Origin of the sequence: Burkholderia diffusa (assembly GCF_001718315.1) — a bacterium.
GTDB lineage: Bacteria > Pseudomonadota > Gammaproteobacteria > Burkholderiales > Burkholderiaceae > Burkholderia > Burkholderia diffusa_B.
Window position 1 is genome coordinate 1,819,673 of sequence record NZ_CP013362.1, and the last position, 56,952, is coordinate 1,876,624.

Genomic DNA, 56,952 nt, shown 5'->3' on the forward strand with positions numbered 1-56,952 from the left:
CGCCGTCGATATAGAACTGATCGTAGATTTTCATCGCTTCCTGTCTCCCGGAAAACGGTCATTCTAGCGAGTGCGGCACGGCTCGGCGACGCCGGCGGACGAGCGCCGGACGCCCGCTTCCCGCAACCGCGGCATCCGCGCCACGCCTTCGCCTCAAGAGGCCGCACCACGCGGCCACCATCGTGCTATGTTTTTAGTATCGGCGCCGGCTGCTGCAGGCCGCGCCACCCGGAATCGAAGCCTTCGTGAGCGCTGCCATGACCGACGCACCCCATATCCTCGGTTCGCAAGATCGCCTGGAACTGCTGTGCTGGCTCACCTGCGGCAATCTCGGCGCGTTTTACCTGAACGAATCCTGGCCGGATGCATCGTTCCAGGTGCAGGCCGCACACCGCTGGCTCGACCGCCACCACCGGCAATCCGACTGGCTCGCGATCGCGAAGCTGGCCGCACTGGCGCAGGACATCGCAAAGCGGCACGCCGATTTCGTCGACGCGTCGTGGGCGCGCGACGCGGTCGAGGAAATCGTCGATACCGACGATCTCGACTATCGGGCGAAGCTCGTCCAATGGGTGTACGAAGACTGCTGCAAGGCGCTCGCCGACAAGCGGCTGGCCGACTGACCGCTTGCGCATGCGCGAGCGCCGTCGCGCGCCGTCACACGATCGGCAGCCGCTGCGTCGACTTCAACTGCCGCAGCGACAGGTTCGAGCGGATACTGAGCACGCCCGGCAGCTTGCGCAGCACTCTTTCGACAAAGTGACTGTAGTCGTCGAGATCGGCCGCCACCACCTGCAGCAGGAAATCCGCTTCGCCGGTCGTGTTATCGCACGCGAGCACGTTGGGGCTGGCCTGAATCAGGCGCTCGAACTCGGCCGTCACTTCCTCGCTGTGCTGCGTGCAGACAATCTGCACGAACGCCATCACGCCAAACCCGAGCTTTCTGCGGTCGAGCCGCGCGTGATAGCCCGCGATCAACCCTGCTTCCTCCAGCCGTCTGAGGCGGCGCCAGCAGGACGTCTCGCTCAGCGAGAACGCTTCGGCGAGTCGCGCATTCGACACGCGCCCGTCCTGCTGGAGCATGTCGAGCATGCCGCGATCGATCCTGTCCAGTTGTTCCATGAAAATTCCTTGCGGCAATCGCGCGATGATCGCAAGGCTATCTCACAACCAGCCGTTTCTCAATCAAAAAACGAAAGATAAACCCACTTCTGCCGCGATATAGTGAAAGAGTCATTCGACTCAGGAGGAGATCGTGAAAGCAGTTGTCTATGAAGCCTTCGGCGCCGCGCCGCGGCTGATGAACGTCGACGATCCGACGCCGGCACCCGACGGCGTCGTGATCGAAGTGAAGGCGACTGGCGTGTGCCGCAGCGACTGGCACGGCTGGATGGGGCACGATCCGGACATCGTGCTGCCGCATGTGCCGGGCCACGAACTCGCGGGCGTCGTGGTCGCGACCGGCGCGGCGGTTACGCGCTGGAAGGCCGGCGACCGCGTCACGGTGCCCTTCGTCGCCGGCTGCGGCCGCTGCCCGGAATGCCACTCGGGCAACCAGCAGGTATGCGAGCAGCAGTTCCAGCCCGGCTTCACGCACTGGGGCTCGTTCGCCCAATACGTCGGCATCCATCACGCGGACCTCAATCTCGTGCGCCTGCCCGATGTGCTCGATTTTCCGACCGCGGCAAGCCTCGGATGCCGTTTCGTGACGTCGTTTCGCGCGGTGGTCGACCAGGGCCGCACGTCGGCCGGCCAGTGGGTCGCCGTGCACGGCTGCGGAGGCGTGGGTTTGTCGGCGATCATGATCGCGAATGCGATCGGCGCGAACGTCGTCGCGATCGACATTTCGGACCGCGCGCTCGCGCTTGCGCGATCGGTCGGCGCAGCGGCGACCGTCAATGCGTCGGAAGTCGCCGACGTTGTCGATGCGGTAAAGGAAATCACACGCGGCGGCGCACACGTGTCGCTCGATGCGCTTGGCCATCCGACCACCTGCTTCAACTCGATCAGCAATCTGCGCCGCCGCGGCAAGCATGTTCAGGTCGGGCTGATGCTTGGCGAACATGCAACGCCGGCCGTGCCGATGAGCAAGGTCATCGCGCACGAGCTGGAGATTCTCGGCAGCCACGGGATGCAGGCGCATCGTTACGACGCGATGCTCGACATGGTTCATGCCGGCACGCTCGCGCCGAGCCGGTTGATCGGCAAGGAAATCAGTCTCGGCGAGTCGATCGACGCGCTGATGAACATGAACCGGTTCGAAGGCGCCGGGGTGACCGTCGTGACGGACTTTTCGGGCTGACGCCGCCGGGCATTACCGCAGGCGATGGCGACGGCCGGCTTCCGTCGCCACCGCCGCGCCTGCCTGTTCCGCCGTTCGCGCACGGAGTCGACGCGCGCGAACGGCATGCGACGCCGGCTTACAACAGCGACTTCCCTTGCGCCAGCACCTTGTCGCAGATCTGCTTGGTCACCTGCTGCTTCAGCCCGCCGCCGCTCAGGTCGAGCTTGCTGCCATTGCCTGCATCGAGGATCCCGCTTGCACCGCTCGTATAGCCGCTGTCGGACGATGCGTCGCCGCCGAGCTTGCCCATCAGCGCGTCCTTCACCGACGATGCGCCGCCGGATGCACCACCCAGGTAGTTGTTCTGGATGCAGAACTGCAGCAAGCCCGCGACGTTCCCCGTGCTGCCCGGCATCAGCGACGAAGCGCCGCCGCCCGTCAGTGCACCGCCGAGGCCGCCCAGGTTGCCGAGCGCACCGCCCGCGCTGCTGCCCGAATCACCGCCGCCGACCTGCTTGAGCACATCGCCCAGTTGCGCATGCGCGATCGAAAACGGCGCGAGCAGCCCGATCAGCGCACCGGCAACGATCGCGCGGTATAGACGTGCCTTCATGTGGAGCCTCCTTGTCGTGAATGCGTGAGTCCCGCGAATGCCATCAAAGCATACTCAATCGACCGACCCGTGACAGCGTGCGTGCCACTGCGAAACGTCAGGCATCGTGATATCGGCCCGGATTTGACAATGCTTGACGGGGACGGCGGCCCGGATGCGAAAAAGCCCGCCAGGCTTCCACCTGGCGGGCTTTCGGCACTTCGGTACATCACTCGGGCACGGTCGCCCAGGCGATTATTCCTGCCCCTGACTCGTCAGGAACTCCTCGTAATTGCCGCCGAAGTCGAACAGCGTGCCGTCCGTGCGCACTTCGATGATCCGGTTCGCCAGCCCGCTCACGAATTCGCGGTCGTGCGACACGAAGATCAGCGTGCCTTCGAACTGCTCGAGCGCGATCTGCAGCGACTCGATCGACTCCATGTCCATGTGGTTGGTCGGCTCGTCCATCAGCAGCACGTTGTGACGGCCGAGCATCAGCTTGCCCCAGATCATGCGGCCCTTCTCGCCGCCCGACAGCACCTTCACCGACTTCTTGATGTCGTCCGACGAGAACAGCAGGCGGCCCAGCGTGCCACGCACCATCGTTTCGTCGTCGCCGTCCTTGCGGTACTGGTCGATCCAGTCCATCAACGTGATGTCGTTCGGGAACTCCTCGTACGTGTCCTGCGGCATGTAGCCGACATTCGCGTTCTCGGACCACTTCACCGTCCCGTGATCGAGTTGCAGCGCGCCGAGCAGCGAACGCAGCAGCGTCGTCTTGCCCGCGCCGTTCTCGCCGATGATCGCGATGCGCTCGCCCGGCTGCACCGACAGGTTGAAGTTCTGGAAGATCGTGCGCTCGTACTTCTTCGTGATCTCTTCGGCGACCACTGCAACGTTGTGCAGCTTCTTCTCGAACTCGAAGCGGATGAACGGGTTCTGGCGCGACGACGGCTTGAATTCCTCGATCTTGATCTTGTCGATCTGCTTCGCGCGGCTCGTTGCCTGGCGGGCCTTCGACTTGTTCGCCGAGAAGCGGCGCACGAAGTCCTGCAGCTCGGCCACGCGCTCCTTCGCACGCGCGTTCGCCGCGGCCTGGCGCTCGCGCGCCTGTGCCGATGCGAGCATGTAGTCGTCGTAGTTGCCCGGCCAGACCTTCAGCGTGCCGTAGTCCATGTCGGCCATGTGCGTGCACACCGAATTCAGGAAGTGACGATCGTGCGAGATGATGATCATCGTCGAGTTGTACTCGTTGAGCGTGTGCTCGAGCCAACGGATCGAGTTGATGTCGAGGTTGTTGGTCGGTTCGTCGAGCAGCAGCACGTCCGGCTTCGAGAACAGCGCCTGTGCGAGCAGCACGCGCAGCTTCCAGCCCGGTGCGACGTCGGCCATCGTGCCGTTGTGGAACTTCTCCTCGATGCCGATGCCGAGCAGCAGTGCGCCCGCGCGCGCCTCGGCGTCGTAGCCGCCGTATTCGGCGAACTTGCCTTCGAGCTCCGCCGCGTGCATGTAGTCGTCGTCGGTGGCTTCCGGGTTCGCATAGATCGCGTCGCGCTCGGTCATCGCGGCCCACATCTCGGTGTGGCCCATCATCACGACGTCGAGCACGCGCACGTCTTCATACGCGAACTGGTCCTGGCGCAGCTTGCCCAGGCGCACGTTCGGCTCGAGCGCGACGTTGCCGGCGCTCGGCTCGAGGTCGCCGCCCAGGATCTTCATGAAGGTCGACTTGCCGCAGCCGTTCGCGCCGATCAGACCATAGCGGTTGCCCTCGCCGAATTTGACCGAGATATTCTCGAACAAGGGCTTCGGCCCGAATTGCATCGTGATGTTGGCAGTAGAAAGCACGGCAGGTCCCGTAAGAGAGAAATCGACGGAAAACCGTGTATTTTAGCAGGTGTCGGAGAAACTGCCGACCGCCCTGTTCCGGCCCCGCCAACCGGGCCGCCGCGCGGCGCCGGCCCTGCCCCGCACACCGTCACTTGCCGGCCTTCACCGCCGCCTTCTGCGCGGCCTTGGCCTTCATCTGCCCGAACAGCTCCGAGCACGGCACGTCACGGTTGTTGCTCGGCGCGATCAGCGGAATCAGCGCCGCGAACGGGTTGATCAGGCCCAGCCCGACCACCGCGCCGGCGCGCAGCGCGAGCGCGCCGGCATCGACGCCGACCTTCGGGTTCTTGAACGTGCCCTTCGCGTACAACGGCGAACGCAACGAGAAGACCCGGAAACCCTTCGTATGCGGATGGATCTTCAGGTCGATCGATTCGTCGCGCAGATTGATCGGGCCGTCGACGTTGATCAGCGCGTCGTCCGTATCGAGCGCGAACACCTTCGGCTCGAGCATGCCGTCGTTCGCGACGAAATCCATCGCCGCGCAATTGATGTTCACGTCGCGGGTGCCGAACAGCTTCTCGTAGACGACGTTCGCGACATTCAGGCCTGCCGCCTCCATCAGCAGCAGGCTGATGCGGCCATTCGTGACCAGCGCCTTCACTTCGCCGGTCGACGTCGCCGCGAGCGCGGCCGGCGAGTTGCCGGTCGCCGACAGCGACGCGTCGCCGTTGATTTCACCGAGCGCGGTCTGCATCACCTTCTGCGTCGGGAACAGCTGCTTCAGCCTCAGGTGTCGCGCGGCCAGCGTAAAGCGGCCCTTGAGCGGCGTGCGGCTGCCGTCCAGATGCGCGTTCGTCGCGAGCGTGCCGCCCGCGACGCCGAACTGCAGCGGCTCGAGCGACAGCACACCGTCCTGTAGCAGGATGTGCGTGTACAGATTGGTGATCGGCAGCTGCGGGCTCTTGATCAGCTTGCGCCCGGTGAACTTCACGTCCGCGTCGATCGCGCTCCAGCGCTCGGTGCGGAACGTCGCGACCGGCAGCACGCGGTCCGGCGGCTGGCGCGTCGTGTCGCCGCGCTTGGCCTTGCTCGCGGCCGAGTCGGCGCCGATTACCGGCGCGAGATCGGAGAACTGCAGCAGATTCGACACGAGCTCGCCCGACAGCTTCGGCCGCGGCTCGCGCTGCGCCCAGGTGAGCGTGCCGCGCAGATCGCTGCCGCCGACGCGGCCGTTGAAGTCCTCGTAGCGGAACGTACTCGCGTGCTGCTTGATGTTGCCGATCAGGCGCCCTTCGGTCGCATACGGCGGCGTGTCCGGCAGCGTGATGCCGGTAATCTGGTAGAGGTGCGACATCGACGTGCCCTGCAGCCACAGACGCAGGTCCAGTGCCGCGAGATGCATCGGGTCGGTCAGCGTGCCGACGATCGCGAGCCGCGTGTCGCCGGCCTTCACGTCGGCCTGCAGCGGGAACGGCTGCGTCGTATTCTCGACCGCCAGCACGCCGCCCACCTTGCCGGTGCCGCTGATCGGCACGTTCTTGTACCGTCCGTCGACCTTGAGCCCGAACGCGTACGTCGGGCCGGCCGGCTTCGCGGGCGCAGCGGCGCCCGATGCACCGGGCGCTCCACTCCCGCCGGACGCCGGCGCAACTGTCGACGCGAAGGAGCCCGAAGCAGCCGGTGCGGCAGCGGATGCGCCCGACGACGCCACGGCAGACGCCCCGCTCGCGCCTTGCGCCGCCGACGCACCCGACGCGGCCTCGGCACTCGCCTTCGCGCTCAGTCGCGCGGCACCGCTCTTGCCGACGCGCTGCGCCGACGCCGCTCGCGACGTTTGCTCTTGCTCCTTCAGCACGTCGCCGAGTGGAATCGGCTGGCCGAGTGTATCGATCGCGACCGTGAGATCGGCCTTCGTGATCGCATCGCGATACGTGACGACGCCCTTCGCGAAACCGAAGCTGTTGAGCCGCACCTTCCACGGCGACGGCTGCGACGATTGCTTGAACTGGAAGGTCCACGTATTGCGGCCGTCGGCGAGCCGCTCGAGGTCGACCGCGGGATTGACGACGCTGATCGACGGAATCACGATTTCGTGCGCGAGGAGCGGAAGAATCGCAAGATCGAAATGCGCGGCGTCGAGCGTGGCGAACCTGGGCCCCTTCGCCCAGTCGGGGTTGCCGATCTCGAGCTGCGTGGCGGAGAAACTCGGCCAGGGCACCCATGCGCGCCAGCCGGTCTCGCCGTCGGGGCGGCGCCAGCCGACCTTGAGATCGCCGTTGATCGCGAACGGGCGGCCGAGTGCGGTACTCACATGTTCGTTGACCCACGGTTTCGCGCGGTTCCAGTCGAACGTGAAGATGAAGATGCCGGCCGCCGCGATGATCAGCGCGACGATACCGACGATCCATGCAGCCGATTTGCCGATGGCTCGTGCTAGCGTCATGGCGGTTCCGTTGTTGTTCTGCAGAGTTTGCACGCCGTGTCGGGCCACTTGCGTGAGTGAACGGAGCACGACACCGGCGGCTTTTCAATGGGTATTATGGCGCACGCTGCAGCAACGCTTCGGCGCCATTAACGCTTTTTTTCATCTGTGACATGACAGCCCCAAACGGCCTCATCGATGCGCAGCACATCACGCGCCGCGACGCCAGCAGCGGCAAAACACTGCTCGCCCCGACCGACTTCAGCCTCGCCGCGGGATCGCGAATTGCTATCACGGGACCGTCGGGTTCCGGCAAGAGCGTGCTGCTGCGCGCGCTCGCGTTGCTCGACCCGCTCGACGGCGGCCATATCCTGTGGCGCGGCAAGCGGATCAGGCGCGGCGCGATTCCGCGCTACCGGCGCAGCGTCGCGTACGTGCGCCAGCGGCCCGCGCAGATGGACGGGACCGTCGAAGCGCAATTGCGCTATCCGTATTCACTCGCGATCTATCGCGACGTGACGTTCGACCGCGCTCGCGCCGAAGCGCTCGCGGCACGCGCCGGTCGCGGCGCCGATTTTCTCGACAAGCGGGCGAGCGAACTGTCGGGCGGCGAAGCGCAGATCGCCGCGTTGCTGCGCGTGCTGCAGCTCGACCCCGACGTGCTGTTGCTCGACGAGCCGACGTCCGCGCTCGACCCCAACTCGACGCGCGCGATCGAAGCGCTCGTCGGCACCTGGTTCGACGCGGCACCCGATGCACGCGCGTACATGTGGATCTCGCACGATCCGGCGCAAGCCGCGCGGATCGGCACGATGCGGCTCGTGATGCAGGCCGGCGTGCTGCAGGCCCCGACCGCGATGGAGGCGCAGCAATGAGCCCCGCACTGCAGGACCTGAGTCTCGTCGACGTCGGCATCGCCGCCGCGCTCGTCGCGGTCAATGGCGGGATCTCGGCCGCGCTGTCGCTCGGCCTCGGACGCAGGCTCGCGCTCGCCGCCGTGCGCACCGTCGTGCAGTTGCTCGCGATCGGCTACGTGCTCGGCTGGGTGTTCGGCCATCCGCACTGGACCGTCGTGCTGCCGCTCACCGCGTTGATGACGCTGATTGCGGGCTTCGCGGGCGCCGGCCGCGGCAAGCATACGTATCGCGGACAGCGTGTCGACAGCATCGCGTCGATCTGGTTCAGCAGCTGGTTCGTCGCGGCGGTCGGCCTGTTCGTCGTGATCCGCATTCATCCTTGGTACACGCCGCAATATGCGATCCCGATCCTCGGGATGATCCTCGGCAATACGCTCACGGGCGTGTCGCTCGGCGTCGAACGGATGATGGAGGAACTGACCGCACGACGCGACCGCGTCGAAACGGCGCTGGCGCTCGGCGCCACACGCTGGGAAGCCGCGCAGGACGCCGCGCGCCAGGCCGTGCGCGCGGGCATGCTGCCGACGCTCAACCAGATGGCCGTCGTCGGCGTCGTGAGCCTGCCGGGGATGATGACGGGCCAGGTGCTGGCCGGCCAGTCGCCGCTGCAGGCCGTGCGCTACCAGATCGTGATCATGTTCCTGATCGCCGCGGCGTCCGCGCTCGGCACCGTTGGCGCGGTGCTGATGACGTATCGCCGGTTGTTCTCGGCCGACCACCGCTTTCTTGCATCCCGACTCGAGGAACGTGCGCATTGACCCGCGGCGCCGCGACGCACGCGGCATGCCCGTGGCGTGCGCTCAGCGGGCGGCGCGGCGTTTGCCGATGGCCTGGCGCAACGCGGCCGTGACGTCTGCGTCGGGGGCCAGCCCGTCGACCGAGGCGACGAGTCGCACCGCGCGCGGCGTCGTCACATAGGCCTGCGCACCGACGTAACCGCCGCTGCCGGCCGAGCGCGTCGTGACGATCAGCGCCTGCGGTGCGCGCGCGCCGAGGTCGGCCGTGAATGCATCGGCGACGGTGCCGTCACGCGCATGCAGCACACCGGTCACGTAGTCGTCCGTATCGAAGCCGGGTGCGGCATGCGTGGTCGAATACACGCGCACCGCATAACTGCCGGTCGAGCACGGTTCGAGCGCGCCGCTCGACACGACGGCGGTCTGCTGTCGCGACGGCAGCTCGACCTTTTTCACGAAGCTGCAATCATCGGCCGCCTGCGCATGGACGGCGACGAACGCAGCAGCCGACAGCAGCACGCGCATGCAATATTTCATCGAAATGTCTTCGGGGAAGATGGAGGATGCCGGAAGGATAGCGTGACATGCACGTGACGTCACGCATGCCGCCGCGCGAATGGCCGCGCTCCCGGGTCGCACCAGGCACGACGACTCGGCGTCGCGCGACGGAGAGGCCCGAAGCCGTACGCACGAGCCCCTCACACGGGACCATGCCCGGATCGCCCGGATGCGCACGGCGACTGGTTGCGCGCGCACCGGACGCCTCGCCGGCCCGCGCGCGCCGCTCAGTGCTTGATCGACACCGTCACTTTCGTGCCGTCGCTCATCGTGACGGACTTCGACCCGCCATTGGTCGAAATCGACACCCACTTGACCTGGCTCACCGACACGACGTCCGGGCACTGCAGCGACTTGCCGCCCGCGCTCACGTTGCGCGTGCCTTTCGGCGCGGCGGCCTGGAAGCTCATCTGCACGTTCGCGATCCCCTTCGCGTCGACCGACGGCGCGAGCCGCACCTGGGTCTGGCGCACCATCGCGCCGTTCGCGTCGCGCGGCAGGTTGTCGGCGTTCGGGCAACCGTCAGGCATCGCGACCGCACCGCCCGGCGGCACCGACTTCCAGTTGAAGTCGTCCGTTTCGCCCGAGCGGATCTTGCGGGTCTCCTGCGTATTGCCGAAGGTCTTCGAATCGACCTTGACGGTGTATTCGAGCTGCCCCGTCCCGCCACCCTTCAGGCTGCCCTTGACCGGCGGCGCCGCGAATACGCTCGCGCTCACGCACGCCGCCGCGAACACGGCAGACCACGATGCGGCGACTGACAAGCTGCGTTGGCTCATGCTGACCTCCTTGTAATGCGGCGGCACGCGCGTGCCGCGCGGTTTTCGATGCATGATGCGTTGTCAGTCTAACGCCAAGCGGCATGCAGTGCGCCGCAAACGCATCGGGTGTTACCCCGCTTGCGTTCGCGGCGCCGTATCCCGTACCGGCGATGTCGGCTCTCGGGAAGACGCAGGGTTGCCTCGCGTTCTCCGCGCCGATGGAAGTTCGTTCGTTGGCCTGGCAGGCAGCGACCGGTTTGGGAACACTCAGAAGCCGCTCAGCACCAGCTTGCCGATCGTGCGCCCGGCCTCGAGCAACTGGTGCGCGCGCCGCAGGTTCGCAGCGTTGATCGGGCCGAGCTGCTCGCCGAGCGTCGTGCGCAGCGCGCTGCCGTCGACCAGCCTCGCCACCTCGCTCAGGATCTTGTGCTGCTCGACCATGTCGGGCGTCTCGAACATCGCGCGCGTGAACATGAACTCCCAGTGAAACGCGGCGCTCTTCGCCTTCAGCAGCTCGACCGGAATCGGCTTGTCGTTCTCGACGATCGTGCAAATGCCGCCCTGCGGCCGGATTACTTCCGCCGCGGCAGGGAAATGACGATCCGTGTCGTTGAAGATCAGCACGTAGTCGACGTTCGCATGGCCCATCTCGCGCAGTTGCGCAGGCAAGTCGCCGAAATGGTCGACCACTTCGTCCGCGCCGAGCGAGCGCACCCATTCGGCCGACGCCGGCCGCGACGCGGTCGCGATCACGCGCAGCTTGCCGAGCGTCTTCGCCAGCTGGATCGCGATCGAACCCACCCCGCCCGCGCCGCCGATGATCAGCACCGACTTGCCCGCGTCCGCACCCTGCGGCGACACGCGCAGCCGGTCGAACAGCGCCTCCCACGCGGTCAGCGCGGTGAGCGGCAACGCAGCCGACGCCGCGAAGTCGAGCGAGCGCGGCTTGATCGCCGCGATCCGCTCGTCGACCGTGTGGAATTCGCTGTTCGCGCCGGCGCGCGTGATGCTGCCCGCGTAGAACACCTCGTCGCCGGGGCGGAACATCGTCACCTCGGCGCCGACCGCAACGACCGTGCCGGCCGCATCCCAGCCGAGCACGCGCGGGGTTTCCTCGACCTGCGGCTTCGGCGCGCGCACCTTGGTGTCGACCGGATTCACGGAAATCGCCTCGACCTTCACCAGCAGGTCGCGCGGGCCCGGCACGGGTTGCGGCAGTTCCACGTCGACGAGCGCCTGCGGGTCGTCGATCGGCAAGTAACGGGTCAATCCAACAGCTTTCATCACGAAACTCCTTCAGGGCAATCGGGGGAGCCACGGCGCGGCCCCCATGCACACCATCGTAGGCGGCCCGATACTTCGCGAAAACCGCTATATTTCCTGAAACATTTTCAGGAATTTCAAAACAATGGCATCCGATCCGATTCCGGCTCCCGACAAGCCGCTCGACCTGCTCGACGTCGGCCTGTTCGTGCGCGCGGCGCTGCTCGCGAACGTGAGCGCGGCCGGGCGCGAGTTCGGCGTGTCGGCCGCAGTGGCCAGCGCGCGCGTCGCACAGCTCGAGCGCCAGCTCGGCGCACGGTTGCTGCATCGCACCACACGCCGCATCAGCCTCACGCAGGACGGCGAAGTCTTCATGGCTCGCGCCGAAGCGCTGCTGTCGGCGGCCGACGCCGCGCGCGCATCGGTCGGCCGCGGCCGCAGCGAGCCCTACGGACGGCTGAAGGTGTCCATGTCGTCGTCGTTCGGCCGCCAGCACGTCGCGCCCGTGATTCCCGCGTTCCTGCGCCGCTACCCGTCCGTGTCGCTCGACCTGCGGCTATCCGACGAGATCGTCGACCTCGTCGACGACGGCTACGACGTCGCGATCCGCCTCGGCGCGCTGAAGGACTCGACGCTGGTCGCGCGCAAGCTCGCGACAAACCGGCGCGTGCTGTGCTGTTCGCCCGCGTACCTCGCCGAACACGGGACGCCGCGCCATCCGGCCGATCTCGCACAGCACGAATGCGTGATCCTCGGCGACCAGCGCGACTGGTCGTTCGTCACGCCGCAAGGCCCGCTCACCGTGCGGGTCGGCGGCCGGCTCGTCGCGAGCAACGGCGAGGCGATCCGCGAAGCGCTCGTCGACGGCTTCGGCATCGCGATCAAGTCGACCTGGGACGTCGGCCCGCTGCTCGCGAGCGGCGCGCTCGTCACGGTGCTCGACGACTATCCGTTCGCGAACGACGTCGCGATCTGGGCCGTCTATCCGAGCCGCGCGCACGTGCCGCTCAAGACGCTCGCGTTCATCGCGTTCCTGGCCGAGCACTTCGGCGATCCGCCCTACTGGGACGGCGCGGACGCACCATAGGCGCGATCCCGTGAGCGCAGCATGCGGCAGCGCCGGCCGGGCATCCGCGGCGATCCGGTCGCGTCCGGACACCAACCGGCTACAATGGCGCGTTCGCGATGCGACGGCCCGACGCCTGACCGGGCCCACGCTCGCAGGCGGCCGCGCACCGGCCACGCACGCGTTTCATTCGCTTCCAATCATTCCGTCATGACCCACAACCTCGTCATCCAGAGTCTCGCGCCGTTGTCGGACGCGCATCACAAACCGCTGCTCGCGCTGTCGCGCGGCACCCGCATCGTGCAGACCGACGATCACGCGTTGCGTATCGAAAACGCGAACCCCGCGCAGCGGCTCGACATCGACGCGTACTGCGGCACGCACGCGCTCGACTTCGGCTTCGTCGAAGCAGGCCGTACGCTCGGCGAGTTCGGGCTCGTCGTGATGGACATGGATTCGACGCTGATCACGATCGAATGCATCGACGAGATCGCCGATTTCTGCGGGCTGAAGACGCAGGTCGCGGAGATCACGGAGGCATCAATGCGCGGCGAGATCCGCGACTTCAACGAAAGCCTCACTCGCCGCGTCGCGCTGCTCGCGGGGCTCGACGCGCAAGCGCTCGAGCGCGTGTACGAAGAACGGCTGCAACTGTCGCCGGGCGCGGAGACGATGCTCGCCGGCGTGAAGGCCGCGGGACTGAAGACGCTGCTCGTATCGGGCGGCTTCACGTTCTTCACCGAGCGCCTGAAGGCGCGCCTCGGCCTCGATTACGCGCACGCCAACACGCTCGAGATCGTCGACGGCAAGCTGACGGGCAAGGTGCTCGGCGAAATCGTCAACGCGGACGTGAAGGCGCGCATGCTTCGCGATACCTGCGCATCGCTCGGCCTCGAACCGAGCCGCGCGATCGCGATGGGCGACGGCTCGAACGATCTGAAGATGATGGCCGAAGCGGGGCTGTCGGTCGCGTTCCACGCAAAGCCCGTCGTGCGCGATGCGGCTACCGTCGCATTCGACCACGTCGGCCTCGACGGGCTGCTGCGGTTGTTCTGATTTCCGGTCCGCGCACGCCGCCCATGAAAAAACGCCCGCGCGAGTCAGCATCGCGCGGGCGTTTCGTTTTTCCGCTTCGGCTCCGTTATCGGCCGAGCGTAGCCTGCAGCGCGCGCTCGATGTCCGCACGCAGGTCGGCTTCGTCTTCGAGTCCGACGTAGAAGCGCACCAGCGTGCCGCGATGCGGCCACTCCGCACGCATCGACGCCACGTCGTAAGGCATCGCCAGGCTGCATGCACCGCCCCAGCTCCAGCCGATCGCGAACAGCTCGAGCGCCTCGACGAAACGATCGATCTGCTCGCTGCTGTAGCGTTCGTCGAACACCACCGAGAACAACCCGCCCGCGCCGGTGAAGTCGCGCATGAACGATGCGTGCCCCGGACAGTCGGGCAGTTGCGGGTGCAGCACGGCCGCGATCTCCGGGCGCGCCTTCAGCCATTGCGCAAGCGCGAGTGCGCTCTTGCCATGCGCGTCGAAGCGCACCTGCATGCTCGGCAGGCTGCGCAGCACGAGCGAGCAATCGTCGACCGACACGCCGATTCCGCAGCGCATGCGCGCGAGCTTCAGCTGTGCGTGCAGCTCCGCGTTCGCGGTGATGGTCGCGCCCATCAGCACGTCACTGCCGCCCGATTGATACTTGGTCAGCGCCTGCACCGAGATGTCGACGCCATGGTCGAACGGCTTGAACGCAAGGCCGGCCGAATATGTGTTGTCGATCGCGGTGATGATGCCGCGTGCCTGCGCGACCGTCGTAATCGCGCGCACGTCGGGCACTTCCATCGTCACCGAGCCCGGCGCCTCGATCCAGATCAGCCGCGTGTTCGGCTGGATCAGGTCGGCGATGCCGGCGCCGGCGAGCGGATCGTAGAAGCGCGCGGTGATGCCGAAATCCTTCGTGAGCCAGTTGCCGAAATCGGCGTTCGGCCCGTAGATGTTGTGCGGGATCAGCACGTCGTCGCCCGCCTTCACGAGCCCGAAATAGACGTTCATGATCGCCGCGAGGCCCGACGGCTGCAGCAGTGCATGCGTGCCGCCCTCGATCTCGGCAAGCCGCTGCGCGAGCGCGAGCGACGTCGGCGTTGCATGCAGTCCGTAGCGCCACTGGTTGTCGTTGTGCCAGACCAGCGCGCGCATCGTCGCGAGATCCGGGAACACGACCGTCGATGCACGCTCGACCGGCGGGACGAACGAGCGGAAGCCTTCAGGAATGATGTCGTCGGGTTGAACGATGCGGGTCTGGAGTGCGCGCTTCGGAGTGGATGCAGTCATGGCAGGAGGCCGTGGGAAAGGCCGTTCGGTTGCGGAATATGTCGCTAGAGTAGCCAAAATCGGCGCGCTTGGCCCGGTACAATGCGCGCCGCGCGCACCGAGCCAGCGCGCGCTCAGTCGTCGGCGCGCAGGTTGACGATGCCGCCGACCGTCTCGATTTCCCGCACGCGGCCATCGCGCACCTGCAGCGCCGCCCGCTTGCCCGGCGCCAGACGCAGCACGACAGGTTGCGGATCCGATTCGTCCGAGTTCATCCGGTCGGCCTTCAGGTCGCCAGTCGCGTCGAAGCGGCCGATCCACACGCCCGTGATGTTCGTGCCGTCGTTCGATTCCTCGATTTCGAGCGTGTCGCCGTCGCGATCGCCGGCGAGCAGCACCACCTCGCCCGTGTCCGCGAACTGATATTCGCCGTGCACGCCCTCCTCGTCCGTCTTCGGCCCGAGATGCACGACGATCGGCCGGTCGCCGAGCGTACCCTCGTAGCGCGGCAGGCGGGCGAATTCGGGATTCGGCCGCAGCGGCCGCGCGGGCGTCGCTTCATCCTGCTGCGCGTCCGTCCCGGCGGCCTGCGCCTCGACCACGCCCGGCATCGCGAAGCCCACCGCCAGCGCACCGGCGATCACCAGCGCCCGTTGCCATTCCGAATATCGACCCACGTTGTGTTGCTCCTTGCTAGCCCTGCATCAGGCGTTCCACCGCCTCGCGGTACGGAATCGGCGCGACCGCGCCGTAACCCGTCGTCGACAGCGCCGCGGCCGCGTTTGCATAACGCGCGGCCGTGAACGGGTCGTCGCCCGCTACAATCCGCGCAACGAACGCGCCGCCGAAGCAGTCGCCCGCGCCCGTCGCGTCGACGGCCTCGACCGCGAAGCCCGGCACCACACGCCGTTCGTTCGGTGTCGCGACGTACGCGCCTTCCTTGCCGAGTTTCAGCGCGACGACCCGTGGCCCGTGTTCGAGCATCGCATCGACGATCGCGTCGCGATCGTTCGCGCCCGTGAGCGCCGTGACGTCGTCCCAGCTCGGCAGGCAAATGTCCGTCTGGCGCAGCGCTTCGCGCATCACCGCGCGGGCACGCGGCAGCGGCCACAGCTTCAGGCGCAGGTTCGTGTCGAAGCTGACCTGCGCGCCGTTGCTGCGTGCGTGATCGATCGCCGCAAACGCGGCGTCGCATGCGGTCGTGCTGATCGCGAGGCTGATTCCCGACAGGTGAACGGCCTTCGCCGCGGCCAGCGCATCGAGCGGCAGGTCGGCCACCGCATAGCGGCTCGCCGCGGAGCCCGCGCGCAGATAGTCGAACTGGTGGCCGTCAGCGCCGTGCGTGACGAAATACACGCCGGTCGGCGCCGCGCGGTCGATCCGTACGTACGTCGTATCGACCTGCTCCGCCGCCCACATGTCGGCCAACAGGCGGCCGAACGGATCGTCGCCGATCGCGGACACGAAGCCCGTCGACGCACCCTGGCGCGCCGCGGCGATGCAGAAGTTCGACGTGTCGCCGCCGAAGCCCTGCAAGAACTCCGGACGCCCCGGCTGCGACTGGTTGAATTCGATCATCGCCTCGCCGAGCGCGAGGATCTGCGCAAACGCTGCAGTCATCGCTCAGACCTCGCCCCACAGGTCGTGGCCGTCCGCGCCGGTGATCTTCACCGACACGAAATCGCCGACCTTGTAGCGCTTCGACGCCTTCGTCGCCGGCTCGACGTAGACGACCCCGTCGATCTCCGGCGCATCCGCCGCCGTGCGGCCGATGCCGCCTTCCTCGCCGACTTCGTCGATCAGCACCTTGAGGGTCTTGCCGACCTTCCGCTGGATCCGCCGTGCCGACACTTCCTCGGCGACTTCCATGAAGCGCGCACGGCGCTCTTCGCGGACGTCGTCCGGCAGCGCGCCGTCCAGGTCGTTCGCGGTCGCGCCTTCGACCGGCGAATACGCAAAGCAGCCGACGCGATCGAGTTCCGCCTCACGGATGAAGTCGAGCAGCGTTTCGAACTGCGCTTCCGTCTCGCCGGGGAAGCCGGCGATGAACGTGCTGCGGATCGTCAGGTCCGGGCAGATCTCACGCCATTTCTGCACGCGCTCGAGCACCTTCTCGGCGTTCGCCGGCCGTTTCATGCGCTTGAGCACTTCCGGATGCGCGTGCTGGAACGGCACGTCGAGATATGGCAGCACGTGGCCCTTGAACGGGCCTTCGGCCATCAGCGGAATGACTTCATCGACGCTCGGATACGGATACACGTAGTGCAGGCGCACCCATGCGCCGTACTGCGCGGCGAGTTCGCCGAGCGCGGCGACCAGATCGGTCATGCGTGTCTTGATCGGCTTGCCGTTCCAGAAGCCCGTGCGGTACTTCACGTCGACGCCGTACGCGCTCGTGTCTTGCGAGATCACGAGCAGTTCCTTCACGCCCGACTTGAACAGGTTCTCCGCCTCGAGCATCACTTCCGCGACCGGACGCGACACGAGATCACCGCGCATCGACGGAATGATGCAGAACGTGCATCGGTGGTTGCAGCCTTCGGATATCTTCAGGTATGCGTAGTGGCGCGGCGTGAGCTTGATGCCGGCGGCCGGCACGAGGTCGACGAACGGATCGTGCGGCTTCGGCAGGTGCGAGTGCACGGCCTGCATCACTTCGCCCACCGCGTGCGGACCGGTGACGGCGAGCACCTTCGGATGGACCTCCTCGATGAGGTTCGAACCGCTGGCGCTCGACTTCGCACCGAGGCAGCCGGTGACGATCACCTTGCCGTTCTCGGTCAGCGCTTCGCCGATCGCATCGAGGCTTTCCTGCACGGCTTCGTCGATGAAGCCACAGGTGTTCACGACGACGAGGTCGGCACCGTCGTAGGTGCCGGAGATTTCATAACCTTCGGCGCGCAGCTGGGTAATGATTTGTTCGGAGTCGACGAGCGCCTTCGGGCACCCGAGCGATACGAAGCCTACTTTGGGGGACTGGGACATCTGGAATGTGGGGGAGCGTGGCGGCAAAAGCGTGAGTTTACAGCTATTTATGGGTCAGCGAGGCAAAACCGGCGCTCAAGACGCCGTGGATGGCGCCCTCAATACACAGTATCGGACCACCACCTGTGGCTGATCCGGCCCTTTCCGACCAACGACAATGAAACGACGGACACGATCACCGCACGTCATGCATGGCAATCGTCCCTGGCCGCAGTCCGCCCCTATGCGAGAATCGCAACGTACGCTCTCTTCACTTGCCCAACGGGGTTCGCATGACCACCCACATCACGATCGAATTCACCGAGCACGCCGCCGAGACCATCGGCGAGCAGACCAGCACCAGCTTTTCCTATGACCAGGGGGCCCACGTGCCGCAGCCGGGCGACTTCGTCGAACTCGAAAATTCGCACCAGACGTTTCTGGTGATCGGCCGCGTGTTTTCGCTGAAGGCGAACTACTGCGCGGTGAAGCTCGTGCTCGACCTTCCTCCCGCTGACGACCACCAGGATTTCGATCCGGCACTTTGAGCCAAGCCGGCGAACCGCACGGGCCTTGCGACTACGTGTCGTGACGAGGCCCGACGCAACGGCGCGAGCCGCACCGGTACGAACGCGCACCGTGACGCGCGACACGCCCGGGCGTCGATTCGCTGAAGACTGTGTGGAATGAAATCAGAGCGATCGGACCACGATCATGCCCGGCCCGCGCGACGGGCACGGGCATTCGGTGCCGACGATCAGGAATGACCGCCGGCAACATCTTGCAACGGAACCATCGGCCATCGCCGTGTCCGAGCACACGATCGGTCGGATGGCGGCGCCGCGCGCCGGGCGGCATATGCCGCCCCGACCGGCTGCCGCGAATGCGTTACTTCTTTTCCGGCTCCGGCGCGCCCGGTTGCTTGAACGGGAACGTGCTGAACATCGACTTCGCCTGATTCTGCATCTGCTCCTGCATCTGCACGAACATGTTCTTCGACTGCTCGATGTAGCTCGTCATCATCCCTTGCATCATCGGCGCCTGCATGTTCATGAACTGCGACCAGACTTCCGGATTCATCGCGTTGCCTTCGTACAGGTTCTTCGATTGATCCGCGAGCTTGTTCTGGATGTCGATGAACGCCTGGATGTTCTTTTCCAGGTACGTGCCCATCATGCCCTGCATCGCGTGACCGTAGAAACGGATGATCTGCGACAGCATCGACGACGAGAACATCGGCACGCCGCCGCTCTCTTCCTCGAGGATGATCTGCAGCAGGATGCTGCGCGTCAGGTCTTCGTTGGATTTCGCGTCGACGACCTTGAAGTCCTCCTGTTCCAGCACGAGCTGCTTGACGTCGGTCAGCGTGATGTACGTGCTCGTCTCGGTATCGTAGAGCCGGCGGTTCGGATACTTCTTGATGAGCCGCTCGGCCGTTTTCTTTGTAGTAGTCATGTAACGCCTTTGGGTGCAGCGTAGCGCAAGTGACGAATCCCCGCCTCCCGGTTCCGGGAGGCGGGGGCCTTCGGAAACGCCAGGCCGCGCGGCCGAAGCAGCTCGCGCAGCCGGGCGTTCAGCCCATATGCAGGCCGCCGTTCAGCGAGAAGTCGGCGCCGGTCGCGAAACCCGAATCGTTCGACGCGAGCCACGCGACGATCGAACCGATTTCCTCGGGGGCGCCAAGACGACGCACAGGAATCGTCGCGACGATCTTCTCGAGCACGTCCGGACGAATCGCCTTCACCATGTCGGTGCCGATGTAGCCGGGCGACACGGTGTTGACCGTCACGCCCTTCGTTGCGACTTCCTGCGCAAGTGCCATCGTGAAACCATGGATGCCGGCCTTCGCGGTCGAGTAGTTCGTCTGGCCGAATTGACCTTTCTGGCCGTTCACCGACGAAATGTTGATGATCCGCCCCCAGCCGCGCTCGACCATCCCGTCGATCACCTGTTTCGTCACGTTGAACAGGCTCGTCAGGTTGGTGTCGATCACGGCCGTCCAGTCTTCATGCGTCATCTTGCGGAACACGACGTCGCGCGTGATGCCCGCGTTGTTGACCAGCACGTCGATCTCGCCGACTTCGGCCTTGACCTTGTCGAATGCTGCCTTGGTCGAGTCCCAGTCGCCCACGTTGCCTTCCGATGCGATGAAATCGTAGCCGAGCGCCTTCTGGTCCTCGAGCCATTTCACTCGGCGCGGCGAGTTCGGGCCGCAACCCGCGACCACCTTGAAGCCGTCTTTCAACAGACGCTGGCAGATGCTGGTGCCGATGCCGCCCATCCCGCCCGTTACGTACGCAATTCGCTGAGACATAAATCTCACTCCATTTTTTGGTTTCGAGAGCCGCCGCAGGCCCCTCTGACTTCACGTGGCGCCGGCCGAAGCCGCAATCGGCCGGCGCCCGGATTGGTTTGGCAGTGACGGATTACGGACGCTCGACCGCGAGCGCGACGCCCATCCCGCCGCCGATGCACAGCGACGCCAGCCCGCGCTTCGCGTCGCGCTTGACCATCTCGTGCAGCAACGTCACCAGGATCCGGCAGCCCGACGCGCCGATCGGGTGTCCGATCGCGATCGCCCCGCCGTTCACGTTCACCTTCGACGTGTCCCAGCCCATCTGCTTGTGCACCGCCAGCGCCTGCGCCGCGAATGCCTCGTTGATTTCCATCAGGTCCAGGTCGCCCGGCGTCCACCCCGCACGCTCCAGGCAGCGGCGCGATGCCGGCACCGGACCCATGCCCATCACGCTCGGATCCACGCCCGCGTTCGCGTACGCCTTGATCCGCGCAAGCGGCGTCAGCCCGAGCGCCGCCGCCTTCTGCGCCGACATCACCAGCACCGCCGCCGCCCCGTCGTTCAGCCCCGACGCGTTCGCCGCCGTCACCGAGCCATCCTTCGAGAACGCCGGCTTCAGCCCCGCCAGCGATTCCGCCGTCACGCCGTGGCGCACGAACTCGTCGGTCGCGAACTGCAGCGGCTCACCCTTGCGTTGCGGAATCGACACCGGCACGATCTCCGCGTCGAAGCGGCCGGCCTTTTGCGCGGCTTCCGCCTTGTTCTGCGACAGCGCCGCGAATGCGTCCTGTTCCTCGCGCGTGATCCCGTATTCCTTCGCGACGTTCTCCGCCGTGATGCCCATGTGGTACTGGTTGTACACGTCCCACAGGCCGTCGACGATCATCGTGTCGACCAGCTTCGCATCGCCCATCCGGAACCCGTCGCGCGAGCCCGGCAGCACGTGCGGCGCCGCGCTCATGTTCTCCTGGCCGCCCGCGATCACGATGTCCGCGTCGCCCGCCATGATCGCGTTCGCCGCCAGCATCACGGCCTTCAGGCCCGAGCCGCACACCTTGTTGATCGTCATGCCCGGCACCGCGTTCGGCAGGCCGGCCTTGATCAGCGACTGCCGCGCCGGGTTCTGCCCCGAGCCCGCCGCCAGCACCTGCCCCATGATCACTTCGCTCACCTGCTCGGGCTTCACGCCCGAACGCTCCAGCACCGCGCGAATCACCGTCGCGCCCAGCTCCGGTGCCGCGATCTTCGCGAGCGAGCCGCCGAATTTGCCGACCGCGGTTCGCGCGGCCGATACGATCACTACGTCCGTCATTTCCCTTTCCTCCCGGCCCGCACGACACGGCGCATCGCTACCGGCCCTGTTAAAAAAACTGCGGTGCACCGGACAGCGTGCGCCGCTGTCCGGCTTTCGTCAATCGCGCTGCAACACGTAGCGGCCCGGCGCCGGTTCGATCACCGGGAACTGCGCGGAGCCGGCCTTGGCGGGCGGCGCCACCTTGCGGCCGCCGTATTGGTCGAGCCACTCGACCCAGGTCGTCCACCAGCTGCCCGGCTGCTCGGTCGCGCCGGCAAACCAGTCGTCCGCGGATTCGGGCAGATCGTTGTCGTTGACCCAGTAGCTGCGCTTCTTCTTCGCCGGCGGATTGATCACACCCGCGATATGGCCCGACGCGCCGAGCACGAACTTCAGCGGGCCCGTCAGGATCGACGTCGACGCGTAGGCCGTCTGCCACGGCACGATGTGATCCTCGCGCGACCCGTAGATGAAGGTCGGCACGTCGATGCGTGACAGGTCGACGGATTCGCCGCACACGGTCAGCGCGCCCGGCACGCGCAGCTTGTTCTCGAGATAGGTATTGCGCAGGTACCACGCGTACATCGGGCCCGGCAGGCTCGTCGAGTCGCTGTTCCAGTACAGCAGGTCGAACGCGGCGGGCGTGCGGCCCTTCAGGTAGTTATCGACGACGTAGTTCCACACCAGGTCGTTCGGGCGCAGGAACGAGAACGTATTCGCGAACTCGACGCCGCGCATCAGCCCCGGCGCCGCGCCGTTCTTGCCGCCGATGGTCTGCTCGCGCATCTGCACGTGCGCCTCGTCGACGAACACGTCGAGGATGCCGGTGTCGGTGAAGTCGAGCATCGCGGTCAGCAACGTCATCGACGCGGCCGGATGTTCGCCGCGCGCGGCGAGCACCGCCAGCGCGGTCGCGAGCATCGTGCCGCCGACGCAGAAGCCGAGCGTGTTGATCTGCTCGCGGCCGCTGATCTGCTGCACGGCGTCGATCGCCGCGAGCAGCCCTTCGTTCATGTAGTCGTCCCACGTCTTCTGCGCGACCGACGCATCGGCGTTGCGCCACGATACGAGGAACACCTGATGGCCGCTCGACAGCGCATGCGCGACGAGCGAATTCTCGGGCTGCAGGTCGAGGATGTAGAACTTGTTGATGCACGGCGGCACGATCAGCAGCGGCCGCTCGAACACCTTGTCCGTCTTCGGCGTGTACTGGATCAGCTGGATCAGGTCGTTCTCGTAGACGACCGCGCCTGCGGTACACCCGAGGTTCTTGCCGACCACGAACTGCGATTCGTCGGTCTGAGAAATCTTGCCGCGCTGTATGTCGCCGAGCAGGTTCATCATCCCCTGCCGCAAGCTTTCGCCCTGCGTCTCGAGAATCGATTTCTGCGCATCGGGATTGAGCGCGAGGAAATTGCTCGGCGCGGCGGCGGCGGTCCATTGCTGGACGGAGAAACGGATGCGTTCGCGCGTCTTCGGATCGGTCTCGAGCGCGTCGGCCAGCTCCTGCAGGTAGCGCGCGTTGAGCAGGTACCACGCAGCCGCGAATGCATGCGCGGGCGATGCCTTCCAGGCATCCGCGCTGAAGCGCCGGTCCTTCAATTCAGGCGACTCGAGCTTCGCGGCGGCCGCCTGCTGCATCAGGGTCACGCAGTCGCGTGCATAGTCGGCCTGCAGCTTCTGGAGCCGTTCCGGCGGAATCGCGGCCACCGGCAGCTTCAATCCCGCGAACGGCGAAGCCAGGCCGCCGAGCGCGCCCAGATCGGGCATCGACGGCATCTGGAACGGAACCGATGTCGGGAATTGGAATGCGGCGAACGGATTCGCGGTGGTCGCCGCCGTCGCGGCGCGGGCCGGATCGGCGAAACCGCGCCAGGCGTTCAGCCATGCCTCGAACATCTGCTGCATCGGCTGGGTGACCTGGTCGAATCCGGTACTGCCCGCGGAAGTGCCCGCCTGAGCGGACGTCGACGAATTTTTCGATGCTGTCATTACCTGCCTTACCGGTGATTCGTGAGCGTCAATCGTGAAATCCTGCTCGCGCGCGGCGTGCCGGCTGCGAGCCGGGCCGTCATGCTCTGGAGAGGCGTCTCCAGATTCTGCCGCAGTGCGGTATTTTTATCATTATCGTTTTCCCCATGTGAAGCACTGCGTCAAACCACCGAACATTTCTGCTCGGAGATAATCCGTGTGCAACAAGCGGGACAAGGCTTTCGGCGAAACATAAAACATTTTGATCGACTTGACTTCGCGATTATTCATTCGGTTGTCCATGCAACGCCGCATTGCCGCGCCAATATCGCGATAACTGATTCTGCAGCGCAACAATCCAAACCGCGCGCAAATGCGCGCGGTCAGTCGTCAATCGGCCAGCCAGATCGCCGCCGCCATGCGGCCGGTCACGCGGTCGCGCCGGTACGAATAGAAGCGCGCGTGTTCGGCGACCGTGCAGGCGGTCCCGCCGCTCACGTGCGCCACGCCCGCGCGTGCGAGGCGCAGGCGCGCAAGCGCGTAGAGGTCGGCCAGGTACTTGCCGGGCGCGCCGTCGATCGAGACGAACGCCTGCCGCGTCTCATCATGCTCCGACTGCGCAGCCGTGTCGAGAAACGCCTCGCGCACGTCGGCGCCGACTTCGAACGCCCGCGGGCCGATCGCGGGCCCGAGGTACGCATGCAGGTCGTCCGTCGCGCCACCGGCGAGCGCCGCGACGCGGGCAGCAGTCTGTTCAACGATGCCGGCCGCGAGTCCGCGCCAGCCAGCATGCGCGGCCCCGACCGACCGGCCCCGCGCGTCGCACAACAGCACCGGCAGGCAATCCGCGACCATCACAACACAGACCGCGCCCGCGCGGTCCGTCACGCTCGCGTCGGCCCGCTCGGGCGTCTCGGCACCCGGCGCAGCGTCGATCACCTCGTCCGCACGCACGATCCCCGCGCCGTGAACCTGTTCGAGCCATGCCGCTTGCGACTGCCCGGCCAGCGCGAGCAAGCGCGCGCGATTCGTGGCGACATGGGCCGGATCGTCACCGGTATGCAGGCCGAGATTCATCCCGCCCGGCAACGCGACGCCGTCCTGCCAACGCCCGTACGGGCCCTCGCTCACACCGCCGTCGCGCGTCGTGATCAGCGCACGCACGCGCGACGCCACCTGCCAGTCGGGCTGCACGCAGTCCTGCCACGTCAACGGCGCCACATTCGTCATCGGCACTCACTCCTCCTCATCGTCGTAATCGTCGTCGTGATCCTGATACTCGCCGGCGAAATCGTCATCGTCGTACACGCCGTCGTCGTCGAATTCCTCCTCGCCCTGCCCGAAGCCCAGCGCCGCGACGAGCGCGTTCATGTCGTCCGGCAACGGACAACGCCACTGCATCGTCTTGCCCGTGACCGGGTGCACGAGGCCGAGCCGCCACGCATGCAGCGCCTGCCGCGCGAACCCGCCCGGCAGCGGTGCGACCGAGCGCTTGCCGCGCGCGCGCCCGTACACCGGATCGCCGAGCAGCGGATGCCCGACATGCGAGCAGTGCACGCGGATCTGATGCGTGCGGCCGGTTTCGAGATCGCACTGGATCGCGGACACCGGCTGACGTTGCCACATGCATGTGTCAACCGTGCGGAAATGCGTGCGCGCGGGCTTGCCCGACGCGCCGGTGACGACGGCCATGCGCGTGCGTTCGCGCGGGTCGCGGCCGATCGGCGCGTCGATCGTGCCGTCTTCGGGCATCATGCCCCACACGAGCGCGAAATAGCGGCGCTTCACCGTGCGCGCCTGCAGTTGGCGCACGAGGTCGGTCTGCGCGGCAAGTGTGCGCGCAACCACCATCAGGCCGGACGTTTCCTTGTCGAGCCGGTGCACGATGCCCGCGCGCGGCAGGCCGGCAGCCGCGTCGCCGTAGCGGTACAGCAGGCCGTTGAGGATCGTGCCGCTCCAGTTGCCAGCGGCCGGATGGACGACGAGGCCCGCCGGCTTGTTGATGACGACGAGCGCGTCGTCCTCGTAGATCACGTCGAGCGGCACCGGCTCCGGCGTGAACGCCAGCTGTTCCGGCAGCAGATCGGGCACGAGCTCGATCCTCGCGCCGAGCGGCACCGGCTGGCGGATCTTCGCCGGCGCGCCGTCGACCAGCACGCGTTGCGCCTCGATCCAGCTCTGCAGGCGGCTGCGGGAGAATTCGGGGAACAGTTGGGCAAGCGCCTTGTCGAGGCGTTCGCCCGCGAGCGGCAGCGGCACTTCGACGACGCGCGGCGCCTCGTCGGCCGCCGCGGACGGCACGACGGGCGGCTGCATCGCGTCTGCAGCCAGATCATCATCGGGGGAATCCCCCGACGCAGCGTCGGCGGGCCGATCGCTTGGGCTATAATCTTCGCGATTTGACTTGCCCCGCGGGGCATTCTGCGAACTTGAACGGGTCATTTAGACTGGGTCACCGAGACTTGAAGCTAGGACATGCGAGCATGATGAATTCGACCAAACGTACGGCCAAAACCGTCGCCGCCCGAGCTGCGGTGGTAGCGGCCGCGGCCCTCATCGCCGGCTGCCACGGCTTGCCGCAGAAGCAGGACGAGACGGCTACCTGGTCGAACAACAAATTATACTCAGAGGCCCAGGACGCACTGTCCGGCGGCGACTGGGGCAAGTGCGCGAAATATTTCGAATCGCTGCAAGGTCGCGATCCGTTCGGCCATTTCGCGCAACAGGCGCAGATCAACGTCGCGTACTGCAACTGGAAGGACAACGAAGCGGCAGCCGCCGACCAGGCCGTCGACCGCTTCATCCAGCTGCATCCGGATCACCCGGATATCCCGTACGCGTACTACCTGAAGGGGATGATCCACTTCAACGACGATCTCGGCCTGTTCGGCCGCTTCTCCGGCCAGGACATGAGCGAACGCGATCCGCAGGCACTGCGCGAATCGTACGACGCGTTCAAGGTCGTCGTCGACCGCTACCCGAAGAGCAAGTACGCGCCCGACGCCGCCGCCCGGATGCGCTACATCGTCAACGCGCTCGCGTCGCACGAAGTGCACGCGGCCGACTACTACTATCGGCGCGGCGCCTATGTCGCGGCGATCAACCGCGCACAGCTCGCGATCAAGGACTACAAGGGCGCGCCCGCGATCGAGGACGCGCTGCACATCATGATCCTGTCGTACGGCAAGCTGAACCAGCCGGAACTCGCGGAAGACACGAAGCGCGTGCTCGCGGGCACCTTCCCGGACAGCCCGTACATCACCGGCCACTCGCGCCCCGGCACGAAGAAGTCGTGGTGGCAGTTCTGAGCGACGCTCGAGCACCAACAAAAAACCCGGCCATCGAGCCGGGTTTTTTGTTGGTGCCGCCCGCAGCAGGCAGCAGCGCGGTCACGCGCGTTTTGCCGCGCGATGCTCGTCGAAGAAGTCCTGCACGACCGCGATCTCACGGGTGCGCTTGAACGGCGGCAGGCTCTGCCAGATCCGCCGACCGTAAGGCTTGTCGACGAGCCGCGTGTCGCAGATCATCAGCACGCCGCGATCCGTCTCCGCGCGAATCAGGCGGCCAGCCCCCTGCTTCAGCGTGATCACGGCCTGAGGCAGCTGGTGAACCGCGAACGGGCTCAAGCCCTTCCGGGTCAGCGCGTCGAGCCGCGCAGCGAGCACCGGATCGTCGGGCGGCGCGAACGGCAGCTTGTCGATCACGACGAGCGACAGCGCGTCGCCACGCACGTCGACGCCTTCCCAGAAGCTCTGGCTGCCGACGAGGATCGCATTGCCGTACGAACGGAAGCGGTCGAGCAGTTCGGTGCGGCTGGCATCGCCCTGCACGAGCAGCGGCGTGTTCCAGCCGCGCGACTCGATCACGTCGCGCAGCTTCGACGCGATCCGGTCGACCGCGCGCAGCGTCGTGCAGAGCATGAACACGCCGCCGCCCGATGCCTCGATTGCCGGCAACGCAGCGTCGAACACGGCATCGGTAAATGCCGGCGATGACGGCTGCGGCAGGTTGCGCGGCACATACAGCAGCCCCTGCGTCTGATAGTCGAACGGGCTCGCGAGGGTCATCGAGCGCCGCGAGCTGAGGCCCATCTGGGCCGCGTAGTGCGTGAAGTCACCGCGCACCGACAGCGTTGCCGACGTAAACACCCACGCGCGCGGCACGCCGGCGCGCTGCTTCGCGAAAATCGGCGCGACCGACAGCGGCGTTTCGTGCAACTGGACGGTATGCGCGAACACTTCGACCCAGCGCACCTTCTCGTTCGGATCGTCGGTGGCCGCCTTGTCGCCGGCTGCCGCGGCATCGGCCTTCGCGGCCGCTTCCGCCGCGGCGGGCGTGACCCAGCCCGCGAGCAGATCCTGCAGCTCGCGTGCGCGCCGCAGGCACGCACCAAGCGACTCCGCCCGCTCGGCCTGGCTCGCGAGCGCCGAGGCAAGCGCATCGAGCGCCACTTCGAGCGCGTCGAGCGCGCCGAACATCGGATGATCGTCACCCAGTTGCGCAAGCGACATGCGCACGATCTGGTCATTCGCGAACGCGAGACGCAGGTCGCGCGCCGCACGTTCGAGATCGCCGCCGAGCTTCACCCACTCGACTGCATCGCGCGCATGGCTCAGGCCTTCGGCAACCGTGTCGCGCGCGAGTTCGAGGATCTGCGTGGTCGACAGCGTCTCGCCGAAGAACAACGTGGCCGTCTCCGGCAGCTGGTGCGCTTCGTCGAAGATCACCGTATTCGCGTTCGGCAGCAGTTCGGCCATCCCGGTGTCGCGCAGCATGATGTCCGCGAAGAACAGGTGATGGTTGACGACGACGATGTCGGCCTGCTGCGCCTCGCGGCGCGCCTGCATCACGAAGCATTCCTTGTAATGCGGGCACTCCTGGCCGAGGCAGTTGTCGCGCGTCGACGTGACCATCGACCACACGGGCGCCGTCTCCGGCACGCTCGCGAGCTCGGCCTTGTCGCCGCTCTTCGTGACCTTCGCGAACCGGACGATTTCCTGCAGATACGCGGTGTCCTGGCGCGACGGCAGGCGGCCGTTGTCGGCCGTGCGCTGCAGGTAGTAATGGCACAGGTAGTTCGAGCGGCCCTTGAGCATCGCGACCGTCACCGGCACCGCGAGCGCGTTGCGCACCGTCGGGATGTCGCGCTGGAACAGCTGGTCCTGCAAATGCTTCGTGCCGGTCGACACGATCACCTTGCCGCCCCACAGCATCGCGGGCACCAGGTACGCGTAGGTCTTGCCGGTACCGGTGCCGGCCTCGACGATCAGCGTGTTGTCGCCGGCATCGCCATCGGCTTCGACCGCAACGCCCTCCGCGGCAGATTCGGCCGCCTTGTCGCTTTCGCCGACGCGGCGCGCCGGCCGCTTGCGGGTCTCGAAGATTTCCGGCTCGGGCATCCGGCGCGCGGACGCCTCCATCGCGGACGCGACCGCGCGCGCCATCTCGATCTGCGACTGACGCGGGTGATAGCCGTCAAGCGCGCGCGCGAGCAATCCGCCGTCGCCGAAGATCGTGTCGAGTTCGTCGACACGCTTGCGGCTCAGCTCGAAGGTGCCTTCGGGCGCACGAACACGCCCGGCGGACGACGCGTCACGCCGGGCATCGGGGTTGGCTTCAAGCGGTGAATTCAAGGCAAGCGTTCCTGTGTCCAGCGCCCGGGGGCGGCGCAGGCGCTTGCCAGGCCGCGCTCAGGCGCGCTTATCCGGTTCCAGCTGCGATTGCAGCAAAATGATTTTGTCCTTCGCCGCCAGCTTTTCCTTCTTCAGCCGGTGCAGCGTGATGTCGTCGATGTCGGAGTGTCCTTCCTTCAGCTCGATCTCCCGAGCAAGCTGCTGGTGCTGCTCCTGCAATGCAGCCAAACGGTTGTGCAATTCCTGCTGCTGTTCCGTGGGACGATTTTGCATATGCGCCTCCTCATCGAAGCAGCGCGCCGACTGGCGTGCCGGCACGCACGAGACTGACTCCGGATCAATCCAACACGTTACTTTCCCTGCTGTTGCTGCTGCTTGGCCTTGTCGGCCGCTTCCTGCTGACGCCGCTCGACATCGGCCTTGTGCTGGGCAGCTTCCTTCTGCTTCTGCTCGTAGCGCGCGGCGTTGTCCGCCCGCTCCTGCGCCTTCTGCGCGCCCTGCTGGCGCGCCTGGTCGAGCTTGTGCTGAAAATCAGCCTGCTTCTGGTCGTATGCCTGCTTGTTCGCGGCGCGCTGCGGCCCCTCGGCGCCGCGCTGCGCCTGCTTCAGTGCATTCTGCTCCTGCTTGTCGCGGAACGCAGCCGCGTTCGCCGCATCGTTCGCCGCGCGCTGCGGCGCTTCCGCCGCATTTTGCGCCTGCTTCAACGCCTGCTGCTGGTCGCGCTGCTGCGCGCGCACCGCGCGCTGTTCGTCGTCGAGCGCGAGCTGCTCCTGACGGATGCTCGCCCGCTCCTCGCGCATCCGGTCGCGCGCATTGCCGAGACAATGATTGACGAAGAACTTGCTGTAGCAATCGTGCTCCGCCACGGCATAACGATAATCGTTTTCCGCGGAGCGTTGATTGAGCACTTTTTGACGGGCGTCAAAATCCTGCGTGGCGGCGGGTGCGCCGGACGCGGCCACTGCGGCGTCCGGCGCGGTGGCGCCCGATGCCTGTGCGTACGCGACGGTAGACCCGGCGGACAAAGCCGCGGCAAGCGCTGCGCCGAGCGCGACGAGAGAAATGCGGGAAGTTGGCAACGTCGTAGGAAAGCTGCGGGACATGTGTCAAATTCTATCACCCCCGGCTGGACGCTCCGCCATTTATGGCAAAATGCCCCGCTTCACTCACCCGCGGCATCTGGTCCGGCGGGCCCGTCTCGCAGCCCGCCGCGCGCGGCCTGCCGGCCCGCGCCGCGATTTCAGCAGGCAGATCATCCACGACATGACGGAAACCGTAGCACTCAAGATCGTACAGCGCATCGCCACCGAACTGTCCGTCCAGCCGCGCCAGGTCGCGGCGGCAGTGCAACTCCTCGACGAAGGCTCGACCGTTCCGTTCATTGCCCGGTACCGCAAGGAAGTGACCGGCAACCTGGACGACACGCAGCTGCGCCAGCTCGAGGAACGCCTCCTGTACCTGCGCGAGCTTGAAGATCGCCGCGCGGCGATCCTGTCGAGCATTGATGAACAGGGCAAGCTGACCGACGAACTGCGCGCCGCGATCGACGCGGCCGACAGCAAGCAGGTGCTCGAAGACCTCTATCTGCCGTACAAGCCGAAGCGCCGCACCCGCGCGCAGATCGCCCGCGAAGCCGGCCTCGAGCCGCTGGCGCAAGCGCTGCTTGCAAATCCGCTGCTCGACCCGCAGACGGAAGCCGCCGCGTACGTCGATGCCGACAAGGGCGTCGCCGACGTGAAGGCCGCGCTCGATGGCGCGCGCGACATCCTGTCCGAACAATTCGGCGAAACGGCCGAATTGCTCGGCAAGCTGCGCGATTACCTGCACAGCCAGGGCGTCGTGTCCTCCGCGGTCGTCGCAGGCAAGGAAAACGAGGAAGGCGAGAAGTTCCGGGACTACTACGACTACGCGGAAACCATCCGGACGGTGCCGTCGCATCGCGCGCTGGCGCTGTTCCGCGGCCGCAATGCCGGCGTGCTGACCGTCAAGCTCGGGCTCGGCGAGGAACTCGACGCGCAGGTCCCGCATCCCGGCGAAGCGATGATCGCGCGCCATTTCGGGATCGCGAACCAGAGCCGCCCGGCGGACAAGTGGCTGTCCGACGTGTGCCGCTGGTGCTGGCGCGTGAAGGTGCAGCCGCACATCGAGAACGAACTGCTCACGCAACTGCGCGAAACGGCGGAGGCCGAAGCGATCCGCGTGTTCGCCCGCAACCTGAAGGATCTGCTGCTGGCCGCGCCGGCCGGCCCGAAGGCCGTCATCGGTCTCGACCCCGGCCTGCGCACGGGCGTGAAGGTCGCCGTGGTCGACCGCACCGGCAAGCTGCTCGCGACCGATACGATCTACCCGCACGAGCCGCGCCGCGACTGGGACGGTTCGCTCGCGAAGCTCGCGCGCATCGCTGCGCAGACGCAGGCCGAGTTGATCAGCATCGGCAACGGCACCGCGTCCCGTGAAACCGACAAGCTCGCGAGCGAGCTGATCTCGAAGCACCCCGAACTGCGGCTGCAGAAGATCGTCGTGTCGGAAGCCGGTGCGTCGGTCTATTCGGCCTCCGAGCTGGCCGCAAAGGAATTCCCGGAACTCGACGTGTCGCTGCGCGGCGCCGTGTCGATCGCGCGCCGCCTGCAGGACCCGCTCGCCGAGCTCGTGAAGATCGAGCCAAAGGCGATCGGCGTCGGCCAGTACCAGCACGACGTGAACCAGCGCGAACTCGCCCGCTCGCTCGACGCAGTGGTCGAGGATTGCGTGAACGCGGTGGGCGTCGACGCCAACACCGCGTCGGTCGCGTTGCTCGCACGCGTTTCCGGCCTGAACGCCACGCTCGCGCGCAACATCGTCGATTACCGCGACGCGAACGGGCCGTTCCCGTCCCGCGATCACCTGCGCAAGGTACCGCGCCTCGGCGACAAGACCTTCGAACAGGCAGCCGGCTTCCTGCGCATCAACGGCGGCGAGAATCCGCTTGATCGCTCGTCGGTCCACCCGGAGGCCTATCCGGTCGTCGAACGAATCCTCGCGAAGATCAGCAAGCGGATCGACGACGTGCTCGGCAGCCGCGATGCGCTGGCCGGCCTGTCGCCGGCCGAATTCGTCGACGAACGTTTCGGCCTGCCGACCGTGCGCGACATCCTGTCGGAACTCGAAAAACCGGGTCGTGACCCGCGCCCCGAATTCAAGACCGCAACGTTCCGTGACGGTGTCGAGAAGGTGTCCGACCTGATGCCCGGCATGCTGCTTGAAGGTGTCGTGACGAACGTCGCCGCGTTCGGTGCATTCGTGGATGTCGGCGTGCACCAGGACGGCCTCGTCCACGTGTCCGCGATGTCGACGAAGTTCATCAAGGATCCGCACGAAGTCGTGAAGGCCGGCCAGGTCGTCAAGGTCAAGGTGCTCGACGTCGACGTGAAGCGTCAGCGCATTTCGCTGACGATGCGCCTCGACGACGAAGCAGCCGCGCCCGGCATGGCGCCGCGCGGCGGCCAGGATCGCGGCAATGCCGGCCGCGGTGCGGCGCGCCCGCAGCGCTCGCGCGAGCCCGAACCGGCTGGCGCGATGGCCGCGGCGTTCGCGAAGCTGAAGCGCTGAGCACGCGAAGCTGTCGACGTACGAAAAAAAGCCCGCCGGAAGGCGGGCTTTTTCATGGCTTCGGCTGGTTCGCAAGCGCAGCCGGATCGGCATGGGCCGCACAGGCGGCCCGCGCGCCGGTCAGATTTCGATCTTGGTGCCGAGCTCCACGACGCGGTTCGCCGGGATAGAGAAGAAGTCGGTCGGCTTCGCCGCGTTCTGATGCATCCAAGCGAACACGCGTTCGCGCCAGATCGACATGCCGGGCAGATGCGTCGGCACGACCGTTTCGCGCGCGAGGAAGAACGACGTGTCCATCAGCTCGAACGTCATGTCGTGCGTGCGACCGAACTCCTCGAGCACCGCCTTCACGTCCGGCGTCTCGTTGAAGCCGTATTCGGCCTTGACGATGTACAGACCGCCGCCCGCGTCGCGCGAACTCAGGCGCTTGTCGTCGCGCACGTACGGGATGTCGCGCGTGACGAACGTCAGGAATATGGTCCGCTCGTGCAGCACCTTGTTGTGCTTCAGGTTGTGCAGCAGGCTCACGGGCACCAGCTTGTCGTTGCCGGTCAGGTAGATCGCGGTGCCCGACACACGGTGCGGCGGATGGGCGAGCAGCCCCTGCAGGAAAGGCTCGAGCGGGATACCATCCGCAGCCGTACGCTCCTTGACGATGTGGCGGCCCTTGTACCACGTCATCAGAAGGAAGAACAGCAGCGCGCCGATGCCGAGCGGCAGCCAGCCGCCCTGCGCGACCTTGAGCAGGTTCGCGCCGAAAAAGCCCAGGTCGACCGCGAGAAACACCGCGATGATCGCGCCGACGAGCAGCCGGTTCCAGTTCCACACCTTCACCATCACGACGGCCGCGAGCACGGTCGTGATCACCATCGTCGCCGTCACTGCGATACCGTACGCGGCGGCAAGGTTGTCGGAGCTCTTGAAGCCGATCACAATGCAGAGGATCACGAACAACAGAAGCCAGTTCACGACCGGCACGTAGATCTGGCCGATGGCCAGCTCGGACGTATGCAGCACCTTCATGCGCGGCACGTAACCGAGCTGGATCGCCTGCGACGTCAGCGAATACGCACCCGAGATCACGGCCTGCGAAGCGATCACGGTCGCGACCGTCGACAGCACGACGAGCGGCAGCAGCGCCCACTCCGGCGCCAACAGGAAGAACGGGTTCTCGATCGCCTTCGGGTTCTGGATCAGCAGCGCACCCTGGCCGAAGTAGTTCAGCACGAGCGACGGCATCACGAGCCCGTATGCGGCCAGGCGAATCGGCTTCGCGCCGAAATGGCCCATGTCCGCGTAGAGTGCTTCCGCGCCGGTCAGCACCAGCACGACCGAACCGAGCACGACATAGGCCTGCAGCACGTGCTCCGACATGAACGACGCCGCGTAATACGGGTTGATCGCCGCGATGATGCCCGGCACGCGCACGATGTGATGCACGCCGAGCGCCGCGATCGCGATGAACCACAGCACCATGATCGGTCCGAACAGCTTGCCGACCATCGCGGTACCGTGACGCTGGATCCAGAACAGCGCGATCAGGATCACGATCGTGATCGGCATCACGAGATGGGACAGGTGCGGCGTGGCGATCTCGAGACCTTCGACCGCTGACATCACGGAAATCGCCGGCGTGATCACGGCATCGCCGTAGAACATGCACGCGCCGAAGATCCCGAGCGCCATCAGCGCGCCCGCGACGCGAGTTTTCGAGTCGAGCGGCCGCAGCGACAGCGCCATCAGCGCAAGCACGCCGCCCTCGCCGTTGTTGTCGGCTCGCATCACGAACAGCAGATACTTGATGCCGACCACGAGAATGATCGCCCAGAACAACAGCGAGATCACCCCGAGAATCGAGCCTTCGGTGAGCGGAATGCCGTGTGCGGGGCTGAACGCCTCCTTCAGCGAATACAGCGGGCTCGTGCCGATGTCGCCGAATACGACGCCGATGGCCGCTATCGCAAGCGCCCGCATCGAGTGTTGGTGCGTCGAATGGGCATGGGCTGCGTCGGTCGCCTGGATCGTGTCGTTCATATGAAGCTAAATAATCGGGTCCGGTTCGGACAAAACGAGCGCTATTCTACTCGCGCCCCCCTGAAAAACCGTCCTGCCCTGTTGCCGTGAAGCCACGTGATCCACGCTGCGCATGCAATCCTGCACAAGCTGTGGCAGGGCTGCCATCATAGCCGGGGCCGGGCCGTCTGCCTACAGCGAAGACCAATTGTGGTGCGCACCGGCCCGGCGCCGCAATGAAAAACGGCGCCGCAAGCGGCGCCGTACAAGGCTTTCCTTCGATCGGCCGATCGCTTATGCGCCCGAGCCGTCGCGCTGCGCGCGACCGCGCTTGATCCACGCCTCGAGATTGTGCGGGCGAACGGTGTCCCACTCTTCGAACGGCTGATGAATCCACGGATTCGTCGGCAGATACTGCGTGTGATAGTCGGGCTTGACCTTGGAGCAACCCTTGTACCAGAGCACCGCCGAGCGCACGGCCTTGACCGCCGGATAACGCTCCTTCAGGTGCTCCTGCACGCGCGCGAGCGTGACGCCCGAATCGACGAGATCGTCGACCAGCAGCACGTTGCCCTCGAGGTTGCCACGCGTCATCGTGATGTACTGCGCGATGTCGAGCTCGCCCTGCTCGGTACCGGCCGCTTCGCGATACGAACTCGTCGCGAGGATCGCGAGCGGGACATCATAGATGCGCGAGAGTTGATCGCCGACGCGCAGACCGCCGCGCGCGAGGCACAGGATCTGGTCGAACTTCCAGCCCGATGCATGCACCTGGAGCGCGAGCAGCTCGATCAGACGATGGTATTCGTCCCAACCCACCCACAGGTTCTTGTCGTCGTTGCGCGGATCGGTCATCAAGTCTGCCGCCGTCATCGTGATTTGCTGCGTCATGCTGAGAATTACACCTTGAACGGGTGGCGAAGCAGGATCGTCTCATCGCGATCCGGCCCCGTCGAGACCATGTCGACCGGCACACCGGCCACTTCCTGGACACGGGTCAGGTATGCCTGAGCATTCGCCGGCAGCGCATCCCACGTCTTGATGCCGACGGTGCTTTCCTTCCAGCCGGTGAACGTTTCGTACACGGGCTCGCAACGCGCGACGTCGGCCGCACCGCGCGGCAGGATGTCTACGTCCTTGCCATCGATCTTGTAGCCGACACACAGCTTGACTTCATCGAGGCCGTCGAGCACATCGAGCTTCGTCATGCACAGGCCCGACACGCCGTTGATCTGGATCGAGCGGCGCAGTGCCGCCGCGTCGAGCCAGCCGGTGCGGCGCGGACGGCCGGTGACCGAGCCGAATTCCTTGCCGACGTTCGCCAGCGTGACGCCAACCTGATCCTGGCGCTGCGGGTTGTCCGCGTCGTACAACTCGCTCGGGAACGGGCCCGAGCCGACGCGCGTGCAATACGCCTTCGTGATGCCGAGGATGTAGTTCAGCTTCTGCGGACCCACGCCGGCGCCGGCCGATGCCGCACCCGCGACGCAGTTGCTCGACGTGACGAACGGATAGGTGCCGTGGTCGATGTCGAGCAGCGTGCCTTGCGCGCCTTCGAACAGCAGGTTCTGACCGGCGTTGTTCGCGTCGTACAGGCGGCGCGACACGTCGGCCACCATCGGCTTCAGGCGATCGGCGTAGCCGAGCATCGTGTCGAGCGTGGCCTGGAAGTCGACGGCCGCGCCACCCAGGTACTGGGTCAGCACGAAGTTGTGGAAATCGAGGTTTTCGCGCAGGCGGTCGGCGAAGGTCTTCGCGTCGAACAGGTCCTGCACGCGCAGCGCGCGGCGGCCGACCTTGTCTTCGTACGCGGGGCCGATGCCGCGGCCGGTCGTACCGATCTTGCCCGCGCCCTTGCGCGCTTCGCGCGCCTGGTCGATCGCGATGTGGTACGGCAGGATCAGCGTCGTGGCTTCGGAGATGAACAGGCGATCGCGCACGTTCACGCCGGCCTCTTCCAGCTCGCCGATTTCCTTGAACAGTGCCTCGGGGGACAGGACGACGCCGTTGCCGATGTAGCAGGCGACGCCTTCACGCATGATGCCCGACGGAATGAGGCGCAAGATGGTTTTCTTGCCGCCGATGATGAGGGTGTGGCCGGCGTTGTGACCGCCCTGGAAACGCACGACGCCCTGAGCGTGGTCCGTCAGCCAGTCGACGATCTTGCCCTTGCCTTCATCACCCCATTGCGTTCCCACGACGACGACATTGCGCCCGGGAGTCACGTTCACTGCGCTGGCAGACATGTTGATTCGTTAGCTGGTTAAAAATGTATTCTACCTATGTTCGCGGGCGATTCCGAATTTTTCCGTTTCGCTTCAACGATGTGCACGTCGAACGACGGCCCGCGAACGCCTGTTTAGCGGGGTTCGACCACCCATGCGCCGTTACGCTCGACGAGCGAACGGTCGCAGGCGAACTCATCAAGCACATGGTCGTGCCCCGGCAACGCCTGGATCACGACCTCGCCCGCGTCGCGCAGCGCCGCGACGGCCGCGCTCAGCGCGTCGTCCTGTGCCCACGGCGCGAGAATCGCGGCACCGCGCGCCTCGATCGGCGAAACCCGCGCGAGCTCGCGCAGGTCGAGCGAGAAGCCCGTCGCCGGGCGGGCGCGACCGTACGCCTGCCCGACGTGGTCGTAACGGCCGCCGCGCGCGATCGCGTTCGGCACGCCGTCGATGTACGCCGTAAACATCGCTCCGCTGTGGTACGCGTAGCCACGCAGGTCGGCGAGGTCGATCGCCACCTCGACGCCCTTCGCCCGCGCCGCGAGCTGGGCGAGATCGTCGAGCGCGCGTGTGATCTCCGGCAGCACCGGCAGGCGTGCACGCGCCTCGTCGAGCACGCCCGCGTCGCCGTACAGATGCGGCAGCGCACGCAGCGCAGCACGCGTATCGGCGCCGAGATCGTCAGTGAGTTCGTTCAGCAGCGGCACGTCCTTGCCCGACAGCGCATCGTACAACGCCTCGCCGCGCTCGGCGGCCTGCGCGTCGCGTGCGAGCAGCGCCGCGAGCACGCCCGCGTGGCAAAGATCCAGACGGATCCGCGACAACCCCGCGAGGTGCAGTGCATCGAGCATCAACTGCTGGATCTCGAGATCGGCTTCCAGCCCGGCATGCCCGTAGATTTCGGCACCGATCTGGATCTGTTCGCGCGTCGCATGCAGGCCGCGCGGACGCGTATGCATCACGTGGCCCGCATAGCAAAGGCGCGTCACGCCCTGGCGGTTCAGCAGGTGCGCGTCGATGCGCGCGACCTGCGGCGTGATGTCCGCGCGCAGGCCGAGCGTGCGACCCGACAACTGATCGACCAGCTTGAAGGTGCGCAGGCGCAGGTCGGCGCCGCCGGTCGTCAGCAGCGACTCGAGATATTCGAGCAGCGGCGGCATCACCATTTCGTAGCCGTACGAACGGAAGCGATCGAGCAGCCTGCGCCGCAGCTCCTCGATCTTGCGCGCTTCCGACGGCAATACGTCGGCGATATTCTCGGGAAGTAACCAGGTCGACATCGGTACGGTCCTACGACGGGAAACAGGGCGCGACACGCGCGCCGCGAGATGAATCGGAAATCGGAAAATCGGGGCGGAACGAACGGCAGGTGCGCCGTCAGGATCAGGTCTCCGGTCAGGTGGCGAGCAGCAGCAGGACGAGCCCGAGCGCCATCACGATGAGCCCGCCGATCCGGATATGATGCGGCGGCCGCTCCGCTATTCTACGAAACGTGTCGCGCCAGGCGACGGGAAACACGAAGGGGAACGCCCCCTCGATGATCAGCATCAGTGCTACCGCGAGCAACAACGAGCCAGCCAGATCCATGCGAGCGACGGCGCCGCTCGACGCGGCGCCCCAAGGTCAGTGTTTGCGGGGAGCAGGTGCCGCCGGTGCGGCACCGCCCGTCGGGCTGCGCATGAAACGGAAAAACTCGCTGTCGGGGTCGACGACGATGATGTCGTTGCGCTTGAAGGTATTCCGGTAAGCCTGCAGGCTCGCGTAAAACTGGTAAAACTGCGGATCGCGGCCGAATGCATCGGCGGCGATCGATGCGGCCTTCGCGTCGCCCTCGCCCTTGATCGTCTGCGCGGACTTGTACGCATTAGCGAGCACCGCCTGCTGTTCGCGTTCGGCGTCGGCCTTGATCTGCTCGACATCGGCGGCGCCATCCGCGCGCACCTGTGCGGCCTGGTCGCGCAGCGCGGCAATCATCCGCTGATAGACGGCATCCGTCTGCGCAGCCGGCAAGTCCACACGCGTCAACTGCACGTCGACCACATCGACGCCGAAGTCCGATGCCTTCGCGCGCACCGCCTCGCGCACCGCATTGGCAATGTCGCGCTGGCCGCCGAGCGCGTCGTCGAGCGCGCGCTTGCCGAACGCATCGCCGAGTGCGCTCTTCAGCGCGCCGGCCAGACGCTCGGTCGCAGCCGCCGGGTCGTCGCCCGTCGCCGTGAAATATTTCATCGGATTGCTGATCCGGTACTTGACCACATACGCGACAAGCAGGTCGTGCTTGTCTTCGGTCACCAGTTGCAGCGGATCCGACGACTCGAGCGATTGCAGGCGCGTGTCGATCAGCGTCGCGGTCTGCAGCGGCGGTGGCAACTTGAAATGGATGCCGGGGCCCGCGAGTTCTAGTTGCTCGCCGTTGCGGCCCGACAGCACGGCCGTGTGGCGCGGGTCGACGGTCAGGACGGTCGACGACGCCGCGAAGGCAGCAATCACGATTGCGACGACGAGCGCAATGATTCGGTTCATGTTCTGCGCTCTCCGTTACTTCGTATCGTCTTCACGCGAACGACTGCGGAACGCTTCGCGCGACCGCAGCACGTCGCTGCCCGGCGCAGGCGCCGCCGCGGCCGAAGCCGCGCTCGCGGGTGCGCTCGACGCCGCGATTGCCGGGGCCGACGCCGCGTCGGGCGCGGATGCACCCGCAGGCGTCGCGGCGTTCGCAGCGTTTTGTCGCCCCTGCTCGACGAGCTTGTCGAGCGGCAGATACACGACGCTGTTGCCGCCCTTGTTGCCGACGAACACCTTCGTCGCGTTCGAATAGATTTCCTGCATCGTCTCGAGGTACATCCGCTCCCGGATCACCGCGGGCGCCTTCGAATACTGTGCATAGACCTGCTTGAACCGGTCGGCGTCGCCTTCCGCTTCCGTGACCACGCGATCGGCATACGCCTTCGCTTCGTCGGCGAGTCTCGCGGCGTCGCCCTGCGCCTTCGGCAACAGGTCGTTCGCATAGGCCTGCGCGGCACGCTTCGCAGCCTCGCGATCTTCGCGCGCCTTCGCGACTTCGGCGTACGCGGCCTGCGTCTGCTCGGGCGCCGCGACGCTCTGCATCGTGACGGCCGTGATCTCGAGGCCCGACTGGTAGCGATCGAGATCGCGCTGGATCGCGGCGGACAATTGCGCGCGCAGCGCGTCGCGATCCTGGTTCAGCATGTCGGCCGCGCTGCGCGTGCCGACGATCGCGCGCACCGCGGCCTGGGCGGCCTGCGACACGCTGCGCTCCGGATCGACGCTGCGGAACAGGTAGTCGGTTGCCGAACGAATCCGGTACTGCACGATGAAACGCACGTCGACGATGTCGGCGTCGCGCGTCAGCATCGCCGCTTCCTTCACGTTCGCGAGACGCACGACGTTGTTGCGGCCGATCTCGATCGACCGGACCTGCGATGTGTCGACAATCTCGTGCGACGCAAACGGATACGGTGCGCGCCAGTGCACGCCTTGGCCAACCGTGCCGGACAGCTTGCCGAACTGCAGCACCACGCCCGTCTGGCCATCCTGCACGACGAACAGCCCGCTGCCCGCGTAGACCGCGACCAGCACGCCGATCACAATGCCGACGCCGACGCGCGCGGCCCGGCCATTGTCGGGCCGGAAGCCGTTGCCGCCCTTGCCGCCGAACAGGCCGCTCAGACGCCGGTTGAAGTTGCGCCACATCTCGTCGAGATCGGGCGGACCGTCACCGTCGCCACCGGGCGGACGCTTCGATTCGTTCGCACGCGTACGGGATCCGTCGTTGCCCTTGCCGTCGCCGCGTCCCCAGCGGGGATCGTTGATCGACAGCAAGGCGCGCATCCGCCGCCAGGTACTCCGCTCGTTGTATTCGTTCACCAGAGTTTGTTCACCAGATTAGACGCCGGCGAACCGGCCGGGACCGGTTAGCGCCCGTGTTCGGAAATCGTGTGGTCTTCGTGTGGTTCAGCGGGTGCGCCGTCGAGCGCGCCGTTGGATAACGTCGCGCCGGAAAGGTGTTCCGCGGAGGCGATCTCGGCGATGGCGGCACGCAACGTATCCAGACCCTGACCGGTGCGTGCGCTCAAAAAGACGCGCGAAATATTACCATACTCGTCCCGCTCGACCGCGTCGCCGCGGGCCGCCAGCTCGGGCACCGCGTCGATCTTGTTGAACACCAGCACCTGCCGGATCGTGTCCGCACCGATCTCGTGCAGCACGCCGTTCACCTGCTCGATCTGCTCGAGCCGCACCGCGCTCGACGCGTCGACGACGTGCAGCAGCAGATCCGCGTGGATCGTTTCCTCGAGGGTCGCGCGGAACGCGGCAACCAGCTGGTGAGGCAGTTCGCGAATGAACCCGACCGTATCGGACACGACGATCTGGCCCGCCTCATCGCCAAGGTACACGCGCCGCGACGTCGTATCGAGCGTGGCGAACAGCTGGTCGGCCGCATAGGCCTGCGCTTTCGTCAGCGCGTTGAACAGCGTCGACTTGCCCGCGTTCGTATAGCCGACCAGCGACACCGACATCGTGCCGCTGCGCGCGCGCTGGCGACGCTGCGTGCTGTGCTGCCGGCGCAACCGGTCGAGCCGCGACTTCAGCATCTTGATGCGCTCGCCGATCAGCCGGCGGTCGGTTTCGAGCTGCGTTTCACCGGGGCCGCGCAGGCCGATACCACCCTTTTGCCGCTCCAGGTGGGTCCACGCGCGAATCAGGCGGGTCGACAGGTATTGCAGCTGCGCGAGCTCCACCTGCAGCTTGCCTTCGTGACTGCGGGCACGCTGCGCGAAGATATCGAGGATGAGACTCGTTCGATCGACCACCCGCCTGTTAAGCGCCTGTTCCAGATTGCGTTGCTGTGCCGGCGCGAGGGCGTGGTTGAAGATGACGATTTCGACGTTGTGCGCGTCGCACGCAAGCCGCAATTCATCGGCTTTGCCGCTGCCGATGAACATCTTGGCATCGGGACTGGCGCGACGACCCGTGAGGGTGACGGCGGGACGGGCCCCCGCACTGGAGGCGAGAAGACTGAGTTCTTCGAGACTGGCTTCGAAATCGGTCTTGCCGAAGTCGATGCCGACGAGCGCTGCGTTGATCAAATTATCGGGTGTCAAGATAAGGCGGCTGGCATCGGTCGCTCGCGGCGACCGGACGCCGGCCGCTGCGATGGGTTAGGACGAGGCTTCCGCGTCCGGGTGGAAATTCACCGGGCGCGCCGGCACGACCGTCGAGATGGCGTGCTTGTAGACCATCTGGGTCACCGTATTACGGAGCAACACGACGTACTGGTCGAACGATTCAATGTTCCCTTGCAGCTTGATGCCGTTGACGAGATAGATCGAAACGGGAACGTGCTCTTTGCGCAGTGCGTTCAAAAACGGGTCTTGTAACAATTGCCCTTTGTTGCTCATGGCGTACTCCATCTTTTTTTGCAGGTTGATCTGGATTGGCGACGAAGAAAAAGAGATCCGGCGCCAATCGCTACACTATAGCTGATTTTGCATGCCCCGCCCGGGCATAGGCCATGCGGCCTATCCCTTGCAGGACCTGCTTCAGCCCTTGTCCGCGTACGGGTTGTTCGACGAACGGAACTCTATGCGCAATGGAGTCCCGGTCAGTGAGAAAGTTTCGCGGAATCGGTTTTCGAGGTAGCGCTTGTAGGTTTCCGTCACTGCGTCGAGCGCGTTGCCGTGAATGACGATCAGCGGCGGATTCTGGCCGCCCTGGTGCGCGTAGCGCAGCTTCGGACGCACCGGGCCGCGACGACGCGGCTGCTGGAACTCGACCGCCTCGATCAGCGCGCGCGTGAGCTTCGGCGTCGGCAGTTTCGCCATCGCCGCCGCGTACGCGTCGTCGACCGAGCGCATCAGCGCGCCGATGCCGGTCTTCTTCGCGGCCGAAATGTAGTGTGATTTCGCGAAGTCGAGGAATTTCAGCTTGCGGGTCAAATCCGCTTTCGCACGATTGCGTGCGTGGTCGTCGAGGCCGTCCCACTTGTTCACGCCGATCACGAGCGCGCGGCCCTGTTCGACGACGAAGCCGGCGATGTGCGCGTCCTGGTCGGAAATGTCCTGCTGCGCATCCAGCAGAAGAATGACGACGTTCGCGTCGGAGATCGACTGCAGCGTCTTCACGACCGAGAATTTCTCGATCGCCTCGAACACCTTGCCGCGGCGTCGCAGGCCCGCGGTGTCGATCAGCGTATATTTCTTGCCGTTGCGCTCGAAGTCGACGTAGATCGAATCGCGCGTCGTGCCCGGCATGTCGAACGCGATCACGCGGTCCTCGCCGATCAGCGCGTTCACGAGCGTCGACTTGCCGACGTTCGGCCGGCCGACGATCGCGATCTTGATGCCGCGCGACGGGTCGTCCTCGTCCGCTTCCTCGGGCTGGCCCGCGTAGGCGACCTCCAGCGCTTCGTTGATCATGTCGGTCACGCCGTCGCCGTGCGCGGCCGAGATCGCGCGCGGATCGCCGAGCCCGAGCTCGTAAAAGTCCGTCGCGACCGCCGTGTACTTCATCCCTTCGGCCTTGTTGACGACCAGGAAGATCGGCCGGCCGGTCTTGCGCAGGTAGTCGGCGATCGACTTGTCCTGCGGCGCGAGGCCGTTACGCCCGTCGACGATGAACACGACGACGTCGGCTTCCTCGACGGCCTGCCGCGTCTGACGTGCCATCTCGTGCAGGATGCCGTCCTTCGCGACGGGCTCGAAGCCGCCGGTATCGACGACCAGATACGGCCGTGCGCCGACCCGCCCTTCGCCATAATGGCGATCGCGCGTCAGGCCCGGCAAGTCGGCGACCAGCGCATCGCGCGAGCGCGTGAGCCGGTTGAACAGCGTGGATTTCCCCACATTGGGGCGCCCAACGAGGGCAATGACCGGTTTCATCTGTGTTTTCTACGGTGATGCGCAGCAGCGGGAAGCCCGCTGCTGCGGGCGGCTGCGCTGAATGAAAATATCACGAATTCGCGCCGCGCCGGATGCGCGCGCCGGGCGCGCGTTGCGCGCCGTCGTCTTTCGTTTCGAACTGCCTTTCAAATACCGAGCGGCCGGGGACACCGGCCGCCTTCATGTCACGCAACCGCGCGCGCGGGACGAGTCCGCCGCGCCGCGATTGCGCTCGTTGCGTGGCGCGTCAGCGCGGACGGAACCCGTACAGCCCACCGTCCTTCGTCTGCACGACCAGCGTGTTGCCCGCCAGGACCGGCGCCGCGGTAATCGCGCTGCCGTCGGTCTTCATCCTGGCGATGAAGCTGCCGTCCTCGCGCGACAGGAAGTGCACGAAGCCCTTGTAGTCGCCCATCACGACCGCATGGCCGAGCAGGTAAGGCACGCCGACGTCGCGGCTCTTCAGCTTGTCGTTGCGCCAGAGCTGGTTGCCGGTTGCTGCATCATAAGCCGTCACGACCGACCAGTCGTCGCCACCGGCAACGACCGAATCGTCCTGCGCGAGACCGCTGCGGCTCGAGAACGCCTTTTCCCACAGCGGACGGCCCGAGTTCGCATCGAAGCAGCCGAGCTGACCCTGGAACGTGACCGCGCACGTTTCGGCACCCACGAGCGTCGGCGGACCGCTGACGTCGTTGATGCGCTCCACTTCGGTCACGCCCTTCGGGAACGACACGGGCGTCTGCCAGAACGGCTCGCCCGTCTGCAGGTTGATCGCGACGAGACCACCACCGGGGAAGCCCGCCAGCACGGCCGCATCGCCGGCGAACGTCATGCCGGCCGACACGCGCAGGTTCAGCGGCACCGCACGGTTGCGGTAGTTCCACTTCTGCTCGCCCGTCTGCGCGTTGAACGCAATCACCTGGCCGTCGATCGTGCGCACGATCACGAGACCGTTGCCCACCAGCGGCGGCGAAAAGATCTCGCCCTGCACGCTCGTCTTCCACAGCTGCTTGCCGTCGGGGCCCAGCACGAACACGCCGCCCTTCAATGCGCCGACCGCCGTCAGGTTGCCGTCGCTGCCGACACCGGCCGACAGATCGGAACCGACCTTCGAGCGCCACAGCGTCTGGCCCGTCTTCGCGTCGATCTTCTCGACCGAACCGTTCTCGCCGGCCGCGTAGACGGCGTCGCCCACGGCAACCGGCGAGAACAGGTAGCGCCCGCCCTTGCCGACGCTCGCCTTCCAGACCTGTTGCACGTCCATGACGGGCTTGAACTCGGTGAGCGGCGTCGGCACGCGGCGCGCGTCCTTCGACGACGAGCAGGCCGCCAATGCCAGGACAGCCGCCGCGCAGGCTACGGGCACAGCGTAACGTTTCAGCAAATTCATCGGTTAGCGAAGCAGAGTTAAGAGGTTGAGGGGGCCGGGATCAGCCGCCGAGCGCATCGAGCTTGAACTGCACGAGCTGACGCGCAGACTGGTCGTCCTGCGACAGGCCGTCGAGCGCAAGCTTGTACGCGGCGCGCGCATCGTCGGTCTTGCCTTGCGCGGCAAGCAGATCGCCACGGCGATCTGCCACGAGGCCCTTGAATGCGTCGACCGGCGTGCCGGACAGGAGCGCGAGGCCCGCATCGTACGCTTTCTCGTCGAGCAGCAGCGATGCGAGACGCAGCTTCGCGATCTGCTTGTACTCGTCGTCCTTGGCGTGATCGACGGCCCATTGCAGCTGCGCCTTCGCACCGGCGGCGTCGCCGGCCGCGTACAACGTCTTCGCAGCCGTCAGCGCGGTCATCTGCGCATACGGCGTGCTGCCGAACTTGTCTTCCATGTCGGCGGCCGCGCGGGCCATCGTCGCCTTGTCGTTCGCGGCGGCGGCCTTCTGCACCTGCTCGTACAACCCGGAAGCCTCGGCGGCCTGCCGGCGCTGCCAGTAGTTCCAGCCGTTGAAACCGGCCGCGACGACCAGCGCCGCGAGCACGATCCACGTGGTGAGGTTGCCCCAGCGGGCCCACCACGCCTTGAGACTTTCAATCGATTCTTGTTCGTCGTGGTAACTCATCGGCGAGCGATTCCTTCCTTTTCAGGCTTTTCTTGTCGAGCGAATGCCAGCGCGATCAGTCGTCGCCGTCTTCGGCGGATGCAACCATCGCATTGATTAGGAATTCGGTCAAGCTTTCGACCGGTACGGTCTGCTGAACGTTCTTTTCCCCGTCCTCGCCCGTACCGCGCAACGCTTTCACGCCCACCGTGCCGTTCGCGACCTCTTCTTCGCCGAAGATCACCGCGAACGCGGCGCCGCTCGCATCGGCCCGCTTCATCTGCGACTTGAAGCTTGCCGGACCGCCGTCGGCGCTGCAGTGGAAAATCACGTCGAGGCCCGTATCGCGCAGACGCTCGGCCGCGATGAATGCCTGTTCGCGCGCCGTCTCGCCCTGGTGCACCACGTAGACGTCGACACCTTCCTGCTCGGGCGCAAGATCCTCTTCCTTCAGCAACTCGAGGATGCGCTCGATCCCCATCGCCCAGCCGCACGCGGCGGTCGGCTTGCCGCCGAGCTGCTCGATCAGCGGATCGTAACGGCCGCCGGCCGCGACAGTACCCTGCGCGCCGAGCTTGTCGGTCACCCACTCGAACACGGTCAGGTTGTAGTAGTCGAGGCCGCGCACGAGACGCGGGTTGATCTTGAACGGAATGTTGTTCGCCAGCAGCAGGCGCTGCAGCCCCTCGAAATGGGCACGCGACTCGTCGCCCAGGAAGTCGATCAGCTTCGGCGCGTTCTGCGCGATTTCCTGCAGCGCGGGGTTCTTCGTGTCGAGCACGCGCAGCGGATTCGTATACAGGCGACGCTTCGCGTCCTCGTCCAGGACATCGACGAACTGCTCGAGATACTTGATCAGTTCGACGCGGTGAGCGGCGCGCTCTTCGGCGAGGCCGAGCGAATTGATCTCGAGCTTAATGCCGGTCAGGCCGAGGTCGTCCCACAGGCGCTGGCACATCATGATGATCTCGGCATCCGCATCCGGGCCCGCGAAGCCGAGCGCCTCGACGCCGACCTGGTGGAACTGACGGTAGCGGCCGCGCTGCGGTCGCTCATGACGGAACATCGGGCCGATGTACCACAGGCGCTTCGGGCCGTCGTACAACATGTTGTGCTCGATCGACGCGCGTACGACGGCGGCAGTATTCTCCGGGCGCATCGTCAGGTTCTCGCCGTTCAGCGCGTCGGTGAAGCTGTACATCTCCTTCTCGACGATGTCCGTGACTTCGCCGATGCCGCGCGTGAAAAGCTGCGTATGTTCTACGATCGGCGTGCGGATGTTCTGATAGCCGTACGCGCGCAGCAGCGATTTCACGGTAGCTTCGAAGAACTCCCAGAGGCCGGCATCCTGCGGGAGGATGTCGTTCATGCCCTTGACGCCGGTGAGCTTCTCGATCTTGCGTTTCTGTTCAGTCATCGTTCGTGTGTGTGGACGAATTTAATTCAGGGCTTCGGTGCGGCCGTAATTGCGTGCGACGTAGTCGCTGACGATCTGCTGGAATTCCTCGGCGATCCGCTCACCGCGCAGCGTCTTGACCTTCTCGCCGTCGATGAAGACGGGCGCGGCCGGGTTTTCGCCCGAACCCGGCAGGCTGATGCCAATGTTCGCGTGCTTCGACTCGCCCGGGCCGTTGACGATGCAACCCATCACCGCGACGTTCATCTTCTCGACGCCCGGATATTCCTTGCGCCAGACCGGCATCTGCTCACGCAGATAGGTCTGGATCTGCATCGCGAGTTCCTGGAACAGCGTGCTCGTCGTGCGGCCGCAGCCCGGGCATGCGATCACCATCGGCGCGAACGAGCGCAGGCCCATCGTCTGCAGGATTTCCTGGCCGACGATCACTTCGCCCGTGCGCGATGCGCCCGGCTCCGGCGTCAGCGAAATGCGGATCGTGTCGCCGATCCCTTCCTGCAGCAGCACGCCGAGCGCGGCCGTCGACGCGACGATGCCCTTCGAGCCCATGCCGGCCTCGGTCAGGCCGAGGTGCAGCGCGAAGCCGCAGCGGCGGCCGAGCTCGCGGTACACGGCGATCAGGTCCTGCACGCCGCTGACCTTGCACGACAGCACGATGCGGTCCCGGCCGAGGCCCAGTTCGACCGCGCGCTCGGCCGAGCCGATCGCCGACTGGATCAGCGCTTCGTACATCACGCTCTGCGCATCCCACGGCTGCGAACGCGCACCGTTCTCGTCCATCATGCGCGCGAGCAGGTCCTGATCGAGACTGCCCCAGTTCACGCCGATCCGCACCGGCTTGTCGTACTTCGCCGCCGCTTCGATCATCTGCGCGAACTGCGTGTCGCGCTTCGCGCCCTGACCGACGTTGCCCGGGTTGATCCGGTACTTCGACAGCGACTCCGCGCAACCCGGGTAGTCGCGCAGCAGCAGGTGCCCGTTGTAGTGGAAGTCGCCGACGAGCGGGACGGTCACCCCCATCCGGTCGAGCTGCTCGCGGATCGCCGGCACGGCGGCGGCCGCCTCCGGCGTATTGACCGTGATGCGCACCAGCTCGGAGCCCGCATTCGCGAGTTCCTTGATCTGGATCGCCGTGCCGATCGCATCGGCCGTGTCGGTATTCGTCATCGACTGCACGCGCACCGGCGCATTGCCGCCGATGGTCACGAGCTGCCCGCCCCAACGAACATCCACCGCATGCGACACGCGACGCGGCTGATGCCCGCCGAACACCGGCTCGGTTGAACAAATCTGACTGCTGCGTGGGGATTGAGCTTCGGATTGCATCGATAGATCCATTTACGCGGAATGCGCCGCAAGGCGGCGCATGAATTGAAATAGCGCCGTGCCCCAGCGACCCGTCCAGGACGGGCCTGCGTCACGGCGCTTGACGTCAGGGCAACGTGAACCGCGCCACGTTACCCCGCGCTGCCGAATATTTCGCCGGATCGACAGGCTTTCCGTCGAACGCGACCGTATCGAGACCGGCCTTGTTGCCGATCGTGACCTTGAACGGCCCGTCGCCGGCGACCTGCTTCGTCTCGCCGGCCCGCACCAGCGCCGAGAACAGCTCCTTGCCGTTCTTGTCGCGCACGCTGAACCAGCAATCCTGCTTGACCTTCAGTTCGACCATCGACTGGCCTGCCGCCACGACGACGCTCGCAGGCTGCGCCGGCGCGGCCGTGCTGCTCGCCGCTGCCGTCGCGACGATCGGTTGCGACGCGGGCACAGCAACCGTCGAGGCCGGAGCCGAAGCAACCGGAGCAGCCGACGCAACGGGCTGCGGTGCCGCGGCAGAAGCTGCAACCTGCGCCTGGACGTCGTTGCCGACGGCCGTCGACGCGCCGCCCGCGGCCGCCTCTTCGACGGAAGCTGCGGCCGGCGCGCTCGCCGCCGACGCATGTTCGGTCTCGCCGCCGCCCTTGAAGCGCGCGAGCCAGCTCGACGAATCGCCGCCAGTGTGCCACATGAGTACCGCGATCACCGCGACGACAACGATTGCCGTTCCCCACAGCCACGGATGATGGCGCGACGAGCCGCCGAGCGGAATCGACACGCGGCCGCGCGGCAGATCCGTCCCCGACGACGCAGGCATCGACAGATCGACTTCCGGCACGCCGCGCTCGCGGCGCAATGCCTGCGCAAACGGCTCGGGATCGACACCGAGCATCTTCGCGTAGCTGCGCACGACACCGAGCGCGAACGTCACGCCGGGCAAATGGCTGATATCGCCTGCCTCGAGCGCTCGCAGCTTCTGCGGGGCGACCTTGAGCCGCGCCGACACGTCGTCGACCGTCCAGCCCTTCGCTTCCCGGAGCTGCGCCAGTCGACTGCCGACGGCCGTCAGCGATTCAAGCCCTGCCTGCGCCGGCTTCGCGGCATTCGTCTCTGCGCCGTTTGTCGGCTGCGGCTCACTCATCCTTGTCCTCGCGTCGATTCTTCTTCACTGGCGGGCGCCGCCGGCTCCCGCAACCGTCCATATCATGCGCGGCGCCGAGGCGCCGCGACCGATCGCTATTCGCGTGTTGTACCGCCAAAAAGTTCGGGCATCCCCGTCAAACCGCCCGAACTTCGATGATTTTTGCTGCTGCACCCGTTCGCTCCGCCAGGCGCGTGCGGTCCTTCACGGCGCCGGCCAGCTGGCCGCACGCGGCGTCGATATCGTCGCCGCGCGTCTTGCGCACGGTCGTGACGACACCCGCGTCGATGAGGACCTGCGCGAAGCGCTTGATCTGCTCCGGCTTCGAGCGGATGAGGCCCGATTCCGGAAACGGATTGAACGGGATCAGGTTGAACTTGCAGGGCACGTCGCGCGTGACGGCCAGCAGTTCACGAGCATGCGCTTCGGTGTCGTTGACGCCATCGAGCATGCAGTATTCGAAAGTAATGAAGTCGCGCGGCGCAACTTTCAGATAACGCTGGCACGCGGCCATCAGCTCGCGAAGCGGATGCTTCTTGTTGAGCGGCACCAGTTCGTCGCGCAGCGCGTCGTTCGGCGCGTGCAACGAAACGGCGAGCGCGACCGGCAGTTCGGCACCGAGGCGGTCCATCATCGGCACCACGCCGGACGTCGACAGTGTGACGCGGCGGCGCGACAGGCCGTAGGCGTTGTCGTCGAGCATCAGACGCATCGCGGGCACGACCGCGCTGTAGTTCAGCAGCGGTTCACCCATGCCCATCATCACCACGTTGGTGACGACCCGTTCGGCCTTGCCGTTAGGACCGGGCGCACGACCGAGCGACGCACGCAGTGCAAATTCGGCCATCCGGAGCTGGCCGATGATTTCGGCTGTCGACAGGTTGCGGGAGAAGCCCTGCTTGCCCGTCGAGCAGAAGCGGCAGTTGACCGCACACCCGGCCTGCGACGACACGCACAGCGTGCCGCGCGTCTCTTCCGGGATGAAAACGGTTTCGACCGCATTACCGTTTCCGACGTCGATCAGCCACTTGCGCGTGCCGTCGGTGGAAACGTGATCGCTAACGATATCGGGCATCACGATCGACGCTCGGCCCTTGAGCTTTTCTCTCAGGGACTTCGCGAGATCAGTCATGCCGTCGAAATCGCCGGCGTTGTACTGATGGATCCAGCGCTGCAACTGCTTGGCGCGGAACGGCTTCTCGCCGAGGCTGCCGCAGTACGCGACAAGACCCTCGGCATCGAAGTCGAGAAGATTGACGGAAGTTTCGCTCGTCATGATGTGCTGCCTTGCCGCGTGCGCTGAATCCTGCCTACGTGTTGCCAGCCAGGGCTTAGCGCGAGTAGACGTTCATTTCCGGGAAGAAGAACGCGATTTCGACCGCAGCCGTTTCGGCAGCGTCCGAGCCGTGCACGGCGTTCGCGTCGATGCTGTCGGCGAAGTCGGCGCGGATCGTGCCCTTTTCCGCCTTCTTCGGATCCGTCGCGCCCATCAGGTCGCGGTTCTTCAGGATCGCGCCTTCACCTTCCAGAACCTGGATCATCACCGGGCCCGAGATCATGAAATCGACGAGATCCTTGAAGAACGGACGTGCCGCGTGAACTGCGTAGAACTTCTCTGCGTCCGCACGCGACAGGTGTGCCATGCGCGATGCGACGATCTTCAGGCCGGCGCCTTCGAAACGGCTGTAGATCTGGCCGATCACGTTCTTTGCCACCGCATCCGGCTTGATGATCGACAGGGTGCGCTCGATTGCCATAAAAACTCCAAGAAATTAAGAAGTTACAGGTTCAAATGAATCCGCTATTGTAGCACGATCCCGTGTATCATTGCGATTGAACCCTTACACGAGTGAAAGGTTCAGAATCCATATGTTTTTGCGCCGCGCGGCCATTGAAACCTCGGGGCGCGGAACGTATCTTAGCCATAGCTGCTCCGGTTTGCTGCGCCGCACACCGCGCGCGCCGAACCGGCCCGGGACGCCCACGCGTTCAATGTTAGGAGAAACCATGAACGACTATCCGTACAATTTCGGCCGCGGCGGCTCCGTCAGCACCGCGGAGGTTCGCAATCGCGTGCTGCGGAACACGTACTGGCTGCTCGCGCTGTCGATGGTGCCGACGGTGCTGGGAGCATGGGTCGGCGTCGCGACGGGCTTCTCGCTGTTCGCGGCCACGAGCCCGATGATGAGCCTGCTTGCGTTCTTCGCGATCGCCTTCGGCTTCATGTTCGCGATCGAGCGGACGAAAAACAGCGCGGCCGGCGTGTTCGTGCTGCTCGGCTTCACATTCTTCATGGGGCTGATGCTGTCGCGCCTGCTGAGCTTCATTCTCGGCTTCTCGAACGGCCCGTCGCTGATCATGCTCGCGTTCGGGGGCACCGGCATCATCTTCGCCGCGATGGCGACGATTGCGACGGTCAGCAAGCGCGACTTCTCGGGGCTCGGCAAGTGGCTGTTCATGGGCGTGATCGTGATCCTGCTTGCGTCGGTCGCGAACATCTTCCTGCAACTGCCGGCGCTGATGCTCACCGTGTCGGTGCTCGCGATCGCGATCTTCTCGGCCTACATGCTGTTCGACGTCCAGCGCGTCGTGAACGGCGGCGAGACGAACTACATCTCGGCTACGCTTGCGATCTACCTCGATCTGTACAACGTGTTCACGAACCTGCTCGCGCTGCTCGGCATCTTCGGCGGCAACCGCAACTGACGGTCGCTGCATACCATGAAAAAACCGGCCTCGAAGGCCGGTTTTTTTACGTCCACCGCCCGTCCGCTCAGTCCCGCTCGAACAGCGCGATCGATTCGACGTGCGACGTATTCGGGAACATGTTGACGACCCCGGCACCCTTCAGCCGATAGCCAGCCTCGTGCACGAGCAGGCCTGCGTCGCGCGCGAGCGTCGACGGGTTGCACGACACGTAGACGATCCGCTTCGGCAGCGGGCCTTCGCCGCTCTGTGCGATTTCGGCCAGCGCCTTCGACACCGCGAGCGCGCCTTCGCGCGGCGGGTCGATCAGGAATTTGTCGAACGCGCCGAGCGCACGGAGGTCGTCGCCCGTGACCTCGAACAGGTTCCAGCACGCGAACGTCGTGTGACCGTCGACACCGTTCTCGCGCGCATTCGCCAGTGCGCGCGTCGTCAGCGTCTCGCTGCCTTCGATGCCCATCACCTCGCGCGACAGCCGCGCGAGCGGCAGCGTGAAGTTACCGATCCCGCAGAACAGGTCGAGCACGCGATCGTCGCGCGACGGCGCGAGCAGGCGCAGCGCCCGGCCCACCAGTACGCGGTTGATCTGATGGTTGACCTGCGTGAAGTCGGTCGGCTTGAACGGCATGCGGATACCGAATTCCGGCAGCGTGTAGTCGAGCGGCACGTCGAGCGGATAGAACGGCGTGACCGTGTCCGGCCCCTTCGGCTGAAGCCAGAATTGCACCTTGTGCTCGTCCGCGAACGCGCGCAGCAGCGCTTCGTCATCGGCATTGATCGGCTCCAGCACGCGCAGCACCAGCGCCGTGACTTGCGAACCGACCGCGAGCTCGATCTGCGGCATCCGGTCACGGATCGACAGCCCCTCCACCAGCCGACGCAGCGGTATGAGCATCGCCGACACGTGCGGCGGCAGCACTTCGCAGCTCGTCATGTCTGCGACATAGCTGCTCTTTCTTTCATGGAATCCGACCAGCACACCGCCCTTCTTCGCGACATTGCGCACGGTCAGGCGCGCGCGGTAGCGGTAGCCCCACGACGGGCCGTGGATCGGCGCGAACATCGTCTCGGCGCGCAGCTTCGACAGGTGCCACAGGTTGTCCTCGAGCACGCGCTGCTTGATCGCCACCTGCGCACGCATGTCGAGGTGCTGCATCGAGCAGCCGCCGCAAGTGCCGAAGAATTTGCACTTCGGCTGCGTGCGCAGCACGCTTGGGCGCAGAATGTCGACAACGGTTGCCTGCTCGTAGCTCGGCTTGCGACGATAGCTGGAATAGGTCACGCGCTCGCCGGGCAACGCGCCCTCGACGAAGATGACCTTGCCCGGCGAGCCGTCCTCGGTCGCCGTGCGGCCGACACCGCGCGCTTCCATGTCGAGCGATTCGATCTCGAGAACCGGGGCAGGCCCGGGCGCGACGGGCGCATTTTTCGATTTGCGCGCAGAAGTGGGGACGGCTTCGGACACCAGCTTTTCCTGACAAAACGTTGAAGAAGGCGAGATTGTAGACGACGAAAGCCCGCATCGCCCGCTTTCGTGGCGCAAGCATCGATACGGATACGTCCAGCGCACCGCGTGATGCGGGAAGGGGCCGCCGCCGGCTCGCATGAGCGGCGTCTTGCCAGGCCACCGGGCGGCACAAGTTCTGCTCGCACGAGATTCAGGAGACTCGACCATGCGACTGATCGACTGGAACGTTCAATGGGGTCGGGACGCGGACGGCGTCGTCGATCTCCCGCGCACCATCGCCGCCGCCCGCCGGCTCGGCGACTTCGACGTGTTGTGTCTGCAGGAAGTCACGCGCGGCTTCGGTGCACTGCCCGGCCGGCCGGGCCCCGACCAGTTCGCCGAACTGGCGGCGCTACTGCCCGGCTATACGATCGTCGATGCCATCGGCGCCGACCTGCCGGCGCTCGAGCCCGGTGCGCCGCGCCGACAGTTCGGCAACGCGATCGCGACTCGGCTGTCCGTCCAGCGCGTTCTGCGCCACCTGCTGCCTTGGCCGGCCGACGCGGACGCACCATCGATGCCGCGCGTCGCGCTCGACGTCGAACTGGTGACGCCGTCGGGCCCGCTGCGGGTTGTCACGACGCACCTCGAATACTATTCGGCACGCCAGCGACTCGCGCAGGTCGATGCGTTGCGTGATCGGCACCGCGAGGCCTGCGCCCACGCGGATCGGCCCGCGCCGGCGGAAAATGCGACGGGGCCGTTCAGTGCGACCGGCCAGCCGCGCGACGTGATCGTCTGCGGCGATTTCAACAGTGCGTTCGGCAGCGATGCGTACCGGCGCATGCTGGCGCCGATCGCCGACGCGCCGCCGTTCGTCGATGCGTGGATTGCCTGCCACCCGGGCTGCACGCCGCCACCGACCGCCGGCGTCTACGACACGGTGCAATGGTCGGAAGGGCCGCTGGCATGCGATTTCGTGTTCGTGACCGATACGCTGCTGCCACGCGTCACGCGGTGCGAGATCGACGGCAACCTGCGCGCGTCGGATCACCAGCCGGTCGTGCTCGAACTCGCTTGATCGCTGCGGCGGCGCGGGCCGCCCGCGTCACACGTCGAAACCGGCCAGATATTCGGCCCAATGCGACGCGGGCTCCTGTGCCAGCGCGTTCTTCACGAGCAGGATCTCGTCGGCATACTCGTTCGGCGTCAGGCCACCGCGCATCAGTTGGAATCGGCAATACAGCAGGTAGGTATTGACGACGTCCGTTTCGCAATAGTTGCGGATTTCCTCGATCCGGCCGTTCTGGAACGCGGGCCACACCTGGCTACCGTCCATCCCGAGCTTGCCCGGAAAGCCGCACAGCTTCGCGAGGGCGTCGAGCGGCGCATTCGCGCGCGCCTGATACATCGCGAGCACGTCCATCAGATCGGTGTGCCGCGAGTGATAGCGCGAGATGTAGTTGTTCCACTTGAAGTCGCGGTCGTCCTCGCCCAAATCCCAGTAGCGCGTCGCAGGGATCCCGTGTACGAGCGCACGGTAATGGAGTACCGGCAGATCGAAACCGCCGCCATTCCACGACACGAGTTGCGGCGTGTATTTCTCGATCACGCGATAGAACGACTGGACCAGCGTCGCCTCGTTATCCTGCGGTGTGCCGAGCGAGCGCACGCGAAAACCGTTGTTGTCGCGGAACACACAGGAAATCGCCGCGATCCGCTGCAGGTGATGCGGCAGGAAATCGCTGCCCGTCTTCTCGCGCCGTGCGGCGAACGCATGTTCGGCCACCGCGGCATCGTCGAGCGTCGCGGGCAGGTCTTCCAGACGGCGAATGCCGTCGACATCGGGAATGGTCTCGATGTCAAAAACAAGAATCGGAGTCATCGGTTACAGAACGGCGTCCTTGCGCACGCCATTGGAGGCGAAGAACCGCTTGAGGCGCACCAGCGCTTCCTGCTGGATCTGGCGTACGCGTTCGCGCGTGAGCCCCATCTCGTCGGCCAGTTCCTCGAGCGTGGCCGGTTCGATGTGGTTCAGGCCGAAGCGGCGCTCGATCACGTGCCGATGCTTGTCGGACAGGCGCGACAGCCACGCGCGCGTGAGCGTCTCGAGTTCGCGGTGCTGCACTTCGGCGTCGGGCGACTGGCTCTGGTCGTCGGGCAGCAGATCGAGCAGGCTGCTCGCGGGATCGAGATCGAGCGGCGCGTCGAGCGACGCAGTGTGCTCGTTGAGCGCGAGGATGTCGGTGACTTCCTCGGCGGTCTTGCCGGTGAGATAGGCGATGTCGTCGATGCTGGCTTCGCGGCGCTCGGCTGCGTCGCCCGTCGACATCGAATTCTTTTCGAGGTGGCGCTTCGCGCGCAGCACCTGATTCAGTTCGCGGATCACGTGCACGGGCAGGCGCACTGTGCGGGCCTGGTTCATGATCGCCCGTTCGATGCTCTGCCGGATCCACCACGTCGCGTAGGTCGAGAAACGAAAGCCGCGCGTCGGGTCGAATTTCTCTATCGCATGCATCAGGCCGAGGTTGCCTTCCTCGATCAGGTCGAGCAACGGTACGCCGCGGTTCAGGTAACCCTTCGCGATGCTGACGACGAGACGCAGATTGCGCTCGATCATCACCTGCCGTGCCTCGAATTCGCCGGCCTTCGCGAGACGCGAATAGCGCTGCTCCTCCTCGACGGTCAGGAGCGGCTTCACGCTGATGCGATTCAGGTAATGCTGGATCGTGTCGGCCGTGAGCTCGGCCTGCAGCAATGCGCGGAAATCGTCGACATCGGGCGCGGCTTCCGCGCGGCCTTCGTGCTCGTCGTCGCCGTCCGCTTCGGCGTCGCGTGCCTCGAGATCACGTTCGTTTTCCGCGATGTCGTCTTCGTCGTCCGTCGAAGCGCCAGCTCGCTCCACCGATGCTTGCGTGGCACGACTGATCTTCTCAGACTCGGCTTGCGGCTCGTGGCGCTTCGATTTCGGCATGGTCGTCTCGGTTATTGAGGCGGCAAATACTTCAGCGGATCGACAGGTTTACCCTGCCGGCGAACCTCGAAATGCAGCATCACGCGGTCGGCATCGCTGTTACCCATCTCGGCGATCTTTTGCCCCTTCGTCACCGCGTCCCCCTCTTTTACCATCAAAGCGCGATTGTGTGCATACGCCGTGAGGTAAGTTGCATCGTGTTTGATGATAATGAGGTTGCCGTAGCCACGCAGGCCGTTGCCCGAGTAAACGACGCGACCGTCGGCCGCCGCCTTCACGGC

At 65.9% G+C, this 56,952-nt stretch carries 53 protein-coding genes (2 of these 53 only partly in view); 11 read left to right on the forward strand and 42 right to left on the reverse strand.

The genetic code is table 11. The annotated features are described in order from the left end of the window. A protein-coding gene (locus WI26_RS08365) for an aldehyde dehydrogenase family protein (RefSeq protein WP_059537581.1) crosses the window boundary here: on the reverse strand, positions 1-34 show its 5' end (the start). Its footprint begins 1,403 nt before the window's first position; 34 of the gene's 1,437 nt are visible here — the first part of the coding sequence; it begins with the start codon at positions 32-34; its stop codon lies off the left edge, out of view. 223 nt (positions 35-257) lie between these two features. Here WI26_RS08365 and WI26_RS08370 point away from each other — a divergent pair, with 223 nt between their 5' ends. Beyond that, positions 258-623, forward strand: a complete 366-nt coding sequence (locus tag WI26_RS08370) for a hypothetical protein (protein ID WP_059467440.1) — start codon at positions 258-260, stop codon at positions 621-623. Positions 624-657: 34 nt separating this feature from the next. On the opposite strand, the gene WI26_RS08375 is transcribed toward WI26_RS08370, so the two are convergent. After that, positions 658-1,122 carry an Lrp/AsnC family transcriptional regulator gene (locus tag WI26_RS08375; protein ID WP_059467439.1) on the reverse strand — a complete coding sequence of 155 codons (465 nt, stop codon included), beginning with the start codon at positions 1,120-1,122 and terminating at the stop codon, positions 658-660. 133 nt (positions 1,123-1,255) lie between these two features. Between WI26_RS08375 and WI26_RS08380 the strand changes: the two genes are divergently transcribed. Beyond that, positions 1,256-2,302 carry a zinc-dependent alcohol dehydrogenase family protein gene (locus tag WI26_RS08380; protein ID WP_069225723.1) on the forward strand — a complete coding sequence of 349 codons (1,047 nt, stop codon included), beginning with the start codon at positions 1,256-1,258 and terminating at the stop codon, positions 2,300-2,302. Positions 2,303-2,420: 118 nt separating this feature from the next. Here the strand turns inward: WI26_RS08380 and WI26_RS08385 are convergent, their stop codons facing one another. The 3 genes from WI26_RS08385 to WI26_RS08395 all read right to left on the reverse strand — a co-directional run bounded on the left by WI26_RS08385 (position 2,421) and on the right by WI26_RS08395 (position 7,152). Beyond that, on the reverse strand, positions 2,421-2,897 hold the full coding sequence (locus WI26_RS08385; protein ID WP_069225724.1) for a DUF2501 domain-containing protein: 477 nt from the start codon (positions 2,895-2,897) through the stop codon (positions 2,421-2,423). Positions 2,898-3,131: 234 nt separating this feature from the next. Continuing rightward, entirely contained in the window at positions 3,132-4,724 is a 1,593-nt protein-coding gene (locus WI26_RS08390) for an ABC-F family ATPase (RefSeq protein ID WP_059468495.1), read from the reverse strand. A 130-nt stretch (positions 4,725-4,854) separates the two neighbouring features. Beyond that, entirely contained in the window at positions 4,855-7,152 is a 2,298-nt protein-coding gene (locus WI26_RS08395; protein ID WP_069226384.1) for an AsmA family protein, read from the reverse strand. A gap of 152 nt (positions 7,153-7,304) precedes the next feature. On the opposite strand from WI26_RS08395, the gene WI26_RS08400 reads away from it, so the two are divergent. After that, the gene (locus tag WI26_RS08400) at positions 7,305-8,006 is read left to right on the forward strand and encodes an ABC transporter ATP-binding protein (RefSeq protein ID WP_069225725.1); all 702 of its coding nucleotides are present in this window, start codon (positions 7,305-7,307) and stop codon (positions 8,004-8,006) included. Next, a complete protein-coding gene (locus tag WI26_RS08405; protein ID WP_069225726.1) occupies positions 8,003-8,806 on the forward strand; it encodes an ABC transporter permease in 804 nt (267 codons plus the stop codon). The genes WI26_RS08400 and WI26_RS08405 overlap by 4 nt, the downstream gene beginning before the upstream one ends. Before the next feature lie 42 nt (positions 8,807-8,848). On the opposite strand, the gene WI26_RS08410 is transcribed toward WI26_RS08405, so the two are convergent. The 3 genes from WI26_RS08410 to WI26_RS08420 form a co-directional block, all read right to left on the reverse strand. Continuing rightward, positions 8,849-9,322, reverse strand: a complete 474-nt coding sequence (locus tag WI26_RS08410) for a PliI family lysozyme inhibitor of I-type lysozyme (RefSeq protein WP_069225727.1) — start codon at positions 9,320-9,322, stop codon at positions 8,849-8,851. Positions 9,323-9,570: 248 nt separating this feature from the next. Then, positions 9,571-10,122: a DUF6013 family protein gene (locus WI26_RS08415; protein ID WP_059468496.1), complete on the reverse strand. Its 552-nt coding sequence runs from the start codon at positions 10,120-10,122 to the stop codon at positions 9,571-9,573. 249 nt (positions 10,123-10,371) lie between these two features. After that, the gene (locus tag WI26_RS08420) at positions 10,372-11,388 is read right to left on the reverse strand and encodes a zinc-binding alcohol dehydrogenase family protein (RefSeq protein ID WP_069225728.1); all 1,017 of its coding nucleotides are present in this window, start codon (positions 11,386-11,388) and stop codon (positions 10,372-10,374) included. A gap of 124 nt (positions 11,389-11,512) precedes the next feature. Here WI26_RS08420 and WI26_RS08425 point away from each other — a divergent pair, with 124 nt between their 5' ends. Continuing rightward, positions 11,513-12,454, forward strand: a complete 942-nt coding sequence (locus tag WI26_RS08425; RefSeq protein ID WP_069225729.1) for a LysR substrate-binding domain-containing protein — start codon at positions 11,513-11,515, stop codon at positions 12,452-12,454. Positions 12,455-12,643: 189 nt separating this feature from the next. After that, on the forward strand, positions 12,644-13,489 hold the full coding sequence (serB, locus tag WI26_RS08430; protein WP_059524213.1) for a phosphoserine phosphatase SerB: 846 nt from the start codon (positions 12,644-12,646) through the stop codon (positions 13,487-13,489). A gap of 85 nt (positions 13,490-13,574) precedes the next feature. On the opposite strand, the gene WI26_RS08435 is transcribed toward serB, so the two are convergent. From WI26_RS08435 to rimO, 4 genes are all read right to left on the reverse strand, one after another. Further along, complete coding sequence (locus WI26_RS08435; RefSeq protein WP_069225730.1) at positions 13,575-14,759, reverse strand: cystathionine beta-lyase; 1,185 nt, start codon at positions 14,757-14,759, stop codon at positions 13,575-13,577. A gap of 113 nt (positions 14,760-14,872) precedes the next feature. After that, positions 14,873-15,415 carry a hypothetical protein gene (locus WI26_RS08440; protein WP_069225731.1) on the reverse strand — a complete coding sequence of 181 codons (543 nt, stop codon included), beginning with the start codon at positions 15,413-15,415 and terminating at the stop codon, positions 14,873-14,875. A gap of 16 nt (positions 15,416-15,431) precedes the next feature. Continuing rightward, positions 15,432-16,358 (reverse strand): sugar kinase, encoded by a 927-nt coding sequence (locus WI26_RS08445; RefSeq protein WP_069225732.1) that lies wholly within the window; start codon positions 16,356-16,358, stop codon positions 15,432-15,434. Positions 16,359-16,361: 3 nt separating this feature from the next. Beyond that, positions 16,362-17,723, reverse strand: a complete 1,362-nt coding sequence (rimO, locus tag WI26_RS08450) for a 30S ribosomal protein S12 methylthiotransferase RimO (protein ID WP_059468484.1) — start codon at positions 17,721-17,723, stop codon at positions 16,362-16,364. Positions 17,724-17,995: 272 nt separating this feature from the next. Between rimO and WI26_RS08455 the strand changes: the two genes are divergently transcribed. Continuing rightward, entirely contained in the window at positions 17,996-18,250 is a 255-nt protein-coding gene (locus WI26_RS08455; RefSeq protein ID WP_059468483.1) for a hypothetical protein, read from the forward strand. Between the two features lie 340 nt (positions 18,251-18,590). Here the strand turns inward: WI26_RS08455 and phaR are convergent, their stop codons facing one another. The 6 genes from phaR to WI26_RS08485 all read right to left on the reverse strand — a co-directional run bounded on the left by phaR (position 18,591) and on the right by WI26_RS08485 (position 25,705). Further along, complete coding sequence (gene phaR, locus WI26_RS08460; protein WP_011549704.1) at positions 18,591-19,157, reverse strand: polyhydroxyalkanoate synthesis repressor PhaR; 567 nt, start codon at positions 19,155-19,157, stop codon at positions 18,591-18,593. 118 nt (positions 19,158-19,275) lie between these two features. After that, entirely contained in the window at positions 19,276-20,016 is a 741-nt protein-coding gene (locus WI26_RS08465) for a 3-ketoacyl-ACP reductase (RefSeq protein WP_059468482.1), read from the reverse strand. A 112-nt stretch (positions 20,017-20,128) separates the two neighbouring features. Further along, the gene (locus WI26_RS08470; protein ID WP_069225733.1) at positions 20,129-21,310 is read right to left on the reverse strand and encodes an acetyl-CoA C-acetyltransferase; all 1,182 of its coding nucleotides are present in this window, start codon (positions 21,308-21,310) and stop codon (positions 20,129-20,131) included. Positions 21,311-21,409: 99 nt separating this feature from the next. Beyond that, positions 21,410-23,284: a class I poly(R)-hydroxyalkanoic acid synthase gene (phaC, locus tag WI26_RS08475; protein WP_069225734.1), complete on the reverse strand. Its 1,875-nt coding sequence runs from the start codon at positions 23,282-23,284 to the stop codon at positions 21,410-21,412. 369 nt (positions 23,285-23,653) lie between these two features. Next, positions 23,654-24,493: a peptidoglycan editing factor PgeF gene (pgeF, locus tag WI26_RS08480; RefSeq protein WP_069226385.1), complete on the reverse strand. Its 840-nt coding sequence runs from the start codon at positions 24,491-24,493 to the stop codon at positions 23,654-23,656. A gap of 6 nt (positions 24,494-24,499) precedes the next feature. Next, positions 24,500-25,705 carry an RluA family pseudouridine synthase gene (locus tag WI26_RS08485; RefSeq protein WP_069225735.1) on the reverse strand — a complete coding sequence of 402 codons (1,206 nt, stop codon included), beginning with the start codon at positions 25,703-25,705 and terminating at the stop codon, positions 24,500-24,502. A 41-nt stretch (positions 25,706-25,746) separates the two neighbouring features. On the opposite strand from WI26_RS08485, the gene WI26_RS08490 reads away from it, so the two are divergent. Next, positions 25,747-26,571, forward strand: coding sequence for an outer membrane protein assembly factor BamD (locus tag WI26_RS08490; RefSeq protein WP_044848889.1), 825 nt, complete (start codon positions 25,747-25,749; stop codon positions 26,569-26,571). An 81-nt stretch (positions 26,572-26,652) separates the two neighbouring features. On the opposite strand, the gene WI26_RS08495 is transcribed toward WI26_RS08490, so the two are convergent. The 3 genes from WI26_RS08495 to WI26_RS08505 all read right to left on the reverse strand — a co-directional run bounded on the left by WI26_RS08495 (position 26,653) and on the right by WI26_RS08505 (position 29,999). After that, positions 26,653-28,896 carry an ATP-dependent DNA helicase gene (locus WI26_RS08495; RefSeq protein ID WP_069225736.1) on the reverse strand — a complete coding sequence of 748 codons (2,244 nt, stop codon included), beginning with the start codon at positions 28,894-28,896 and terminating at the stop codon, positions 26,653-26,655. A gap of 57 nt (positions 28,897-28,953) precedes the next feature. Then, entirely contained in the window at positions 28,954-29,169 is a 216-nt protein-coding gene (locus WI26_RS08500; protein WP_006755091.1) for a YdcH family protein, read from the reverse strand. 77 nt (positions 29,170-29,246) lie between these two features. Then, on the reverse strand, positions 29,247-29,999 hold the full coding sequence (locus tag WI26_RS08505) for a hypothetical protein (protein WP_069225737.1): 753 nt from the start codon (positions 29,997-29,999) through the stop codon (positions 29,247-29,249). 160 nt (positions 30,000-30,159) lie between these two features. Here WI26_RS08505 and WI26_RS08510 point away from each other — a divergent pair, with 160 nt between their 5' ends. Then, a complete protein-coding gene (locus WI26_RS08510) occupies positions 30,160-32,484 on the forward strand; it encodes a Tex family protein (protein WP_069225738.1) in 2,325 nt (774 codons plus the stop codon). Between the two features lie 120 nt (positions 32,485-32,604). Here WI26_RS08510 and WI26_RS08515 read toward each other — a convergent pair whose 3' ends face one another. The 17 genes from WI26_RS08515 to ndk all read right to left on the reverse strand — a co-directional run bounded on the left by WI26_RS08515 (position 32,605) and on the right by ndk (position 51,301). Continuing rightward, positions 32,605-34,518, reverse strand: coding sequence for a potassium transporter Kup (locus WI26_RS08515; RefSeq protein ID WP_069225739.1), 1,914 nt, complete (start codon positions 34,516-34,518; stop codon positions 32,605-32,607). Between the two features lie 273 nt (positions 34,519-34,791). After that, complete coding sequence (locus WI26_RS08520; protein ID WP_059464415.1) at positions 34,792-35,388, reverse strand: phosphoribosyltransferase; 597 nt, start codon at positions 35,386-35,388, stop codon at positions 34,792-34,794. A gap of 8 nt (positions 35,389-35,396) precedes the next feature. Next, positions 35,397-36,743, reverse strand: a complete 1,347-nt coding sequence (locus WI26_RS08525) for an adenylosuccinate synthase (protein ID WP_059511212.1) — start codon at positions 36,741-36,743, stop codon at positions 35,397-35,399. A 113-nt stretch (positions 36,744-36,856) separates the two neighbouring features. After that, positions 36,857-38,005 (reverse strand): ATP phosphoribosyltransferase regulatory subunit, encoded by a 1,149-nt coding sequence (locus WI26_RS08530; protein WP_069225740.1) that lies wholly within the window; start codon positions 38,003-38,005, stop codon positions 36,857-36,859. 115 nt (positions 38,006-38,120) lie between these two features. Continuing rightward, on the reverse strand, positions 38,121-38,312 hold the full coding sequence (locus tag WI26_RS08535; protein WP_009687995.1) for a DUF2065 domain-containing protein: 192 nt from the start codon (positions 38,310-38,312) through the stop codon (positions 38,121-38,123). A 36-nt stretch (positions 38,313-38,348) separates the two neighbouring features. Continuing rightward, positions 38,349-39,248, reverse strand: coding sequence for a protease modulator HflC (hflC, locus tag WI26_RS08540; RefSeq protein WP_069225741.1), 900 nt, complete (start codon positions 39,246-39,248; stop codon positions 38,349-38,351). A 15-nt stretch (positions 39,249-39,263) separates the two neighbouring features. Next, positions 39,264-40,613 carry an FtsH protease activity modulator HflK gene (gene hflK, locus WI26_RS08545; protein ID WP_069225742.1) on the reverse strand — a complete coding sequence of 450 codons (1,350 nt, stop codon included), beginning with the start codon at positions 40,611-40,613 and terminating at the stop codon, positions 39,264-39,266. 47 nt (positions 40,614-40,660) lie between these two features. Further along, positions 40,661-41,836: a GTPase HflX gene (gene hflX / locus WI26_RS08550; RefSeq protein ID WP_208604134.1), complete on the reverse strand. Its 1,176-nt coding sequence runs from the start codon at positions 41,834-41,836 to the stop codon at positions 40,661-40,663. Positions 41,837-41,908: 72 nt separating this feature from the next. Continuing rightward, a complete protein-coding gene (hfq, locus tag WI26_RS08555) occupies positions 41,909-42,148 on the reverse strand; it encodes an RNA chaperone Hfq (protein ID WP_006399927.1) in 240 nt (79 codons plus the stop codon). Between the two features lie 141 nt (positions 42,149-42,289). Continuing rightward, positions 42,290-43,627, reverse strand: coding sequence for a ribosome biogenesis GTPase Der (der, locus tag WI26_RS08560; protein WP_069225744.1), 1,338 nt, complete (start codon positions 43,625-43,627; stop codon positions 42,290-42,292). A 247-nt stretch (positions 43,628-43,874) separates the two neighbouring features. Continuing rightward, a complete protein-coding gene (gene bamB / locus WI26_RS08565) occupies positions 43,875-45,020 on the reverse strand; it encodes an outer membrane protein assembly factor BamB (RefSeq protein WP_069225745.1) in 1,146 nt (381 codons plus the stop codon). Between the two features lie 40 nt (positions 45,021-45,060). Further along, the gene (locus WI26_RS08570) at positions 45,061-45,690 is read right to left on the reverse strand and encodes a tetratricopeptide repeat protein (RefSeq protein ID WP_059449869.1); all 630 of its coding nucleotides are present in this window, start codon (positions 45,688-45,690) and stop codon (positions 45,061-45,063) included. Positions 45,691-45,745: 55 nt separating this feature from the next. Further along, positions 45,746-47,086, reverse strand: a complete 1,341-nt coding sequence (gene hisS, locus WI26_RS08575; RefSeq protein ID WP_059449870.1) for a histidine--tRNA ligase — start codon at positions 47,084-47,086, stop codon at positions 45,746-45,748. 21 nt (positions 47,087-47,107) lie between these two features. After that, entirely contained in the window at positions 47,108-48,412 is a 1,305-nt protein-coding gene (gene ispG / locus WI26_RS08580; protein ID WP_069226386.1) for a flavodoxin-dependent (E)-4-hydroxy-3-methylbut-2-enyl-diphosphate synthase, read from the reverse strand. A 106-nt stretch (positions 48,413-48,518) separates the two neighbouring features. Beyond that, positions 48,519-49,544 (reverse strand): helix-turn-helix domain-containing protein, encoded by a 1,026-nt coding sequence (locus WI26_RS08585; RefSeq protein ID WP_069225746.1) that lies wholly within the window; start codon positions 49,542-49,544, stop codon positions 48,519-48,521. A 136-nt stretch (positions 49,545-49,680) separates the two neighbouring features. Beyond that, positions 49,681-50,820, reverse strand: coding sequence for a 23S rRNA (adenine(2503)-C(2))-methyltransferase RlmN (gene rlmN, locus WI26_RS08590; protein ID WP_014896906.1), 1,140 nt, complete (start codon positions 50,818-50,820; stop codon positions 49,681-49,683). Positions 50,821-50,875: 55 nt separating this feature from the next. Beyond that, complete coding sequence (gene ndk, locus WI26_RS08595; RefSeq protein ID WP_006478674.1) at positions 50,876-51,301, reverse strand: nucleoside-diphosphate kinase; 426 nt, start codon at positions 51,299-51,301, stop codon at positions 50,876-50,878. A 250-nt stretch (positions 51,302-51,551) separates the two neighbouring features. On the opposite strand from ndk, the gene WI26_RS08600 reads away from it, so the two are divergent. Next, complete coding sequence (locus WI26_RS08600) at positions 51,552-52,250, forward strand: Bax inhibitor-1/YccA family protein (protein ID WP_006761414.1); 699 nt, start codon at positions 51,552-51,554, stop codon at positions 52,248-52,250. A 67-nt stretch (positions 52,251-52,317) separates the two neighbouring features. On the opposite strand, the gene rlmD is transcribed toward WI26_RS08600, so the two are convergent. After that, a complete protein-coding gene (gene rlmD / locus WI26_RS08605; protein WP_081334249.1) occupies positions 52,318-53,715 on the reverse strand; it encodes a 23S rRNA (uracil(1939)-C(5))-methyltransferase RlmD in 1,398 nt (465 codons plus the stop codon). Positions 53,716-53,923: 208 nt separating this feature from the next. On the opposite strand from rlmD, the gene WI26_RS08610 reads away from it, so the two are divergent. After that, the gene (locus WI26_RS08610) at positions 53,924-54,778 is read left to right on the forward strand and encodes an endonuclease/exonuclease/phosphatase family protein (RefSeq protein ID WP_069225748.1); all 855 of its coding nucleotides are present in this window, start codon (positions 53,924-53,926) and stop codon (positions 54,776-54,778) included. A gap of 27 nt (positions 54,779-54,805) precedes the next feature. On the opposite strand, the gene WI26_RS08615 is transcribed toward WI26_RS08610, so the two are convergent. The 3 genes in view from WI26_RS08615 to WI26_RS08625 are tightly spaced (at most 11 nt apart) and all read right to left on the reverse strand, a layout consistent with a single transcriptional unit that may run on beyond the window. Next, a complete protein-coding gene (locus WI26_RS08615) occupies positions 54,806-55,582 on the reverse strand; it encodes a 3'-5' exonuclease (protein ID WP_069225749.1) in 777 nt (258 codons plus the stop codon). 3 nt (positions 55,583-55,585) lie between these two features. Beyond that, on the reverse strand, positions 55,586-56,671 hold the full coding sequence (gene rpoS / locus WI26_RS08620; RefSeq protein ID WP_059464402.1) for an RNA polymerase sigma factor RpoS: 1,086 nt from the start codon (positions 56,669-56,671) through the stop codon (positions 55,586-55,588). A gap of 11 nt (positions 56,672-56,682) precedes the next feature. After that, positions 56,683-56,952, reverse strand: the final stretch of a protein-coding gene (locus WI26_RS08625) for a peptidoglycan DD-metalloendopeptidase family protein (RefSeq protein WP_069225750.1). The gene runs 609 nt beyond the window's last position; the window shows 270 of its 879 coding nt (coding positions 610-879); the start codon falls outside the window, past its right edge — the gene reads right to left on this strand; its stop codon occupies positions 56,683-56,685.

Bases quoted from the DNA above. Each gene is read 5' to 3' on its own strand.
- WI26_RS08375 (WP_059467439.1), bottom strand. From the start codon at position 1,122: ATGGAACAACTGGACAGGATCGATCGCGGCATGCTCGACATGCTCCAG.
- WI26_RS08610 (WP_069225748.1), top strand. From the start codon at position 53,924: ATGCGACTGATCGACTGGAACGTTCAATGGGGTCGGGACGCGGACGGC.
- WI26_RS08370 (WP_059467440.1), top strand. From the start codon at position 258: ATGACCGACGCACCCCATATCCTCGGTTCGCAAGATCGCCTGGAACTG.
- hisS (WP_059449870.1), bottom strand. From the start codon at position 47,086: ATGACTGAACAGAAACGCAAGATCGAGAAGCTCACCGGCGTCAAGGGC.
- rimO (WP_059468484.1), bottom strand. From the start codon at position 17,723: ATGTCCCAGTCCCCCAAAGTAGGCTTCGTATCGCTCGGGTGCCCGAAG.
- WI26_RS08535 (WP_009687995.1), bottom strand. From the start codon at position 38,312: ATGGATCTGGCTGGCTCGTTGTTGCTCGCGGTAGCACTGATGCTGATC.
- hfq (WP_006399927.1), bottom strand. From the start codon at position 42,148: ATGAGCAACAAAGGGCAATTGTTACAAGACCCGTTTTTGAACGCACTG.
- WI26_RS08485 (WP_069225735.1), bottom strand. From the start codon at position 25,705: ATGACCCGTTCAAGTTCGCAGAATGCCCCGCGGGGCAAGTCAAATCGC.
- pgeF (WP_069226385.1), bottom strand. From the start codon at position 24,493: ATGACGAATGTGGCGCCGTTGACGTGGCAGGACTGCGTGCAGCCCGAC.
- WI26_RS08515 (WP_069225739.1), bottom strand. From the start codon at position 34,518: ATGAACGACACGATCCAGGCGACCGACGCAGCCCATGCCCATTCGACG.
- hflC (WP_069225741.1), bottom strand. From the start codon at position 39,248: ATGAACCGAATCATTGCGCTCGTCGTCGCAATCGTGATTGCTGCCTTC.
- serB (WP_059524213.1), top strand. From the start codon at position 12,644: ATGACCCACAACCTCGTCATCCAGAGTCTCGCGCCGTTGTCGGACGCG.
- WI26_RS08570 (WP_059449869.1), bottom strand. From the start codon at position 45,690: ATGAGTTACCACGACGAACAAGAATCGATTGAAAGTCTCAAGGCGTGG.
- ndk (WP_006478674.1), bottom strand. From the start codon at position 51,301: ATGGCAATCGAGCGCACCCTGTCGATCATCAAGCCGGATGCGGTGGCA.
- der (WP_069225744.1), bottom strand. From the start codon at position 43,627: ATGAAACCGGTCATTGCCCTCGTTGGGCGCCCCAATGTGGGGAAATCC.
- WI26_RS08500 (WP_006755091.1), bottom strand. From the start codon at position 29,169: ATGCAAAATCGTCCCACGGAACAGCAGCAGGAATTGCACAACCGTTTG.
- WI26_RS08415 (WP_059468496.1), bottom strand. From the start codon at position 10,122: ATGAGCCAACGCAGCTTGTCAGTCGCCGCATCGTGGTCTGCCGTGTTC.
- WI26_RS08400 (WP_069225725.1), top strand. From the start codon at position 7,305: ATGACAGCCCCAAACGGCCTCATCGATGCGCAGCACATCACGCGCCGC.
- WI26_RS08420 (WP_069225728.1), bottom strand. From the start codon at position 11,388: ATGAAAGCTGTTGGATTGACCCGTTACTTGCCGATCGACGACCCGCAG.
- phaR (WP_011549704.1), bottom strand. From the start codon at position 19,157: ATGACTACTACAAAGAAAACGGCCGAGCGGCTCATCAAGAAGTATCCG.
- WI26_RS08490 (WP_044848889.1), top strand. From the start codon at position 25,747: ATGATGAATTCGACCAAACGTACGGCCAAAACCGTCGCCGCCCGAGCT.
- rlmN (WP_014896906.1), bottom strand. From the start codon at position 50,820: ATGACGAGCGAAACTTCCGTCAATCTTCTCGACTTCGATGCCGAGGGT.
- WI26_RS08510 (WP_069225738.1), top strand. From the start codon at position 30,160: ATGACGGAAACCGTAGCACTCAAGATCGTACAGCGCATCGCCACCGAA.
- WI26_RS08465 (WP_059468482.1), bottom strand. From the start codon at position 20,016: ATGTCTCAGCGAATTGCGTACGTAACGGGCGGGATGGGCGGCATCGGC.
- WI26_RS08410 (WP_069225727.1), bottom strand. From the start codon at position 9,322: ATGAAATATTGCATGCGCGTGCTGCTGTCGGCTGCTGCGTTCGTCGCC.
- WI26_RS08615 (WP_069225749.1), bottom strand. From the start codon at position 55,582: ATGACTCCGATTCTTGTTTTTGACATCGAGACCATTCCCGATGTCGAC.
- WI26_RS08425 (WP_069225729.1), top strand. From the start codon at position 11,513: ATGGCATCCGATCCGATTCCGGCTCCCGACAAGCCGCTCGACCTGCTC.
- WI26_RS08435 (WP_069225730.1), bottom strand. From the start codon at position 14,759: ATGACTGCATCCACTCCGAAGCGCGCACTCCAGACCCGCATCGTTCAA.
- bamB (WP_069225745.1), bottom strand. From the start codon at position 45,020: ATGAATTTGCTGAAACGTTACGCTGTGCCCGTAGCCTGCGCGGCGGCT.
- WI26_RS08505 (WP_069225737.1), bottom strand. From the start codon at position 29,999: ATGTCCCGCAGCTTTCCTACGACGTTGCCAACTTCCCGCATTTCTCTC.
- WI26_RS08405 (WP_069225726.1), top strand. From the start codon at position 8,003: ATGAGCCCCGCACTGCAGGACCTGAGTCTCGTCGACGTCGGCATCGCC.
- WI26_RS08530 (WP_069225740.1), bottom strand. From the start codon at position 38,005: ATGTCGACCTGGTTACTTCCCGAGAATATCGCCGACGTATTGCCGTCG.
- ispG (WP_069226386.1), bottom strand. From the start codon at position 48,412: ATGCAATCCGAAGCTCAATCCCCACGCAGCAGTCAGATTTGTTCAACC.
- WI26_RS08520 (WP_059464415.1), bottom strand. From the start codon at position 35,388: ATGACGCAGCAAATCACGATGACGGCGGCAGACTTGATGACCGATCCG.
- phaC (WP_069225734.1), bottom strand. From the start codon at position 23,284: ATGACAGCATCGAAAAATTCGTCGACGTCCGCTCAGGCGGGCACTTCC.
- WI26_RS08395 (WP_069226384.1), bottom strand. From the start codon at position 7,152: ATGACGCTAGCACGAGCCATCGGCAAATCGGCTGCATGGATCGTCGGT.
- WI26_RS08525 (WP_059511212.1), bottom strand. From the start codon at position 36,743: ATGTCTGCCAGCGCAGTGAACGTGACTCCCGGGCGCAATGTCGTCGTC.
- WI26_RS08455 (WP_059468483.1), top strand. From the start codon at position 17,996: ATGACCACCCACATCACGATCGAATTCACCGAGCACGCCGCCGAGACC.
- WI26_RS08385 (WP_069225724.1), bottom strand. From the start codon at position 2,897: ATGAAGGCACGTCTATACCGCGCGATCGTTGCCGGTGCGCTGATCGGG.
- WI26_RS08600 (WP_006761414.1), top strand. From the start codon at position 51,552: ATGAACGACTATCCGTACAATTTCGGCCGCGGCGGCTCCGTCAGCACC.
- WI26_RS08445 (WP_069225732.1), bottom strand. From the start codon at position 16,358: ATGACTGCAGCGTTTGCGCAGATCCTCGCGCTCGGCGAGGCGATGATC.
- WI26_RS08585 (WP_069225746.1), bottom strand. From the start codon at position 49,544: ATGAGTGAGCCGCAGCCGACAAACGGCGCAGAGACGAATGCCGCGAAG.
- rpoS (WP_059464402.1), bottom strand. From the start codon at position 56,671: ATGCCGAAATCGAAGCGCCACGAGCCGCAAGCCGAGTCTGAGAAGATC.
- WI26_RS08470 (WP_069225733.1), bottom strand. From the start codon at position 21,310: ATGACGGACGTAGTGATCGTATCGGCCGCGCGAACCGCGGTCGGCAAA.